The sequence below is a fragment of the Georgfuchsia toluolica genome (genome assembly GCF_907163265.1).
Lineage (GTDB): Bacteria > Pseudomonadota > Gammaproteobacteria > Burkholderiales > Rhodocyclaceae > Georgfuchsia > Georgfuchsia toluolica.
Genome location: NZ_CAJQUM010000001.1, coordinates 863949 through 921619, shown reverse-complemented (window position 1 = coordinate 921619; position 57671 = coordinate 863949). Strand labels below are relative to the sequence as shown.

General features: G+C 59.3%; 50 protein-coding genes and 3 pseudogenes (2 of these 53 cut by a window edge). 36 read left to right on the top strand and 17 right to left on the bottom strand.

Features of this window, described 5'->3' with window-relative positions:
* The 4 genes from K5E80_RS04260 to K5E80_RS04245 all read left to right on the top strand — a co-directional run.
* Nucleotides 1-1180, top strand: partial view of a homoserine dehydrogenase gene (locus tag K5E80_RS04260; protein WP_220634992.1) — the 3' portion only. Its footprint begins 134 nt before the window's first position; 1180 of the gene's 1314 nt are visible here — the last part of the coding sequence; its start codon lies beyond the left edge, outside the window; it ends in the stop codon at nt 1178-1180.
* An 80-nt stretch (nt 1181-1260) separates the two neighbouring features.
* Complete coding sequence (locus tag K5E80_RS04255; RefSeq protein WP_220634991.1) at nt 1261-2265, top strand: TRAP transporter substrate-binding protein; 1005 nt, start codon at nt 1261-1263, stop codon at nt 2263-2265.
* 48 nt (nt 2266-2313) lie between these two features.
* Complete coding sequence (locus K5E80_RS04250; RefSeq protein WP_220634990.1) at nt 2314-2928, top strand: TRAP transporter small permease; 615 nt, start codon at nt 2314-2316, stop codon at nt 2926-2928.
* Nucleotides 2925-4208, top strand: coding sequence for a TRAP transporter large permease (locus K5E80_RS04245; protein ID WP_220634989.1), 1284 nt, complete (start codon nt 2925-2927; stop codon nt 4206-4208). Before K5E80_RS04250 ends, K5E80_RS04245 begins: the two co-directional genes overlap by 4 nt.
* 8 nt (nt 4209-4216) lie before the next feature.
* Here the strand turns inward: K5E80_RS04245 and K5E80_RS04240 are convergent, their stop codons facing one another.
* The 4 genes and pseudogenes from K5E80_RS04240 to K5E80_RS04225 form a co-directional block, all read right to left on the bottom strand.
* Entirely contained in the window at nt 4217-4744 is a 528-nt protein-coding gene (locus K5E80_RS04240) for an EAL domain-containing protein (protein ID WP_220634988.1), read from the bottom strand.
* A 50-nt stretch (nt 4745-4794) separates the two neighbouring features.
* Nucleotides 4795-5016: pseudogene (locus tag K5E80_RS17110) on the bottom strand (EAL domain-containing protein); the annotation flags it as partial.
* Nucleotides 5017-5062: 46 nt separating this feature from the next.
* Complete coding sequence (locus tag K5E80_RS04230) at nt 5063-5443, bottom strand: hypothetical protein (RefSeq protein ID WP_220634987.1); 381 nt, start codon at nt 5441-5443, stop codon at nt 5063-5065.
* A gap of 68 nt (nt 5444-5511) precedes the next feature.
* Nucleotides 5512-6018, bottom strand: a complete 507-nt coding sequence (locus tag K5E80_RS04225) for a DUF7931 domain-containing protein (RefSeq protein ID WP_220634986.1) — start codon at nt 6016-6018, stop codon at nt 5512-5514.
* Nucleotides 6019-6311: 293 nt separating this feature from the next.
* Here K5E80_RS04225 and K5E80_RS17105 point away from each other — a divergent pair.
* The 3 genes and pseudogenes from K5E80_RS17105 to rlmD all read left to right on the top strand — a co-directional run.
* Nucleotides 6312-6827, top strand: a pseudogene (locus K5E80_RS17105) (Tll0287-like domain-containing protein); the annotation flags it as partial.
* 6 nt (nt 6828-6833) lie between these two features.
* Nucleotides 6834-10295 (top strand): PAS domain S-box protein, encoded by a 3462-nt coding sequence (locus tag K5E80_RS04220; RefSeq protein ID WP_246590861.1) that lies wholly within the window; start codon nt 6834-6836, stop codon nt 10293-10295.
* A 66-nt stretch (nt 10296-10361) separates the two neighbouring features.
* A complete protein-coding gene (gene rlmD, locus K5E80_RS04215; RefSeq protein ID WP_220634984.1) occupies nt 10362-11660 on the top strand; it encodes a 23S rRNA (uracil(1939)-C(5))-methyltransferase RlmD in 1299 nt (432 codons plus the stop codon).
* Between the two features lie 43 nt (nt 11661-11703).
* Here rlmD and K5E80_RS04210 read toward each other — a convergent pair whose 3' ends face one another.
* The 3 genes and pseudogenes from K5E80_RS04210 to K5E80_RS04200 form a co-directional block, all read right to left on the bottom strand.
* Nucleotides 11704-12402, bottom strand: a complete 699-nt coding sequence (locus K5E80_RS04210; protein ID WP_220634983.1) for a Bax inhibitor-1/YccA family protein — start codon at nt 12400-12402, stop codon at nt 11704-11706.
* A 155-nt stretch (nt 12403-12557) separates the two neighbouring features.
* Nucleotides 12558-14315 (bottom strand): bifunctional transaldolase/phosoglucose isomerase, encoded by a 1758-nt coding sequence (locus K5E80_RS04205; protein ID WP_220634982.1) that lies wholly within the window; start codon nt 14313-14315, stop codon nt 12558-12560.
* 166 nt (nt 14316-14481) lie between these two features.
* Nucleotides 14482-15234, bottom strand: a pseudogene (locus K5E80_RS04200) (methyltransferase).
* A gap of 109 nt (nt 15235-15343) precedes the next feature.
* On the opposite strand from K5E80_RS04200, the gene K5E80_RS04195 reads away from it, so the two are divergent.
* The 7 genes from K5E80_RS04195 to K5E80_RS04165 all read left to right on the top strand — a co-directional run bounded on the left by K5E80_RS04195 (nt 15344) and on the right by K5E80_RS04165 (nt 20212).
* Nucleotides 15344-15856 carry a TlpA disulfide reductase family protein gene (locus K5E80_RS04195; RefSeq protein WP_220634981.1) on the top strand — a complete coding sequence of 171 codons (513 nt, stop codon included), beginning with the start codon at nt 15344-15346 and terminating at the stop codon, nt 15854-15856.
* Between the two features lie 211 nt (nt 15857-16067).
* A complete protein-coding gene (gene surE / locus K5E80_RS04190; protein ID WP_220634980.1) occupies nt 16068-16817 on the top strand; it encodes a 5'/3'-nucleotidase SurE in 750 nt (249 codons plus the stop codon).
* Nucleotides 16810-17475, top strand: a complete 666-nt coding sequence (locus K5E80_RS04185) for a protein-L-isoaspartate(D-aspartate) O-methyltransferase (protein WP_220634979.1) — start codon at nt 16810-16812, stop codon at nt 17473-17475. Before surE ends, K5E80_RS04185 begins: the two co-directional genes overlap by 8 nt.
* Nucleotides 17472-18404, top strand: a complete 933-nt coding sequence (locus K5E80_RS04180; protein ID WP_220634978.1) for a peptidoglycan DD-metalloendopeptidase family protein — start codon at nt 17472-17474, stop codon at nt 18402-18404. Before K5E80_RS04185 ends, K5E80_RS04180 begins: the two co-directional genes overlap by 4 nt.
* 9 nt (nt 18405-18413) lie before the next feature.
* Nucleotides 18414-19346 (top strand): RNA polymerase sigma factor RpoS, encoded by a 933-nt coding sequence (gene rpoS / locus K5E80_RS04175; RefSeq protein ID WP_220634977.1) that lies wholly within the window; start codon nt 18414-18416, stop codon nt 19344-19346.
* A 182-nt stretch (nt 19347-19528) separates the two neighbouring features.
* Complete coding sequence (locus K5E80_RS04170; RefSeq protein ID WP_220634976.1) at nt 19529-19714, top strand: hypothetical protein; 186 nt, start codon at nt 19529-19531, stop codon at nt 19712-19714.
* A 282-nt stretch (nt 19715-19996) separates the two neighbouring features.
* Nucleotides 19997-20212, top strand: a complete 216-nt coding sequence (locus K5E80_RS04165; protein ID WP_220634975.1) for a hypothetical protein — start codon at nt 19997-19999, stop codon at nt 20210-20212.
* Between the two features lie 90 nt (nt 20213-20302).
* Here the strand turns inward: K5E80_RS04165 and mltB are convergent, their stop codons facing one another.
* Nucleotides 20303-21283 (bottom strand): lytic murein transglycosylase B, encoded by a 981-nt coding sequence (gene mltB / locus K5E80_RS04160; RefSeq protein ID WP_220634974.1) that lies wholly within the window; start codon nt 21281-21283, stop codon nt 20303-20305.
* A 489-nt stretch (nt 21284-21772) separates the two neighbouring features.
* Here mltB and K5E80_RS04155 point away from each other — a divergent pair, with 489 nt between their 5' ends.
* Entirely contained in the window at nt 21773-23128 is a 1356-nt protein-coding gene (locus tag K5E80_RS04155) for an FAD-dependent oxidoreductase (protein ID WP_220634973.1), read from the top strand.
* Between the two features lie 53 nt (nt 23129-23181).
* Here the strand turns inward: K5E80_RS04155 and K5E80_RS04150 are convergent, their stop codons facing one another.
* The 3 genes from K5E80_RS04150 to K5E80_RS04140 all read right to left on the bottom strand — a co-directional run bounded on the left by K5E80_RS04150 (nt 23182) and on the right by K5E80_RS04140 (nt 27524).
* Nucleotides 23182-25296, bottom strand: a complete 2115-nt coding sequence (locus tag K5E80_RS04150) for a transglutaminase TgpA family protein (protein ID WP_220634972.1) — start codon at nt 25294-25296, stop codon at nt 23182-23184.
* 51 nt (nt 25297-25347) lie between these two features.
* Nucleotides 25348-26328 (bottom strand): DUF58 domain-containing protein, encoded by a 981-nt coding sequence (locus K5E80_RS04145; RefSeq protein WP_220634971.1) that lies wholly within the window; start codon nt 26326-26328, stop codon nt 25348-25350.
* 272 nt (nt 26329-26600) lie between these two features.
* On the bottom strand, nt 26601-27524 hold the full coding sequence (locus tag K5E80_RS04140) for an AAA family ATPase (protein WP_220634970.1): 924 nt from the start codon (nt 27522-27524) through the stop codon (nt 26601-26603).
* Between the two features lie 125 nt (nt 27525-27649).
* Between K5E80_RS04140 and dapA the strand changes: the two genes are divergently transcribed.
* On the top strand, nt 27650-28528 hold the full coding sequence (gene dapA, locus K5E80_RS04135; protein ID WP_220634969.1) for a 4-hydroxy-tetrahydrodipicolinate synthase: 879 nt from the start codon (nt 27650-27652) through the stop codon (nt 28526-28528).
* Nucleotides 28529-28550: 22 nt separating this feature from the next.
* Nucleotides 28551-29699 carry an outer membrane protein assembly factor BamC gene (gene bamC / locus K5E80_RS04130; protein ID WP_246590860.1) on the top strand — a complete coding sequence of 383 codons (1149 nt, stop codon included), beginning with the start codon at nt 28551-28553 and terminating at the stop codon, nt 29697-29699.
* A gap of 47 nt (nt 29700-29746) precedes the next feature.
* On the opposite strand, the gene rsgA is transcribed toward bamC, so the two are convergent.
* Both rsgA and K5E80_RS04120 read right to left on the bottom strand, forming a co-directional pair.
* Nucleotides 29747-30619, bottom strand: coding sequence for a ribosome small subunit-dependent GTPase A (gene rsgA / locus K5E80_RS04125; protein ID WP_246590859.1), 873 nt, complete (start codon nt 30617-30619; stop codon nt 29747-29749).
* Nucleotides 30620-30875: 256 nt separating this feature from the next.
* Nucleotides 30876-32120: a M48 family metallopeptidase gene (locus K5E80_RS04120; RefSeq protein ID WP_343213226.1), complete on the bottom strand. Its 1245-nt coding sequence runs from the start codon at nt 32118-32120 to the stop codon at nt 30876-30878.
* Between the two features lie 56 nt (nt 32121-32176).
* Between K5E80_RS04120 and orn the strand changes: the two genes are divergently transcribed.
* Nucleotides 32177-32722 carry an oligoribonuclease gene (orn, locus tag K5E80_RS04115; RefSeq protein ID WP_220634967.1) on the top strand — a complete coding sequence of 182 codons (546 nt, stop codon included), beginning with the start codon at nt 32177-32179 and terminating at the stop codon, nt 32720-32722.
* A 59-nt stretch (nt 32723-32781) separates the two neighbouring features.
* On the opposite strand, the gene K5E80_RS04110 is transcribed toward orn, so the two are convergent.
* Together K5E80_RS04110 and K5E80_RS04105 are read right to left on the bottom strand one after the other, a co-directional pair.
* Complete coding sequence (locus tag K5E80_RS04110) at nt 32782-34101, bottom strand: sensor domain-containing phosphodiesterase (RefSeq protein ID WP_220634966.1); 1320 nt, start codon at nt 34099-34101, stop codon at nt 32782-32784.
* Between the two features lie 413 nt (nt 34102-34514).
* A complete protein-coding gene (locus tag K5E80_RS04105) occupies nt 34515-34706 on the bottom strand; it encodes a site-specific integrase (RefSeq protein ID WP_220634965.1) in 192 nt (63 codons plus the stop codon).
* A gap of 309 nt (nt 34707-35015) precedes the next feature.
* Here K5E80_RS04105 and K5E80_RS04100 point away from each other — a divergent pair, with 309 nt between their 5' ends.
* The 15 genes from K5E80_RS04100 to K5E80_RS04030 all read left to right on the top strand — a co-directional run bounded on the left by K5E80_RS04100 (nt 35016) and on the right by K5E80_RS04030 (nt 52019).
* Entirely contained in the window at nt 35016-35258 is a 243-nt protein-coding gene (locus K5E80_RS04100) for a hypothetical protein (RefSeq protein WP_220634964.1), read from the top strand.
* A gap of 91 nt (nt 35259-35349) precedes the next feature.
* Nucleotides 35350-37305 (top strand): PAS domain-containing sensor histidine kinase, encoded by a 1956-nt coding sequence (locus K5E80_RS04095; RefSeq protein ID WP_220634963.1) that lies wholly within the window; start codon nt 35350-35352, stop codon nt 37303-37305.
* Nucleotides 37302-37916, top strand: a complete 615-nt coding sequence (locus K5E80_RS04090) for a response regulator transcription factor (protein WP_220634962.1) — start codon at nt 37302-37304, stop codon at nt 37914-37916. The genes K5E80_RS04095 and K5E80_RS04090 overlap by 4 nt, the downstream gene beginning before the upstream one ends.
* 884 nt (nt 37917-38800) lie before the next feature.
* Entirely contained in the window at nt 38801-42754 is a 3954-nt protein-coding gene (locus K5E80_RS04085) for a heparinase II/III domain-containing protein (protein WP_220634961.1), read from the top strand.
* A 4-nt stretch (nt 42755-42758) separates the two neighbouring features.
* The gene (gene gspG / locus K5E80_RS04080; RefSeq protein ID WP_425514530.1) at nt 42759-43178 is read left to right on the top strand and encodes a type II secretion system major pseudopilin GspG; all 420 of its coding nucleotides are present in this window, start codon (nt 42759-42761) and stop codon (nt 43176-43178) included.
* Nucleotides 43179-43184: 6 nt separating this feature from the next.
* Entirely contained in the window at nt 43185-44384 is a 1200-nt protein-coding gene (locus K5E80_RS04075; RefSeq protein WP_220634960.1) for a type II secretion system F family protein, read from the top strand.
* Nucleotides 44381-46030 (top strand): GspE/PulE family protein, encoded by a 1650-nt coding sequence (locus tag K5E80_RS04070; RefSeq protein WP_220634959.1) that lies wholly within the window; start codon nt 44381-44383, stop codon nt 46028-46030. Before K5E80_RS04075 ends, K5E80_RS04070 begins: the two co-directional genes overlap by 4 nt.
* Nucleotides 46011-46808 (top strand): hypothetical protein, encoded by a 798-nt coding sequence (locus K5E80_RS04065; protein ID WP_220634958.1) that lies wholly within the window; start codon nt 46011-46013, stop codon nt 46806-46808. Before K5E80_RS04070 ends, K5E80_RS04065 begins: the two co-directional genes overlap by 20 nt.
* Nucleotides 46808-47338, top strand: coding sequence for a PilN domain-containing protein (locus K5E80_RS04060; protein ID WP_220634957.1), 531 nt, complete (start codon nt 46808-46810; stop codon nt 47336-47338). The genes K5E80_RS04065 and K5E80_RS04060 overlap by 1 nt, the downstream gene beginning before the upstream one ends.
* Nucleotides 47335-47853 carry a GspMb/PilO family protein gene (locus K5E80_RS04055; protein ID WP_220634956.1) on the top strand — a complete coding sequence of 173 codons (519 nt, stop codon included), beginning with the start codon at nt 47335-47337 and terminating at the stop codon, nt 47851-47853. Before K5E80_RS04060 ends, K5E80_RS04055 begins: the two co-directional genes overlap by 4 nt.
* The gene (locus K5E80_RS04050) at nt 47850-48371 is read left to right on the top strand and encodes a hypothetical protein (protein WP_220634955.1); all 522 of its coding nucleotides are present in this window, start codon (nt 47850-47852) and stop codon (nt 48369-48371) included. The genes K5E80_RS04055 and K5E80_RS04050 overlap by 4 nt, the downstream gene beginning before the upstream one ends.
* On the top strand, nt 48368-50650 hold the full coding sequence (locus K5E80_RS04045) for a secretin N-terminal domain-containing protein (RefSeq protein WP_220634954.1): 2283 nt from the start codon (nt 48368-48370) through the stop codon (nt 50648-50650). Before K5E80_RS04050 ends, K5E80_RS04045 begins: the two co-directional genes overlap by 4 nt.
* Complete coding sequence (locus tag K5E80_RS04040) at nt 50647-51123, top strand: type II secretion system protein (RefSeq protein ID WP_220634953.1); 477 nt, start codon at nt 50647-50649, stop codon at nt 51121-51123. Before K5E80_RS04045 ends, K5E80_RS04040 begins: the two co-directional genes overlap by 4 nt.
* 13 nt (nt 51124-51136) lie before the next feature.
* On the top strand, nt 51137-51550 hold the full coding sequence (locus tag K5E80_RS04035; RefSeq protein ID WP_220634952.1) for a type II secretion system protein: 414 nt from the start codon (nt 51137-51139) through the stop codon (nt 51548-51550).
* Nucleotides 51516-52019, top strand: a complete 504-nt coding sequence (locus K5E80_RS04030) for a type II secretion system protein (protein WP_220634951.1) — start codon at nt 51516-51518, stop codon at nt 52017-52019. The genes K5E80_RS04035 and K5E80_RS04030 overlap by 35 nt, the downstream gene beginning before the upstream one ends.
* A 22-nt stretch (nt 52020-52041) precedes the next feature.
* Here K5E80_RS04030 and K5E80_RS04025 read toward each other — a convergent pair whose 3' ends face one another.
* Both K5E80_RS04025 and K5E80_RS04020 read right to left on the bottom strand, forming a co-directional pair.
* Nucleotides 52042-53154: a GGDEF domain-containing response regulator gene (locus K5E80_RS04025; RefSeq protein WP_220634950.1), complete on the bottom strand. Its 1113-nt coding sequence runs from the start codon at nt 53152-53154 to the stop codon at nt 52042-52044.
* Between the two features lie 14 nt (nt 53155-53168).
* The gene (locus K5E80_RS04020; protein ID WP_220634949.1) at nt 53169-53921 is read right to left on the bottom strand and encodes a WbqC family protein; all 753 of its coding nucleotides are present in this window, start codon (nt 53919-53921) and stop codon (nt 53169-53171) included.
* A gap of 677 nt (nt 53922-54598) precedes the next feature.
* Between K5E80_RS04020 and K5E80_RS04015 the strand changes: the two genes are divergently transcribed.
* The 3 genes in view from K5E80_RS04015 to K5E80_RS04005 are tightly spaced (at most 14 nt apart) and all read left to right on the top strand, a layout consistent with a single transcriptional unit that may run on beyond the window.
* Complete coding sequence (locus K5E80_RS04015) at nt 54599-55330, top strand: 4'-phosphopantetheinyl transferase family protein (protein ID WP_220634948.1); 732 nt, start codon at nt 54599-54601, stop codon at nt 55328-55330.
* Nucleotides 55331-55344: 14 nt separating this feature from the next.
* The gene (locus K5E80_RS04010) at nt 55345-56490 is read left to right on the top strand and encodes an acyl-CoA dehydrogenase family protein (RefSeq protein ID WP_220634947.1); all 1146 of its coding nucleotides are present in this window, start codon (nt 55345-55347) and stop codon (nt 56488-56490) included.
* Nucleotides 56487-57671: the 5' portion of an amino acid adenylation domain-containing protein gene (locus K5E80_RS04005; RefSeq protein WP_220634946.1), read on the top strand. 1644 nt of this gene lie beyond the right edge of the window; 1185 of the gene's 2829 nt are visible here — the first part of the coding sequence; it begins with the start codon at nt 56487-56489; its stop codon lies off the right edge, out of view. Before K5E80_RS04010 ends, K5E80_RS04005 begins: the two co-directional genes overlap by 4 nt.

The following is a 57671-nucleotide window of genomic DNA, read 5'->3' as shown; positions in this document are numbered from 1 at the left end:
GAATCTGGCGCTGGCGAAAAAAGTTGTCGGCGATTCGGTGCGCATTACCGATGATGCGTTTTCGGTGGTCACCGATCCCAAAATCGACATCGTGGTCGAATTGATCGGCGGCGATGGCATCGCAAAGGAATTGGTGCTGAAGGCGATTGAAAACGGCAAGCATGTGGTCACCGCCAACAAGGCACTGCTGGCCAAGCATGGCACTGAAATCTTCGCTGCTGCGCAGAAGAAGGGCGTCATGGTGGCCTTCGAAGCCGCCGTCGCGGGCGGCATTCCGATCATCAAGGCGGTGCGCGAAGGGCTTGGCGCGAACCGCATCCAGTGGATTGCCGGCATCATCAACGGCACCACGAACTTCATCCTCTCCGAAATGCGCGACAAGGGCCTGCCCTTTGCCGAGGTGCTCAAGGAAGCACAGCGCCTGGGTTACGCCGAGGCCGACCCCACCTTCGACATCGAGGGCATCGATGCCGCGCACAAAATCACAATTCTCTCGGCCCTGGCCTTCGGCATCCCGATGCAGTTCGACAAGGCCCACATCGAAGGCATCAGCAAGCTGGAAGCAGTGGATATCCGCTATGCGGAACAGTTGGGCTACCGCATAAAGCTGCTCGGCATCACCCGGCGCCGGGATAACGGCATCGAACTGCGCGTACATCCCACCCTGATCCCGGCCAAACGCCTGATCGCCAATGTCGAGGGCGCCATGAATGCGGTACTGGTGCAGGGCGACGCGGTTGGGTCGACACTGTATTACGGCAAGGGCGCCGGGGCCGAGCCGACCGCCAGCGCGGTGATCGCTGACCTCGTTGATGTCACTCGCATGCATACCGCTGATCCGGGCAACCGTGTGCCGCATCTCGCCTTCCAGCCCGATCAGTTGTCGAGCGTTCCGGTGCTGCCGCGCGAGGAGATCGAAACGGCATATTACCTGCGCTTGCGCGTCGAGGACAAGCCGGGGGTGCTTGCCGATGTCACGCGCATTCTTGCCGACCAGGCTATTTCGATCGACGCGCTGCTGCAGCGCGAACCGGCCGAAGGTGAAGGCGAGACCGACATCATCATTTTGACCCACGTCTGCATCGAAAAACAGGCGGATGTCGCAATTGCGAAAATCGAGGCATTGCCGGCGGTGAAATGCAGCGTCACGCGACTTCGGCTTGAAGAATTGAATGGTTGATCTAGTCTTATAGTATTTTGGCATAGCAGCCGGATTGTCCGGCGACAATGCCGCGAATGGGAACTCTGAAGAGGAATGCCATGAAGCTATATGCCTTTGTCGCCACTTTCATCACCGCCTGTCTGTCGTTTGCCGCCTATGCGGATCAACCCATCATCATCAAGTTCAGCCATGTCGTGGCGGTCGATACCCCCAAGGGCAAAGCAGCCGTTTATTTCAAGAGGCTTGCGGAAGAAAAGACCAAAGGCCGTGTCCGGGTCGAGGTCTACCCCAATAGCCAGCTTTACAAGGACAAGGAGGAACTGGAAGCCTTGCAACTTGGCTCGGTGCAGATGCTGGCACCCTCGCTGGCGAAATTCGGCCCGCTCGGCGCCAAGGAATTCGAAGTATTCGATCTGCCGTATCTCTTCGACGATTACGCTGCGTTGCACCGTGTGACGGAGGGGGCTATCGGGCAGGGGCTGCTGAAGAAACTCGACAGCAAGGGGATTGTTGGTCTCGCTTTCTGGGATAACGGCTTCAAGCAGATGAGCGCCAACAAACCGCTGCACATGCCGGCGGATTTTCGTGGCCTGAAGCTGCGCATTCAGTCTTCGAAGGTACTGGATGCGCAAATGCGGGCGCTTGGCGCCACGCCGCAGGTAATGGCTTTCTCCGAGGTCTATCAGGCACTGCAGACCGGCGTCGTCGATGGTACCGAGAATCCGGCATCCAACTTCTATACCCAGAAGATGCACGAGGTACAGAAGTACCTGATCCTCTCCGATCATGGCTATCTCGGTTATGCCGTGATCGTCAACAAGCAATTCTGGGAAGAGTTGCCGCCGGACATTCGCGCGCAGCTCCAGGACGCGATGAAAGACGCTACCCGTTACGCCAACGCGATTGCGGCGGTCGAGAATTCCACGGCGCTGGAAGCGGTGAGGAAAAGCGGCAAGACCCAGGTCATTGTCTTGATGCCGGAAGAAAAGAAAGCCTGGAAGAAGGCGCTGATCAAGGTGCATCAGGATTCCGGGAGCCGCGTCGGCAAGGATCTGTTGCAGTCGATCTACAAAGAGACGGGATTCAATCCCGCCAAGCTGTAAATCCCGCAGGCCGCCTTTTGGCGGCCTTTTCGTTTCAGCGGAGAGCACATGCTGAAAATGCTGGATCATCTGGAGGAGTGGTTGATCGGCCTGTTGATGGCCGCGGCGACCTTGCTCATCTTCGTCGCCGTCGTGCATCGTTATCTGTCGGGTATTCCCTGGCCGGCCTTGCAGGACGCGCTGTTGCAGATCAATCTTTCCTGGGCGCAGGAACTCTGCATCTACATGTTCGTCTGGATGGCCAAGTTCGGCGCGGCGTATGGCGTGCGTACTGGAATTCACGTCGGAGTTGATGTCCTGATCAACCGCCTCAGTCCGGCCCGACGAAAATATTTTATCCTGTTTGGTTTGCTGGCCGGTGCCTTGTTTACCGGCACCGTGGCTGCGCTGGGCGCGCATTTTGTCTGGGCGATCGGCCATACCGAGCAGACCTCGGCAGACCTTGAACTGCCAATGTGGATGGTCTATCTCGCGATTCCCTGTGGTTCTTCTCTGATGTGTTTTCGCTTCCTGCAAGTGGCGGCGAGTTTTCTCAAGACCGGCAATCTGCCGCACCACGATCACGGCCATGTGGAGGGCATTGAAGACCCGGTTGACATCGCGCCCTACAACCTCGACGACAACCTGCATCCCCATACCAATGGCAAGGGGGGTGCGAAATGAACTCGCTGATCATTTTCGTTCTGCTCATAGCGCTCATGCTTACCGGCATGCCGATCTCGATTTCGCTTGGCCTGACGGTGCTGACCTTCCTGTTCACCATGACCAATGTGCCCATCGAATCGGTGGCGCTGAAGCTGTTCACCGGCATCGAGAAGTTCGAGATCATGGCGATTCCGTTCTTCATCCTGGCCGGCAACTTCCTCACCCACGGTGGCGTGGCGCGACGCATGATCCGTTTTGCCACGGCCATGGTCGGGCACTGGCATGGCGGACTCGGTCTCGCCGGCGTGGTGGCCTGCGCCCTGTTCGCGGCGATTTCGGGTTCCAGCCCGGCGACGGTGATCGCGATCGGTTCCATATTGATGCCGGCAATGATCAATGCGGGATTTCCCAAGCGCTTTGGCGCCGGCATCATCACCACCTCGGGTGCATTGGGCATCCTGATACCGCCCTCCATCGTGATGGTGATGTATGCCGTGGCGACCAACACCTCGGTTGGCGCACTGTTCCTGGCCGGGGTGATGCCGGGCCTGGTGCTGGCCACCATGCTTGGCCTGACAACCTGGTGGCGGGCGCGCAAGAACAATTACCCGCGTCTGCCGACCGCGAGTTGGCGTGAACGATTCCTCGCCTTCAAGGACTCGTTCTGGGGGCTGTTCCTGATCGTCGTGGTCATGGGCGGCATCTACACCGGCATCTTCACACCCACCGAGGCGGCAGCGATGGCCGCCGTCTATGCCTTTATCGTGGCCGTTTTCGTATACAAGGATCTGAGCCTGAAAAAGGTACCAAAGGTACTGCTCGACTCGGCCAACATGTCGGCGATGCTGCTCTATATCATCACCAATGCCGTGCTGTTTTCCTTCATCATGGCCAACGAGAACATCCCGCAGCATCTCGCCCAATGGCTGCTCGACATGGGCTTCGGCTCGGTCATATTCCTGCTCGCAGTGAATCTGCTGCTGCTCATGGCCGGCAACGTGATGGAGCCATCGTCGATCGTGCTGATTATGGCCCCCATCCTGTTTCCCGTTGCCAGCAAACTGGGCATCGATCCGGTGCACTTCGGCATCATGATGACGGTCAACATGGAGGTCGGTATGTGCCATCCGCCGGTGGGCCTGAATCTGTATGTGGCCTCGGGCATCACCAAGATGGGGATCACAGAACTGACGGTTGCGGTCTGGCCGTGGCTGTTGACGATGCTGGTGTTTCTTGTTCTGGTGACTTACTGGCCGCCACTGTCATTGTGGCTACCGCATGCGTTCGGCATGATTTGACGGCGGCCTCAGTCAAGGCCATCCAGCGCCGCCGGCATAGAAATGCCGAACCCCTGGGCATAGTCGATACTGATCTCGGACAGTTTCGCCACGCAGGCATCGCTTTCGACCATTTCGGCAATGGTTTTGATGCCGATGGTTTTTGCCACTCTGGAAATGGCGGTGACTTGCGCCTGATCGGCAGGATCGCGCAGGATATCCAGAATGATGCTGCCGTCGACCTTGAGAAAATCCGCGCGGATATTGTAGAGCGGTTCGAACGACACACCTCTCCCGCCAAAATCGCTGACGGCGACCTTGCAGCCGCTATCACGCATTTCTTTCGCGAACAGAATGACTTCATCGTGTAACAGGAACAGATCGATTTCGGTGATTTCAAAGCACAGCTTCCAGGCAGGAACCTTGTGTTGATGCAGCAGGTCGCGAACAAACTCCGGGAACTTCCGATCGCCGAGCGATGCGGTGGCAAGATTGATAAAAAAGCCGAGCCACTTCCATTTCGCAACGGCGCAGGAGGAGGGCGCAAGGACAGCCATTTGATGACATGCTGTACAACCCAGCGGTCGAGGTGCGGCATCAGGCCGTATTTCTCGACCAGGGGGAAGAAGGCGCCGGGCGGCATCATGTCTTCTTCTTCCTCGTGCAGGCAGATCAGCACTTCATAATGGCCACCTTGTGCGGCAAGTGTCGAGAGCGGCGTAATGGGCTGGCAATAGAGGCGGAATTCATCGTTCTGGATGGCGGACAGAATATGATTAACGGCATCATCCGGCCCTGCCACCCCCTCGGACAGGGATTGGACATACATGTCCTGTGCGCTGGTATCGGTTGCTGATATGTCATGCGCACTGGTATCAACTGCCGAAGCAACGGTAATTTCCGTCACAGTCACTGGCGTACCCGTATTTCACTGGCGTACCCGTATTGGCCTTTTGTAGTTCGATGCTGGCAGCAAGTTTTAGCTCCAGCTCATGCCACAAGCGTATTTCGCGGGCCAGCTTTTCCTGCAACAAGCTAATCTTCGCTTCGCGGCGGACGATAATCCATTCCGCCTTGGATGACCGGCTGACCATGCTGAGTATTGCTGCCACCAAAACGCCTGTCAGAAACGCGGTCCAGAGCAGGTCGAATCGAGTGAAGTAAATTGTTGCGACCAGCAGCGCCGCAAGGATCATCACAGCCAGCGCCGCCACATATGGACCGACGGTTTTGAAGAATGCGCTTCTGCGCAGCACGATCGCCCTTTCCAGACTGAAATTAAACGTTATGAATGTAACGTCAGGTTGCAAGTTCTGGCAAAAAATTACAAACCAATTTGCGTTGGCGCAAGACAGGGTGTCGCGCTACGCCAGAGTTCTTCGAAACGCTGCCACCACGGATGAATCCCATCAGCGGCATTCCGCAGCATTTTTCCGCGCGCATGGTTACGATGAAAGCGGATCGCGCCATGTATTCCGTCGGCGAGCAGGAAACAGTCGGCGACATGCTTGAATTCGGCCGACGATTCGCGCACCTCGATCGAATTCGGAAATCGGCGGATCAGCGCGTGCAGGCGCGGGGAACGGGTTTCGGCATATTGCGGATCGTGCAGGATGATATGGAGGCGGCGCATCGGCGCAGCCGCGAGAAACTGCGCCAGTGATTCGGCGCGCGCTGCATCGTCGAGCCGCATCCGCTCCAGCCTGTCGTCGACAATCCGTATTTCGCGATTGGCTACAGCGATAACCGTGTCCAGGGCGGTGCGGAATCCGGTTTCATCGAGGAAATGAGTTTCAAAGGATTCGTTTGCATTGGCATTACGCTGGTTCATTGGTTTTCCTCATGGGAAATGCAGTAAACACAAACCAACATTTCCAGGCTGTTTTATAGTTATATCGCATGTTGTCGATTCAACAAGAAATCAGGCTGGAATTTACGCTTCAAGCTTCAAGGTCGATGAGTACTTGTTAAACTGATCGAAGCCAGACGGGTTGACTGGAATTGAGCATATTATTCGTAAATTATAGTAGCTGAGACAATTTTTATATTTCGAAAAAAGGTGTCAGACCGGTGAAATTGGCGCAGAAAATCTGGCTGGGAGTCAGCGTTGTAATCGTTTCAATCATGACGTTGGATCTGTTTGTCGGATACCACCATATTGAGGACGTGCTTCACGAGCGTCTTGATAATGAGGCACGGACCATACATGCAATCCTCATGGCGACCCGGCAGGTTTATCACCAGCAGTTTCTGGCCAGCGGACTTCCTGTAAGCGACCAAACGATTGGCTTCCTTCCCGCGCATACCATGTCGAAAATTTCGGCCCAGTTTCCGGAATGGATTGATACCGGCTTGAGCTTTAACAACGTATCCGACCAGCCGCGCAATCCTGCCAATCAAGCCGACGCCGCCGAATTGGCGGCGATGGACTGGTTTCGCAAGAATCCGTCTGCCAAGGAATTAATCACTGACATTCGCGATGCGCAAGGGCGTAGTTACTACCACTACGCTGCTCCTATCTGGACGGAGGCCTATTGCTTGAAATGTCACGGTGACCGTACCGCGGCTCCGGCTTCGATTAGAGACAGCTACAAGACAGCGTATGGTTACAAATCGGGTGATCTGCGCGGAGTGATGAGCATCAAATTGCCGCAGGATGAATTGCGCGCGAAGGCGCTCCATAGCTTCTATCAACAGTACGGACTGAGGGCTGGTGGCTACCTGGCACTGCTGTTGCTGCTCGGCATGCTGATGCAGCGTCTGGTGATGCGTCCGCTCAAGCATGTAGATGGCGTTGTCAGCGAGTTCGGGAGCGGCAACATGAACGCGCGGGCCATGTTGCCTGGCAACGATGAGGTTTCTCGACTCGCGCAATCGTTTGACCGAATGGCTGAAGAGATTGCCAACAATAGCGAAGCGCAGCATAAGATGAATCGGGAACTGCGGGCGATCAGCAATTGCAACCAGACCTTGATGCGCGCCACTGACGAACAGACCCTCTTGAACGACATCTGCCGCATCGTCTGCGACGAGGCCGGCTATCGCATGGCTTGGGTGGGATATGCGGAACGCGATGAGGCCAAGACCATACGCTCCGTCGCCCGGGCTGGGGTCGAGGAAGGCTATCTGGAACAGGCCATGCTCACCTGGGCCGACACCGAGCGCGGACGCGGCCCCGCCGGAACCGCCATCAGGAGCGGCCAGTGCACCTGCATACAGGATTTTTCCACTGAACCCCAAGCCACTCCCTGGCGGGACAATGCGCTGCAGCGTGGTTATCGCTCCGCCATTATCCTTCCCCTTAAGGATGGGAGCGCAAATACGTTCGGCATTCTCACAATCTACTCTGTCGAACCCAATGCCTTCAACCCGGAAGAAATTCAGCTTCTCGAAGAACTGGCAGGCGATTTGGCATTCGGTATCGTCACTATTCGTAGTCGCGCAGAGCGCAAGTTACTGGAGCTACAAAAGGACCAGTATTTGAGGTTTTTCACGCTTTCGACCGAGGCGATGTGTATTGCTGACCCGTTCGGTTGTTTCAAGCAGGTAAACCCGGCCTTGGTACTGTTAACTGGCTATTCCGAAGGTGAACTGGTAACAAAACCTTTTCTCGACTTTGTCCACCCGGACGATCGCCAGAGAACTGCGGATGAAATGAAACGGCAGGTGGCAGTTCGTCCGTCGCTGAATTTCGAGAATCGCTATGTGTGCAAGGACGGTTCGGTAATTCTCCTGTCGTGGACTGCCTACTTCGACAAGAGTGATGGCTTTACCTATGCCACGGCGCGCGACATCACCGAAAGCAGGAAACTGGAAGAAGCAATTGCTGCCAATGAAAAAGAGTTCCAACTGCTGGCTGAGGCCATGCCGCAAATCGTCTGGGTTACGCGAGCAGATGGCTGGAACACTTACATCAACCAGCAATGGGTGGAGTACACCGGGCTTACGCTGGCAGAAAGTTACGGTCATGGCTGGAACAAGCCCTTTCATCCCGATGACCGGCAACGTGCCTGGGATGCCTGGCAGAACGCGGTAAACAGCAATGGTATCTATTCCCTTGATTGCCGGTTGCGCAGGGCCGACGGGGTTTATCGCTGGTGGCTGATTCGCGGCGTACCTGTACTTGACGAGCACGGAAAGACTTACAAATGGTTTGGTACCTGCACCGATATCGACGATATCAAGCAGGCTGAAAATGAACTGCGCAATGTAACGTCATATACCCGCAGCTTGATCGAGGCGAGCCTGGATCCATTGGTCACGATCAGCCCGGAGGGCAAGATCACGGACGTCAACCGGATGACCGAGGAGGTTACCGGGATTGCCCGGACCGAACTGATCGGTACCGATTTCGCCGATTATTTTACCGAACCTGAGCAGGCGCGCGCTGGTTACAAGATGGTTTTGGCGCAAGGTTATGTGCGCGACTACCCGCTTACCATCCACAATCGTTCAGGTCGCACTACCGACGTGCTCTACAACGCCGTGGTGTATCGCAGCGAGACCGGGGTGCTGAAGGGCGTGTTTGCCGCGGCAAGGGATATCACTGAGCGCAAGCTTGCACAAGCCGCGTTGCAGCAAAGCGAGAAAGATTTGAAAGAAGCCCAGCGTCTCGCAAAGATTGGTAGTTGGAATTGGGATATGGCAACCGATACGATTACCTGGTCCGAAGAGTATTACCGCATTTTTGGGTTCGATCAGACACAACATCCGCCGGGATATGAAGATCATCTGAAAGCTTACACGCCTGAGAGCGCGGCGCGGCTGGATGCGGCAGTAAAAAGAACCACACAAACCGGAGAACCGTACGAACTCGATTTGGAGCTTGCCCATAGGGAAGGACTGCGTCGTTGGATCACGGCTCGTAGCGAAACCAGGCGTGATGCCCAAGGGCAGATCATAGAGTTGCGCGGGACAGCGCAGGATATTACCGAGCGCAAGCAGGCCGAGCAGTCTCTGGAAAGGGCGAACCGCGCCCTGCGCACGCTCAGCGCTTCCAATATGGCGCTGGTACATGCTGAAAACGAAACCGAGCTGCTCGATACCGTTTGCCGGCTTATCGTGGAAATGGGCGGCTACCGCATGGCATGGGTCGGTTTCCCGGAGCATGATCCGGAAAAGACGGTGCGCCCGGTAGCCCATTATGGGCACGAAGAAGGATTTTTGGAGGAGACGAAAAGAAGCTGGGCGGCTGACACCGAGCTTGGTCGCGGCCCGGTCGGTACTGCCATTCGCACCGGAGCTGTCCAAGTCAATCAGAACACCCAGACCGACCCTGCTTTGGCGCTATGGCGGGAGGCGGGACTCAAGCGCGGTTATCAGTCCGGTACAACGCTGCCACTTCAGGGTTCCACAGGCATTTTAGGTGCGCTGACAATTTGTGCGTCAGAGCCTGACGCCTTTAATGAAACAGAAGTCACCCTATTGAAAGAACTTGCCGACGACCTGTCCTTCGGCATCGAGACCTTGCGTACTCGCGCCGAACGCGATCGCAATGCCTACGAGCATGAGCACCATCAGGAAATACTGCGGAAAAGCCTGGAACAGTCCATCCAGGCCATCGCTGCTACCGTGGAGGCGCGTGATCCGTACACCGCCGGCCACCAGCAGCGTGTCACAGAACTGACGGGGGCGATTGCGCGCGAAATGGGATTGGCTGAGGAACGCATTCATGGCATGCGTCTTGCTGCCAGCATTCACGATCTGGGCAAGATAAAGGTACCGGCAGAAATTCTCTCCAAGCCGGGCAAGCTCACGGCACTTGAGTTCAAACTTATCCAGGTACATCCACAGTCGGGTTATGACATTCTGAAAGATATTGAATTTCCCTGGCCCATAGCTGACATCGTCCACCAGCATCATGAAAAACTTGATGGGTCGGGTTATCCGCAGGGGCTCAAGGACGGACAGATACTGCTCGAATCGCGCATCCTGGCCGTGGCGGATGTGTTGGAGGCAATGGCTTCGCACCGGCCGTATCGCGCGGCACTGGGGATCGAGTCCGCGCTCAAGGAGATCGAGCGTGGCCGCGGCAGCATCTACGATCCGGTGGTCGCCGATACCTGTCTCCGATTGTTTCGCGAGGGAAAGCTTGTATTTCCGCAGTGAATAAAGCCGGACAGCGTTTCACTCGATTAAACTCGCGGCTGCTGCCTGAATTGCGCCGGTTTTCCAATGCCTGAAGCCCTGATCGAATCCCTCGACCACGAAGGTCGCGGCGTAGCCCACGTCGACAACAAAGTCATTTTCATCGAGGGCGCCCTGCCGGGCGAACGCGTCGAATATGTCAGCTATCATCGCAAGCCGCGCTACGAGCAGGCACAGGCCACGGCAGTGTTGCGCGCGTCGAGCCAGCGCGTAGCGCCGCGTTGCCCGCATTTCGGTGTCTGCGGCGGTTGCAGCATGCAACATCTTGCGCTATCGGCGCAACTGGCGGCGAAACAACGCGTGCTTGAAGACGCCCTATGGCATCTGGCGCGGCTCAAGCCGGAGGTGTTCTATCCGCCCATCACCGGCCCGGCCTGGGGCTATCGCTACCGTGCCCGGCTTTCGGTGCGGCTGGTAGCGAAGAAGGGCGGCATTCTCGTCGGCTTCCACGAAAAGCGCAAAAGCTTCGTTGCGAAAATGGATAGCTGCGAAGTGCTGCCGCACGATATATCGGCGTTGCTGCCAAATCTGAAAACGCTGATCGAAGAGCTGTCGACACCGAATCGTCTGCCGCAGATCGAGATTGCGCTCGGCGATGGGCAGAAGGTGCTGGTGCTAAGACATCTCGAAGCGCTGACCAGTGGCGACGAGATGCAGTTGCGCACCTTTGCCGATCGGCATGGCATCGTCTGGTACTTGCAGCCCAATGGACCCGCCTCGGTGCATCTGTTTTACCCCGCCGACGTGCCGCCGCTGGCGTATTCCCTGCCGGAATTCGGCCTGAGCCTGCGCTTCGGTCCGACCGACTTTACACAAGTAAACTATGGCGTGAATCGGCTGCTGGTGCGGCGCGCGATGAACCTGCTCGATCCGCTGCCGGGCGAACGCATCGCCGACATGTTCTGCGGGCTGGGCAATTTCACGTTGCCGATTGCCAGGCTTGGTGCCCATGTTGTTGGCATCGAGGGTAGCCGGGAACTGGTAGCGCGCGCCCGTTCAAATGCCGAACTGAATGGTCTCGCGGCAAGCACCGAGTTTGCTGTCGCCAATCTTTTCGAGGCCACGGCCGAAAGCCTTGCCGCATTGGGCCGTTTCGACAAGATGCTGATTGACCCGCCGCGCGACGGCGCCGTGGCGCTGGTCAATGCACTGGGAGAAGATGCACCGCGCCGCATCGTCTATGTGTCCTGCAAGCCGGCCACGCTGGCGCGCGATGCCGCCATTCTGGTGCATGAGAATGGCTATTGTCTGCGCGGGGCGGGAATTGCCAACATGTTTCCGCATACCTCGCACGTCGAATCCATCGCCTTGTTCGAACGCGCATAAAAAAGCGGCCCATCCAGGGCCGCTTTTTGACTGTTGCCGGTGTTCAGCGCCTGTCGCCACCGGCAAAGGCCATCAATAACATCAACAGATTGACGAAGAGGTTGTAGATATCCAGATACACCGCCAGCGTGGCCGTGATGTAGTTAGTCTCGCCGCCCCTTACGATGCGGTTGATATCAAACAGCAGAAAGCCCGAAAAAATCAACACGCCGATCGCGGACAGCGCAAGTTGCAGCACGGGCATATGCAAAAAGATGTTTGCAATGCTAGCGATAATCATCAGGATCAAACCAACGAACAGGAACTTGCCCAGATTGCTGAAATCGCGCCTGGTGTTCGATGCCACGCCGGCCAGCACCAGGAAAACCGCACCGGTGCCGCCGGCTGCCATGGCGATCAATGTGCCGCCATTGGAAAATCCCAGCGCGACGCGCAGCAAGGGGCCAAGCATGGCGCCCATGAACAATGTAAAGGCGAGCAGGAAGACGACACCCATGCTGCTGTTTTTGGTCTTTTGGACAGCGAACATGAGACCGAAGGCGCCGCCGAGGAAAATCACCATAGACAACATCGGGCTGCCCATCAGCAGTGGCGCAGCGATGGCAGTCCCGAAGAGCGCACCGATGACGGTCGGCACCATCGACAGCGCGAGCAGAGCGTAAGTGTTGCGCAGAACCCGGTCTTGTTCCGGCAGGGCTGTTGTAGCAGCGGTCTGATTGATGACACGGATATTCGATTTCATATTTGTTTACTCCTTGATTGCTACGCTTGTCATTACATGCGACAGGTACAGGCTACACTAGTTTCGCTGGTGGAAGGGTGATGCTTACATTTACTTGCATGCTTGCCAGGGGCGCTATTTGAACAAATTTTTTCCTGGACCGCCAGCGTTCCATATCACAAAGTCAGATCAACCCGGGACAGCGCTGCTATGAACGTGCGGTGCAACACCGACAGCCCCGTTTCCAGTTCGCCCTTGACGTGCACGCGCAATGCGCGCCGGCCCCGCTCCGCGAGCACTTGGAAATCACCAAGCGCCTGTGCCGCCTTGACCGTACCGAAACTATAACTACGGCCGGGTATCGGTAAATCCATGTCATCGTCGCAGGTAATTTGCAGGAATACGCCGCTATTCGGGCCGCCCTTGTAGAGCTGTCCCGTCGAGTGCAGGAAACGCGGACCGAAGCCAAGACAGGTGGCGACCTTGTACTTGTCGCGCACCAGGGTACGCATTGACTGCAACAAGGCCATGTGAGGGTCGTTCATTTCCATATAGGCCAGCAAGACGAAGTAGTCTCCTTGCCTGATTTGCCCGAACAATTTGGTCAGGGTGCTCTCCAGCGATGCCCCGTTCCCGACAACGGCGCCGAACAGGGCCAGGTTTCCATCAACCAGCACGGCGGGTGATTGCGGCAGAATCTGGTCGCGTTCGTAAGCTGCCATCAAGGATTTGGTCTGAATCTTCGCCGCCTCGACATCAGGCTGATCGAAGGGATGGATGCCCAATACTGCGCCCGCCACCGCCGTTGCCATTTCCCAATGGAAAAACTCCTGCGCAAGCTGTTCGCGCGCGGCGATGGAAATCGTGACCATCGGGTTTCCCGCGTTCGCCAACGCAGCGATGGCCTGGTCGCGCGCCTGATCCGAATCGTCTTCCAGGCGCAGATCGATGAATAGGCGATCGCTGCCATATACCGCAGGCATGCCAATCCCTTCGGCATCGACCGGCACGATGCCAAGACCGTGTTTGCCGGTGGATTCGGCAACCAGTTGCTCGACCCAGGCGCCGAACGGCAGCAGCGCCGGAGATGCGAGCAGCGTCAGCTTGTCGCGCCCGGCACGCGCGGCAGCGCCCATGACGGCGCCGAGGATGACGCCGAGATTCTGCGCCGGCGGGGTGACGGCGCTGCAATTGCGCACCATCAGATCGGCGCTTGTCAGCAGGTGCTCGATGTTGATGCCCATGACAACCGCCGGTACCAGGCCGAAATTGGACAGCACCGAGTAGCGGCCGCCGATACCCGGCACACCGGTGGCGATGTGGCGGAAGCTGTTGTTGCGCGCGAAGGCTTCCAGTTTCGAGCCGGGGTCGGTAATGGCAATGAACTGGCGGCCGGCGGCAGGGCCAAGCGCGGCCTTTGCCTTGGCGAGGAAATATTGCAGCAGAATATCCGGTTCGAGCGTGCTGCCCGATTTGCTGGCGACAATGAACAGCGTCCGTTCGATGTCCAGCGCCGCTTCGCAACTGGCGATCTGGGCCGGATCGGTTGAATCGATGATGTAGAGGGGCAACATGCCGGATTCGGCGCCAAGGGTTTTGGCCAGCACTTCCGGGCCGAGGCTCGATCCGCCCATGCCGATCAGCAGGGCGGCCGTGAAGCCGCCCCGGCGCAGGTCGGCGCCGAGTTCAGACAACGCCGGCAAAGCTTCGCGTCCGCGTGCAACGGCATTGAGCCAGTCCAGCCAGTTGGCTTCGTCGCCTCCAGTCCATACTTGGGCATCACGCGCCCAGAGTCGATCCAGCGTTCCTTGCCGAGTCCAGTCCCGCACTATTTCCTGTAATGTCTGCGTCAGGTCGTTGCCGAGATCAAGCGTCTGTACGGGCAACTGCGCCCTGAGCTGGCTGTCGCTATCGAGTGTCGTCAATTTGCTCAAAATACAGCTCCGGACAAGTTTTGATGAATTCGCCAGTCAGAGGCATGGCGCTACGCTGCCTGAATCCTTGTACTGAGAAGAATAGCATTGGCGACGGATTGGTGCCGCTGACTCTGCACATTGGGTTAATCCATCCAGAATAGCGGCAAGTTGTAAAGAATTCCTGTTATCGCGCCGCCAGTCGCCACAGCGATGTCACTTCTTTTGCACGTGCCGCATGCAGCGGGTCCGAGGGGTCCGTGACACGCGGGTGATGCGGCCGCGCGTCGAGTCGTCCGACAACCTTCAATCCCGCTTCTGCGATCAGCGCAAGCAACGCTTCCCGTGTGCGCAAGCCGAGATGTTCTGCCAGGTTGGAGAGTATCAGCCAGCCTTCGCCGCCCGGCGCCAGATGCGCGGCGAGGCCGCCGAGAAAACCGCGCAGCATGCGGCTGTCGGGATTGTAGACGGCATGTTCGAGTGCCGAGTTCGGCTGTGCCGGCACCCCAAGGCGGGTTGCAGGCGACAAGCGTGGCCTGGCCGATGGGGAAAAGATCCGTCTCCATGACATTCACTTGTTTGCCCAGTTCGAGCCGTGCCAGGTTTTCACGCGCGCAGACCAGGGCGCGTGGGTTCATGTCGGTGGCGACGATGTGCGGGATACCGTGTTGCGCCAGCGCCGCGGCGAGGACGCCGGTACCGGTGCCGATATCAAAAGTGGTTATTTGCGCCGCAGGAGCGGGCAGGGGCGCGCATTGTGGAAGTCGCCGCGCCACAGCAAGGCAGTGCCTGCGCAGGCCAGACGATAGGCTGCGTTGGCCGTCATCGTGTCGTCGGCGATCACGACATGTTCGGGCGGCGGCAGGCCGCTTTTGGAGCGCCAGCGCGTCGTGCGCTGTTCATCGCCCTCGTTCCAGGTGATGATGGGGCGTTTGGTCATGGAAACCATTCATTGAAAGACTGGGAAACGACAGGGTAACAGCGGATGCCGGATTGATGCCTGCGATTGTGTTACTTCCTGCACCCCGACGACTGGTAAACTCCAAAACATGAAAACACTCTGTTTTGTCATCCTGTTTTGTCTGGCAAGTGCTGCGACACCGGCACTTGCGACTCACCCCAACGAAGTTGGCGTGGGGGGAACGCTGCGCGAGGCGACAATGCAGGGGCTGACCGGCCCTTCGCGCAAACTCTCGGAATTTCGTGGTAAGCCGCTGATCATCAACATGTGGGCCAGTTATTGCGGTCCGTGCCAGATGGAAATGGGCTCATTGGAAAGACTCTCCCGCCACAAGGGTGGGAAGAAATTCACAGTGATCGGCATTTCCATTGATGACTATCCCGAAAACGCCAAGGCTTTCCTGCAAAAATCCGGCACCACCTTCAGCCACTTCATCGACAGCAAGCTGTTTATGGAAAACATGCTGGGCGCCGACACGATTCCCCTGACCGTGTTGATCGACGCGCAGGGCAGAGTGCTTGCCAAATACTATGGCGCCAAGGAATGGGACAGTCCCGAAGCGCTGGCATTGATCGGAAAAGCCTTCCGTATTCAGATGTAATCCGGGGTGGCCGGATTGTGCTTGAGTTACCCACTATCTCTACCCGCCAACAATAACGGCATTCGCGGTTTGATGCGATTTGCCTTGGTGTCATCGTCAGCACATGGTTTTCGCGGTACACTCTTGCCCTGTTTGCAGTACTTCAAATATGCTGCAACCCGGATGAATAACCCCCAACGCTTACCATTACATTTCCACGACATTTGCCGTCATGCGCATCCTGATCAGTAACGACGACGGCTATTTTGCCCCCGGCATCGAGGCGCTTGCAACGCATTTCAAGGATATCGCCGACATCACCGTCGTGGCGCCGGCGGAGAATTGCAGCGGCGCGAGCAACTCGCTGACGCTGGATCGGCCGCTCTACCTGCGTACCGCGCCCAATGGCTTCCATTTCGTGAATGGCACGCCCACCGACAGTGTGCATCTCGCCGTCACCGGAATGCTCGATGTAGTCCCCGACATGGTGGTCTCCGGCATCAACAACGGCGCCAACATGGGTGACGATACGATCTATTCCGGCACCGTGGCGGCAGCGACCGAAGGCTATCTGCTCGGCATCCCGTCGCTGGCGGTATCGATGGTTTATGAGGGTGAGGTGAAGCATTACGATACCGGCGCGCGTGTCGCCCGCGAGCTGGCCCTGCGTTTCAAAGCCGGCGACTTTGGCCAGCCGGTCTTGCTCAATGTGAATGTGCCCGATGTTTCCTACCATCAGCTCAACGGCATGCGGGTCACCCGCCTCGGACGGCGGCACAAGGCCGAGCCGGTGGTGCGGCAACGCAATCCGCGCGGCGAAACCGTGTATTGGGTCGGTGCGGCGGGGCTGGCGGCCGATGCGGGCGAGGGTACCGATTTTCACGCCGTCGCCAACGGCTATGTATCGATCACACCGCTGCAGATCGACCTGACCCACGCCGCCCAGATTGGCGCGCTGCAAGCCTGGCTCAAGCATGAATAGCGTCCAGGGTGTCGGCATGACCTCGCAGCGCACGCGTGCGCGCATGGTGGCGCGTCTGCGCGAGCAGGGCATTCGCGACGAACGTGTGCTCACGGCGTTGGGCACCGTGCCACGCCATATTTTCGTTGAACCGGCGCTGGCTCATCGCGCCTATGAAGATACGGCGCTGCCGCTCGGTTTCGGCCAGACCATTTCACAGCCCTATGTCGTGGCGCGCATGATTGAGCTGCTGATTGCGGACCGGAATGTCAAAAATGCGCTGGGCAAGACGCTCGAAGTCGGCGCCGGCTGCGGTTATCAGACCGCCGTGCTGGCGCAATTAACCCGTGAGGTCTATGCCATGGAACGCATCGCGCCGCTGCTGGCGCGCGCCAGGGACAACCTGCGCCAGTTGCGCCTGGCCCAGGTGCGCTTCAAGCATGGCGATGGCCATCTGGGCATTCCCGAAGCGAAGCCTTTTGATACCATTATTCTTGCTGCAGCCGCATCGCATGTGCCGCAACCCCTGCTTGACCAACTGGCTCCTGATGGCCGGCTCATGATGCCGCTGGGCGATGAAAACCAGGTGCTGTTACTGGTGGAAAATAGTGCGCAGGGTTTTGTCGAAACGCGGTTTGATGCAGTGCGCTTTGTACCCTTGTTGTCGGGAGTGGAATGAATCTCCGAGCAATTTTTCTGTTGACAGGCTGGGTGGCGTTGCTGGCCGGTTGCGCCAGCAGCGGTCCGGCACCCGTCATCGAGCGCGTGCGGCCACAAGCCATCGAGCATGCGGCGCCACCCGAGCATGCCGCGCCGATCGAGGTCAAACCCGGCTATTACCTGGTCAAGAAGGGCGATACGCTGCGCGGCATCGCGCTCGAGCACGGCCAGGACTACAAGGACATCGCCGCCTGGAACAATCTCGACAACCCCAACCTGATCAGGATCGATCAGGTATTGCGCGTGGTGCCGCCGGGTTCGTCAAATGAGGGAGAGGTGGCGGGCGCGGAAACCCGGCCGATAACGCCGCCGGTGCAGATCGAGAGCCGTCCCGTGGAGAACAAAGCGGTTGTGACGGACAGCCTCAAACGCGAGCCCAAGGGCGGCACGCAGCCCTACACCAACGAGGCGTGGGCGCTGCTGCAAAAACCCGCCCAGGCCACAGCAGCGACAGTGCCCGCCGCGACTGTACTGCCACCGGTCAAGCCCGCCGAATCCACCGCCAAGCCAATGGCGGCAGCGGATATCGACTGGGCCTGGCCGACCGCCAATAAAGTGACAACATCATTCTCCGAGGCCGGCAGCAAGGGACTCGATTTCAACGGCACGGCCGGCGATTCCGTATTGGCTGCTGCATCCGGCAAGGTCACCCTGGTCACCAATTCGCTGCGCGGCTACGGCAACCTGATCGTGATCAAGCACAATGCCACTTATCTTTCAGTCTACGCGCATAACAGTAAAATGCTGGTGACCGAAGGCCAGACCGTCAGCAAGGGGCAGAAGGTCGCCGAGATCGGCAGCAGCGACAGCGATCATCCCAATCTGCATTTCGAGATTCGCCGCGAAGGCAAGCCCGTCGATCCGGCGAAATACCTGCCGCAACGCTAAAGGCACAGCATGACCGACAACACGGCGCCAGAAGTGGAAATCGAAGGCATTGCGCTATCGGTGCCCGAGGAAGGCGCGCAAAGCGCCGAACATGATTTTCTCGACGACATCACCCAGATCTACCTTAACGAAATCGGCGCCAGCCCGCTGCTGACTGCCGGGCAGGAACAGACGCTGGCGCGCGCTACCATCGCCGGCGATTTCAGCGCCAGGCAGCACATGATCGAATCCAACCTGCGCCTCGTGGTCAGCATTGCGCGGCATTACCAGAATCGCGGCATACCACTCGATGACCTGATCGAGGAGGGTAATCTCGGCCTCATCCACGCGCTGGAAAAATTCGATCCCGAGCGCGGCTTTCGTTTTTCCACCTATGCCACCTGGTGGATACGGCAGAACATCGAACGTGCCATCATGAACCAGTCGCGCACCATCCGCCTGCCTGTGCATGTAATGAAAGAGTTGAATGTCATCTTGCGCGTTCTGCGCAGGATGGAAGCCGAAAATGGCGACGAAAGCAACAACCTGCTTGGCACAGTGGAGAGAGTGGCGCAGCTTCTCGACCGGCCGATAGAAGAAGTGCGGCAAGTCCTCAATGTCTCCGAGCGCACCCTGTCTCTCGATGCGCCGCTCGATATCGATCCCGATCTGTCGATGACGGATGCCATCGCCGCGGATGACGACGCAGGTCCTGAAACCCTGCTGGCGCAGCACGAAATCGAAACCCATATGCACGAATGGGTGGACGAACTTTCCGAACGCCAGCGCATCGTGCTCGAACGCCGTTACGGACTCAACAACAATGATGTCGCCACGCTCGAAGTCATTGCCGGTGACATGGGCGTCACGCGCGAACGGGTCAGGCAGATCCAGATGGAGGCGCTGCAAAGCCTGCGCCGCCGCCTGGCTCGGGCCGGAGTTGGCCGCGATGCGCTGTTGTGACGGCTGAGTAGCGCCCTACGACCAACACCAGACACGCGTGTTCAAGCCTTGATCGGCTCGACAAACCAGACAAATCTGGGCACTGGATTGCCGTCCATTTGGTGCCCGTCTTTGGCCGGGAACCAAATCCGACGTTCTCACTTCCGGAAAGCAGACGCTGACTTAACGGCATCGATATCTGCATGGATTCTGTATTTCCAGGCAACCTAGCCCAATTGGCGCATGCTATTCGGACGATTGCACTTTTCAGCATAACGATCGGCTGCTATCGTGACAAAAAAGCGGATGGAGTTACTCACAGCCATGACGATAGCGAAAGCAACACGCTGCAAACGCTGTATAAAACGATTCTGTCGCAATCAAATTGACTGTCATAGCCCACGTCACTGCGGCGACTGCACAACCATCATGGATTATCACAAGGATTATTAAGATGACGAATACGACAAGCTCGATGCGGACGACCTGCAAAGCGTTCTGGATGCCGGTACAGGATTTCCGCATCGGCGCTCAATACACCAGATGCCGGAAGATCGGGTCAATTGAGCCTTCAACAATTCAGGCCGGCCTTTGGCAGGAAGGACGCCAAACACCACCGCACTTATTGGCTAATTCCATGCATGTAGGCACTTTGAAAAGGAGATGATGCCATGACCAAACGTGAAATCTACGCCATCCGCGCTGAGCGCACCCTAATCTACTACGCGAGCTTGCTGGTTAACGATCCAAATGCTTCCCTGATAGATCTACTTACCGACTTTCGGCACTACTGCAACGATGACGGATTAGATTTTGATTATTTCAGCATGGAATCGAAGAAGAAATTCAAGGCTGAGGACCCTGAGAGGTTATACGGGGGAGTATGAATCACAAAACCATGACGAATGGTAGATTGGTTATATAAGCGAATGCAAGAAGGGGTAGTACGGCTGCCTGCCATTACTTATCCTATTCCACTAAGGTCGTGGGGTTAAATGCGCCTTGACTGTCTCGGCCAATTCATACACCGCGGTCGCGTAAAAGGTGCTCCTGTTGTAGCGCGTGATGACATAAAAGTTGTTGTAACCGAGGCGATAACTGGTCGGTACCTCTGGCGTAACGTAGTCGATCAGCGCGGCGGGGCAGGGTGGGGCATCGTTTGCGGTGACGCCAAACGCTGCGAGTTGCTCCGGTGTGCGTTGCGGCTTGATGCCTTCGGCGAGCAGTTCGCCGATGCGCGAGCCATCCGCCTTGGCCGGCGTCAGGATCAGCCCGCCCTTTTCCCACCCGTGTTCGGCGAGGAAACGCGCCACGCTGCCGATGGCATCGGCGGGGCTGGAGAGGTCAATGCTGCCGTCGCCATCGAAATCGACCGCCCATTGTCGTATGCTGCTGGGCAGGAATTGCGGCATGCCGATGGCGCCGGCATAGGAACCGCGGTAATCGAGCACGGCGCGCTTCTCTTCGCGCGCCAGCAGCAGCAAGGCTTCCAGTTCGCCGCGGAACAGCGCGGCGCGCGGCGGATAGTCGAAGGCCAGTGTCGCCAGTGCCGAGAAAGTCTGAAAGTGCCCGTTGTGCTTGCCATAGATCGTTTCCACGCCGAGGATGCCGACGATGATTTCGCGCGGCACGCCATACTGCGCTTCGGCCCTCGCCAGGCTGGCTTTATTGGCCTGCCAGAACTTCGCTCCGGCGCGGATGCGGCGCGGCTCGACAAAGCGCGAGCGATAGAGCTGCCAGGAACGGATGCCAGGCTCGGCAGGCGGCTGAATTTCCTTGATGACGACCGGCAGCGATTGCGCCTGGGCGAACAGATGCAGCAATTCATCGTTGTCGAAGCCATTGCGCTCGTGCATTTCGGCGACGAAGGCGCGCACGTCTTCGCGCTCGGCATAGGAGGCCGGATCGGCACTGGCCAGCGCGGGCAGCAACAGCAATAGGCAGAGCAGGAGTCTCATGGCACAAAGCCGACAACAAGTCCCTTTTATTTTCGCAGCGTATCTGCTGCTTGATCGGTACGATAGGGCAGGGTTTCATGGAGTGCTTCGATTTCGCTGATCTTCCACGCCGCCCAGTTGTGGGGAAAAGTCCACTCACAGCACATTAGGCGGCATTACCCCCTGCGCTCAGGGGGTGAGGACGACAGGATAAAATCCGCATCCATTTCAATAAACCCAGTCCAACAAAATCGTTGTTTTAATCAAGCGTAGCGAGCCAGTCATGCCCAAGGGGAGAACTGGCGAACATGCGCGTTAGTCTCTTACTATCGAAGTCTTGACAAAAATTGGCGAAGAATTTCGAGCGCAGCGAGCAAATCAGTCACCTCCCCCGCGAGGGGGAGGGTGGGAGGGGGCGGGTCTTTATGCGGCTTTCCCGGCCGGGAGACCTGGCTCTCAAGCGAAGTCACACCTGTTTGGTTCCGGCTCGGCCGGATTAAGGAGTTACTGATGCGTGTTGCAATCATCGGGTCGGGGCCGGCCGGCTTTTATGCCGCAGAGGCCCTGTTGAAGCGTACTGATACCGTCGTTCATGTCGATGTGTTCGATCGCCTGCCGACGCCATTCGGGCTGGTGCGGGCCGGCGTTGCGCCGGACCACCAGAACATCAAGGCGGTCACCCGCGTTTTCGACAGGACGGCCGCGCGCCCGACATTCAGGTTTTTGGGCAACGTATGTCTCGGACGCGACCTGACGGTCGAGGATTTGCGCCAGCATTATCATCAGATCGTTTATGCGGTTGGCAATGAGGCCGATCGCCGTCTCGGCATTCCGGGTGAAGGCGTGACGGGCTGCACACCGGCCACTGTATTCGTCGGCTGGTACAACGGCCATCCCGACTACCGGCAGGCGAAAATTGACCTGTCCGCAACGAGGGTTGCAGTGGTGGGCAACGGCAATGTCGCGCTCGATGCGGCGCGGATGCTGCTGCGCACTCCGGCTGAACTCGAAAAGACCGACATTGCCGCGCACGCGCTGGAAGCGTTGCGCGGGAGCCGGGTACGCGAGGTATTCCTGCTGGGTAGGCGCGGACCGGCACAGGCCGCATTTACACCGCCGGAGATCAAGGAACTGGGCGAGATGGAAGACGTGGATCCAATCCTCGATCCGCGTGAACTGGCGAGTTTGGATTCAGCGGAATTTGCGGATGACCAGCAGACGGAAAAGAATCTGGAAGTCCTCCAGTCGTACGCCGGGCAGCGCCCGGCGACGAAGACGAAAAAGGTTCATTTGCGCTTTCTGGTCTCGCCAACAGAAATCATCGTCAATGCCGCGGGCAAGGTGGCTGGCATCAGGCTGGAGAAGAACAGGCTGGAGACGCGGCCGGATGGCACGGTCGCCGCGCGCGGTACGGGTGAAACGGAAATCCTCGAGGTCGACATGGTTCTGCCGTCAGTCGGCTATGCCGCCGAGCCGATCGCCGGTGTGCCCTTCGATGCGAAAGCGCGTGTCATCGCCAATCAGGACGGTCGGGTGGTCGACCCCGTCAGCCGCGCCGTGATTGCCAATGAATACGTTGTCGGCTGGGCGCGCACCGGTGCACAGGGACTCATCGGTTCGCACAAGGGCGCTTCCGCCCGTGTCGTGGAGCACATGAAGACGGACAGTGTCGGAGTTGACGCGAGGGAGCTGCCAGCCCCGGATGCGATCCTCTCCTTGCTGCGAGACCGCGGCGTACAGGTGATTTCATTCGATGACTGGAAAAAACTGGACGAAGTGGAAGTGGTCCGCGGCGAAAGACGCGGCGCACCTCGCGACAAGGTCGTCGATGTCGATGCCATGCTTGAGGTGCTGGGCCAGCAGTAAGCGGCAATCAGCCGGAGCTCCAGGTCATGGTGCCGGGTCTGCGATTGTCGGATTCATGGAGTGAAGCCGGCAATCAATTCTTTGAATTTTCGCAGCGCATCCGCCGGTTGATCGGCGCGATAACGCAGGGTTTCATAGAGGGCTTCGATTGCGCCGATTTCATTTGCATGGTGAGGGAGCGCGGAAGTAACCCTTTTCGCATAATCCTGCGGTCCTTCCCACGACCGCGATTCGATGCCGCGCCGCGCCAGCTTGCGCTGAAAGCGCCGCCACTGGCGCTGCACCGGGTCGGCGCGCTGCCAATGGCGCAGCGACCATGCGGTGAGGCCGAGCATCAGCAGGCCGCTGCAGATCATGAGCAATGCGCCCATGGCTTGCCAGTCGGGCGAGCGCATGCCGAGAGATTGCAGCAGGTCGCGCTGGCGCCTGGCGTCATAGCCCAGCACCCACTGGTTCCAGCCGTTGACCATGGCGTCGAGGCGGTAACGCGCCGCGCGCAGCCAGGGATGGTCGCCGCGCATCAGCATGGGCAACGGGTCGCCGGCCGGCAGGGCGGCGGCGAGGTTCTGCTCGACGCGGTCGGGCGCGATCGCTGCGGTGGGGTCGATGCGGCGCCAGCCCTCGCCGCGAATCCATACCTCGGCCCAGGCATGCGCATCGAGCTGGCGCACTTCAAGATAGCCGTCGACGGGGTTGATCTCGCCGCCCTGATAGCCGGTGACGAGGCGCGCCGGAACGCCGGCAGCGCGCATCACGAAAACGAAACTGGCGGCGAAGTGCTCGCAGAAGCCGCGTCGCGTCGAAAACAGGAAATCGTCGATGTCATTGCGACCCAGGGGCGGCGGCGCCAGCGTATAGGTGAAGGGCTCGTTGCGATAGCGCACCAGCATTGCAGCCGCAATAGCCGGCGCATTGTTGTGCCCGGCGCGCAGTTCCGCGCCGAGCGCCCTGGCTCTCGGATTCGCCTCCCTGGGCAAGGCCAGCGCCGCGCTCAATACACGGCTTGATTCGTCGCTGCCGCCGCGCGTGCCAGGGTAGGAGATGACGGCATAGCGCATGCGCTCTCGTACCGGTCTCCGGGCGAACAATTCGTAATCGCTGCCGATTACGCTGCCGGCGGGCAGATTGCCGGGCAGTTCCAGCGCGAACAGCCAGGACTGCTGGTGCGGTTCGAGCGTCACCTCATAGGAAAATGCGCTGCCTTTGGTGGCGTAGGGCAGCGCGGTACCGATCGAGGGACGGGCGATGCGCCAGGTGTGGCCGTCGAATTCGGTCAGCACCGGACCGCGCCAGTAGAACGCATCGCGCGGCGGCATGCCGTTGTTGAAGCGGGCGCGAAATGCAATCGCATCCGACAGCGATAGTTGACTGATCGAGCCTAGGGTCATGCTGTCCGACAAGCCGCTGGTGGAGCGGCCGCTATCCTGTGGCACGCCCCACAAGGGGCCCGCGATGCGCGGGAACAGCACGAACAGCACCAGCATGAAGGGCAGCGCTTGCGCCATCATGATGGCGGAAACGCGCAGCGCCGCGGCGGGTTTTGTCTGCGCTCGATTGAGTACCACCAATGTCGCCGTCAGTACCAGGACGGTGGCGACCGCCGCCAGTGCGGCCGGAATGCTCTGGTTGTAGAAGAATTGCGAGAGGACGAGGAAGTAACCGAGGAACACCACGGCATAGGCGTCGCGCGCGGTTTTTGTTTCGAATAGCTTCAGGGCGAGGAACAGCGCCAGCAATGCGACTCCCGCATCCTTGCCGAGCAGCGTGTGGTAATGCGCGCTGACCCCGGCCGCGCCGAACACGGCGAGGAGATTGATAACCCAGGCCGGTGGCAATTTGATCCGGCGCCACAACAGGAAGCCGCGCCAGACCAGTACCAGGGCCGAGAGCGCCGAGAGCCACCAGGGCAGCCAGGGCGTGAGCGGGACGAAAGCGCCAAAGGCGGCGGCGCACAGCCACAGCACATGCAATTGGACGAGCGGTGGCGACAGCCTTTTGGCGTGAAAAAGTGGCGACGGAACGTCTTGTGATATCGAGCGCAGCGAGCCGCTCAGTAGCCCCGCCCCGGGGGTTGAGGCGGGGTTTCGCAAAGCATCGCTTTGCGCCGCCGAGACGGGTGAGCCATGCAGGGCGAGCCCTGGAGCAGGATGGGGGTGGGGGGCGTTCAATTTGCCTTTGCGCATTTTCATCATCGAGGACGGCGCTGGCCACCATGCGCGTTAACCATACAGCGCCAGGGCCTGCAGACAGGTATGCCGATGCGCTTCACCTGAACCCGGCGCCAGCGTATTTCCAGGCAGGCGCAGACCCCAGGTGAGGCCAGCGCCGTTGGCGTCGCAGACCCAGCGCGCCATGATCGAGAGGCGACTTTCGACATCGAGCCCCGGCGGCAATTGGTCCCAGTCGAGCCAGAGCGATTGCGCATTCTCGCCACTGAACAGCTTGGTCAGCAGTTCGTCATTATGCTGGCGCGCCACCGCCTTCCACGCCACATGGCGCGGTGAATCGCTGGCTTGGTGGTCGCGCAGGCCGGCGAAATCGTCGTTGCCGCGCTCCTGCCGCTGTTTGCTTTGGCTATCGTGCTGATCGCTGCTACCCACCGGCAATGGCGGCGCATCGAGGGCAGGGCGCGGATAGACCAGGCAAAACTGCCCGGGTTGCACGTAGGCCCAGGCGCGGATCAGGCCGAGCGGATAGCGCGTTTCAATCATCACTCGCGGCAGCGGCATCCACCCGCGCTGGGTGGTCTTGACCGGCAACAGAGCCTCGATGCGATCGGTGGCGGGCAAATCCAGATCGATCAGTTCGCCCTCATTTTTGTCTCCCGCGCGCATGCGCAGGGCCGGGCGTTCCGCCTTGCGCGCGTTGTGCAGCACGAGGCCGAAGTGCGCTGCCTCGCCCGCGAATACCGGCGTGCTGTGCCCCGGCGCGATGCGCAGGAAGGCGAGGTTGCGAAAGGTGTTGAGGATCGCCGAAACGCCGAGACCGCCAAGCAGGAAGGTCAGCACATAGCCCAGGCTCAGGCTGTAGTTCATCGACCCGACCAGCATGACGGCAAGCGATATGGCATAACCGATGCCGGCGCGCGTCGGCAGCACATAGACGCGGCGCTGATTGAGGATGACGGGCGAAGGCTCGGGCGCGGGTCCGCGCAAAGCCCATTCGTAGAATTTCTGCTGTAGCCGCGCCGTGAGTTGCATGGCTCGACGCTTTAACGTGAAAAACAGGCAAGCGGCGGAACCGCGAAAATCAGATGCGGGCGGAAAACACTACGTCTCGTGTAAATCGGGCGCAGCGAGCTAATGAGTAGCCCCGCCCTGGGGGTTGAGGCGGGAATTCGCAAAGCATCGCTTTGTGCCGCCGAGACGGGCGAGCCGTGCAAAGCGAGCCCTGGAGCAGGATGGGGGTGGGGGGCGTTCAATTTGTCTTTGCGATTTTAATCATCAGTGGTGCAACAATCTTTGCATGAGCGCTAAGGAATCGGAACCGCCTCGATCAGTTGCCGGATGGCAACTGTCGTGTCGCCGCCATTGGCAAGACGCAAACGATGGCCGGCGACGGCGGGCAATACGGCCTGCAAATCTTCCGGCAGCACGTGATCGCGTTGCTCGATCAAGGCCCAGGCCCGCGCGCTGGCGAGCAGGCCGAGCGCGGCACGCGGCGAAAGCCCGGCGGCGAATTCGGGCGCATGGCGCGTGTGTTCGACCAGCGCCTGCACGTAATCGATCAGTGCCGGTGAGGCGTGAATGCGCATCGCCTGCTGCTGCAAGTCGAGCACGGATTCCGCCGACAGCAGCGGCACCAGCGCGGCGACCATGTCGCGTCGGTCCGCGCCCGACAAAAGTTCGCGCTCGGCGGCACGATCCGGATAGCCGAGGGCAATGCGCATCAGGAAACGGTCGAGTTGCGATTCGGGCAGAGGAAAGGTGCCGATCTGGTGTGCCGGATTCTGCGTGGCGATGACGAAGAAGGGATGCGGCAACGGCCGGGTCTCCCCTTCCGCCGTGACCTGGCGTTCCTCCATGGCCTCCAGCAGCGCGCTTTGCGCTTTGGGCGTGGCGCGGTTGATTTCGTCGGCCAGAATCACGCCGGCAAAGATCGGGCCCGGATGAAAGCGGAAACTGCCGCTGTCGCGGTCGAATACCGAGACGCCGAGGATGTCGGCCGGCAGCAGGTCGCTGGTGAACTGGATACGCTGAAAAACGAGCCCAAGTAACCTGGCCAGCAGATGGGCGAGGATGGTCTTGCCGACGCCGGGGACATCCTCGATCAACAGATGGCCGCGCGCCAGCAGGCAGGTCAATGCCATGCGAATTTCACGATCCTTGCCGAGAATGATGGCGCCGGCGGCATTCAAAACGGCATCGATACTGGCGGCCGATTGCGGAGTGGGCATGTGGAAGACAATCCTTGCAGGGGGTTGCGATGGATTGTAAGTCATCTTCCCGCTTGCCTTCCCGCTGGGGCCGGATCAGTTAGAATCATTGTTTTCCAGACGTCTTTCGACACCATCGCCTTTTCATGATTACCGGTTCCATTCCCGCCCTTGTTACACCCATGCAGGACGATGGCAGCCTCGATCTGCCGCGTTTGCGCAAGCTGATTGATTGGCATATTGCCGAAGGCTCCGACGCGATCGTTGTCGTCGGCACGACCGGCGAATCGCCAACCGTGAATGTCGAAGAACACTGCCAGGTGATAAAGACCACGGTCGAACATGTTGCCGGGCGTATTCCGGTGATTGCCGGTACCGGCGCCAACTCGACGCGCGAGGCCATCGAGCTGGGCGAGTTTGCGCGTGCGGCAGGCGCCGACGCGCACCTTTCGGTGGTGCCCTATTACAACAAGCCGACGCAGGAAGGGCTCTACCGCCATTTCAAGGCCATCGCCGAAGCGATCGATCTGCCCCTGATTCTCTACAATGTGCCTGGCCGTACCGTGGCGGACATGTCCAACGATACCGCGCTGCGCCTTGCCGCAGTGCCGCGCATCATCGGCGTCAAGGACGCAACGGGCAATATCGAGCGTGGCACCGATCTCATCAAACGGGCGCCCAAAGGGTTCGCGGTATACAGCGGCGACGACGCCTCCACCCTGGCGTTGCTGCTGCTGGGCGGACAGGGCACGATTTCGGTTACGGCCAATGTCGCACCGGCCTTGATGCATCAAATGGTTGCGGCTGCGCTGGCGGGCGATCTGGCCAGGGCGCGCGAGATCAATGCCCGCTTGCTGGGTTTGCACAAGGATCTTTTTCTCGAAGCCAATCCGATCCCGGTGAAGTGGGCGGTACAGCAACTCGGCAGGATTGGTGGCGGTATTCGCCTGCCGCTGACGCCGCTGTCGCCGGAGTATCACGAACGTGTGCGTAGCGCGATGCGCGCCGCCGGAATCACCCTCTGATTTTATTGACGGAATAAAACACATGATGCGCATGAAGCCCAAGCTGATTCTGTTGCCCTTGCTGACGGTGACGCTGCTCGCAGGTTGCGGTACTGGCAAACTGTTCGAATCGAAGAAGGTCGACTACAAGTCGGCCGGCACCGTTCCCGCGCTTGAGATTCCGCCGGATCTGACGGCGCCGGGACAGGATGAAGCGACCGCCCTGCCGGGCGGCAGCGAGACCTTCTCGCGCTACATCCGTGAGCGGAAAGGTCTGGCGGGTGCTGCGTCCGATCCGATCATCCTGCCCAATGTCGGCAAGATGAAAATCGAGCGCTCGGGCAATCAACGCTGGCTGGTGGTGCCGGGCAATGCGCAGAAACTGTGGCCGCTGGTGAAAACCTTCTGGCAGGAAAACGGTTTCATCATCAACATCGATCAACCGGAAACCGGCGTGATGGAAACCGACTGGGCCGAGGATCGCGCCAAGATTCCGCAGGATTTTTTGCGCAACACGATTGGCGCCGTATTTGACGATGTCTATTCGACCGCGGAGCGCGACAAGTATCGTACGCGCATGGAGCCAGGCACCGAGCCTGATACCACCGAGATATACATCAGCCATCGCGGCATGTATGAAACCTACATCAACGAGGGCAAGGACCAGACGCGCTGGCAGCCACGTGCGGCGGACCCGGAACTCGAAGCCGAGATGCTGCGCAAGTTGATGGTCCGGCTTGGATCTGACGAAACTACAGCGAAAAACGCGGTGGCGGCCGAACCCAGGCAAGACCGCGCCAAGATCGCCAAGACCGCTGAAGGCAACAATGCATTGGAAATTGCCGAGCCCTTCGATCGCACCTGGCGCCGGGTTGGCCTGGCGCTGGATCGCGCAGGATTTACGGTGGAAGACCGCGATCGTTCCCAGGGCCTGTACTTTGTGCGCTACATCGACCCCGGCGTCGATGCGAAAGCCAAGTCTGGTGAAGAAAGCTGGGTTTCCAAGCTGGCATTCTGGCGTAGTAATGCTGCTGATGGTAAGACCAAGATCGAAAACAAGTCACGCTACCGCGTCCAGGTCAAGGCAAGCGGCGATACAGCGCAGGTTCAGGTATTGACTGCCGAAGGCGGCGTGGACAAGTCGGATATCTCGAAAAAGATACTGAGCATCCTGCTCGATCAGCTTAAATAAGGCTGCCGCGTATCAAATAATTTTAAGCCCGGTTCGCCGGGCTTTTTTCATTGCCGGCAGTGGGCCGCGATGCGCAGGAACAATTCAATCCGTCTTGCCGACACGGTGCCTTGTGCCACGCCGTTCTTGATGGCACATCCCGGCTCGGCCGCATGGTGGCAATCGCGGAAGCGGCACTGATCGAGAAACTGGCGGAACTCGCGGAATGCGTTTTCGATTTCGCCGAAGCTGAGGTGGGCGAGACCGAATTCCTGCACGCCTGGACAATCGATAATGGCATCACCTTCAGGGGTTCGGTAGAGCCGGCCATAGGTGGTGGTGTGCTTGCCGGAATCGAGCGCGGTGGATATCTCGCGCGTGGCGGCCATGGCATCCGGAATAAGCGCATTGATCAGCGTCGACTTGCCCATGCCGGATTGTCCCACCAGTACGCTTGCATGTCCCTTGAGTCGTGGTCGCAGAGCGTCGGCATTCGATTTGGCTGACATTTCGATCACTTCATAACCCAGTGCGGCATAGGGGGCCAGCATCGCCCGCGCCGCTGCGAGGCCGGACGACAGATCGCATTTGTTGAGCACGATGAGGACATTCATGTGCTCATGTTCAGCGGCGACGATGGCGCGCGAGAGCAGTTCGTCGCTGAAACCCGGTTCGGTAGCGACGACGAATATCAACTGGGTGGCATTGGCGGCGATCAGCTTCTGCCGATACTGGTCGCTGCGGTAAAGCAGGGTGGTGCGCGGCACATGACGGACGATCTGTCCCCGGCCGTCGGCATCCGGCTCGACTTCCACGCGGTCGCCGCAGGCATAGGGACTCTTTTTGCCTTTGGGAAAACCCGTGACGATGCGGCCATCGTCGAGGCGGATGTCGTAGTGCCGGCCGAAAGCGGCCACGATGGTGCCCCGGCGCGTGTTCAATCCCATTAGCGTGAAAAACAGGTTGGCAGTGGAGCTGTGAAAACCAGCAGTTGCCGGGAAATAGTACACCTCTTGCCAATCGAGCGCAGCGAGCCGCTCAGTAGCCCCGCCCCGGGGGTTGAGGCGGGGTTTCGCAAAGCATCGCTTTGCGCCGCCGAGACGGGTGAGCCATGCAGGGCGAGCCCTGGAGCAGGATGGGGGTGGGGGGCGTTCAATTTGTCTTTGCGTTTTTTGCGCATTTATCAATACATGAGCGTTATACGGTTTCTAGCCGCGCGATGCGCAGGCTCGCCGGCGGATGCGAATCGTGGAACAGCGAATGCAGCGGGTCGGGCGTCAAGGTCGAGGCATTGTCGCGATAGAGTTTGACCAGCGCCGTAACCATGTCACTGGCATTAGTTTGGCGCGCGGCAAAGGTGTCTGCCTCATATTCGTGCCTGCGCGAAAAGGCCGAGAGCAGCGGCGACAGCGGGAACAGTGCAACCGGCAATACCAGCATGAACAGGATCAGCGCCATGGCGGTGCCGGGGTGATGCACGCCGAGCGTCATATAGAACCATGGTTGCGTCATCAGCACGCCCAGCAGCCAGAGCAGGCCAAGACTGAGCAGCCAGGTCGCCGCGATGCCTTTCCAGACATGGCGCAGCTTGAAGTGGCCCAGTTCGTGCGCCAGCACGGCTTCGATCTCGGCCGGCTGCAGGCGCTCGATCAGGGTGTCGAAAAACACGATGCGCTTGGCTGCGCCAAATCCGGTGAAATAGGCGTTGCCCTGTGTCGAACGCTTCGAGCCATCCATGACGAATACACCACTGCTGCGAAAGCCGCAGCGCGCCAGCAAGGCATCGATGCGGGCACGCAGGGTGTCGTCGGCGAGCGGCGTGAATTTGTTGAACAGCGGCGCAATCAGCGTCGGGAACAGCAACTGGATGACGAGACTGAAGCCGATCCAGAACAGCCATACCCACAGCCACCAGTGCTCGCCCATCTGCGCCATCAGCCACAGCACGACAAACAGCAGCGGCGCGCCGATCAGCACGGCGAGCAGGGTCTGCTTGAGCAGATCGGTGAGATACAGGGCGGGCGTGGTCTTGTTGAAGCCGAAACGCGCGTCGACGACGAAGGTACGGTATAGCGATAACGGCAGGTCGACGACAAAACCGATCAGGCCGAAGACGGCGAACAGCGCCAACCCATAGGCATAACCGCCTTCGGCGAACCAACGCAGGGGCAGTTGCGCGCAGGCATCAAGCAGCCCTCCGAGGGTAAATGCCAGTAGCAATCCGGTTTCGACAACAGCTTGAATTAATGCCAGATGATTTTTGACGACGGTATAGTCGGCCGCCTTTTGGTGTTCATCGAGCGTGATGCGGGCCGCGAAGCGCTGTGGTACCTGATCGCGGTGCGCGGTGACGTGGGCGATCTGGCGCATGGTGAGCCACAGGCGCAGTGCCGTGATGGCAAGCACGAAGAGAAAAAACAGCTGAATGGAATTGATGTTCACGATAGGGTTGCTGGCTATGAGAAAATCGCGCTGGATCAACAACGCGGCAAAAAATTATGGCACAGGATCAAAATGCGCTGGTCTGGCTCGACATGGAAATGACCGGGCTTGATCCGGAACATGATCGCATTCTCGAGCTGGCCATGGTGGTAACCAACAGCAATCTGGAAACCATCGCCGAAAGCGCCGTTTGGGCGGTGAAGCAGTCTGACACAGTGCTGGCCGGCATGGACGAATGGAACCAGAAAACCCACGGCAAATCCGGCCTGATCGCCAAGGTGAAGAGTTCAGCGCTGTGTGAAGCCGACGTCGAGGCGCAGGCAATCGAATTCATCAAGCTGCATGTGCCGCAGGGCAAGTCGCCCATGTGCGGCAACTCGATTTGCCAGGATCGCCGCTTCATGGCGCGCTACATGCCAAAACTTGAGCGCTACTTCCACTATCGCAACCTCGATGTGTCGACACTGAAGGAACTCTGCAAGCGCTGGAAGCCGGAGGTGGCAAAAGGCCTCACCAAACACGGCAAGCACGAGGCGCTGGCGGACATTTACGAATCGATCGAGGAAATGAAGTACTACCGCGAACATTTCCTGAAGCTTTAGGTGGGTAGAGCTCAAGTCAGCGTGGGCAGTGAACCCTGCTCATGCCGACGTCATTGAATTCAGATTTGCGTCAGTGGCATCGGCGAGGATATGCCGATTCCCTGCGCGAAGTCGACCCCGATCTCCTGCAGTTTCTCGAGGATGGCATCGCTTTCGACAAACTCCGCAATGGTCTTGATTCCCACCGTGTGTGCCACGCGGTTGATCGCAACGAGCTTGGCCAGTGCCGATTTGTCGCGCAGGATTTTCAGGATGATGCCGCTGTCGATCTTGAGATAGCCGACGCGAAGCTTTTTCAGGATGGTAAAGGACACCTTGTCGCGGCCGAAGCTGCAGAGCACGGACAAGCAGCCCAGGCACGCCAGTTCCTGCACCAAGTAGGCTGCGTCGGCTGGCTCGGCATCCACATCCCACGCTTCGATTTCAAAGCACAGCGCTTCGCCTGGCACGTTGAACAACGCGAGCGTAGCGCGCACGAAATCGGGGAAATAGGGATCGCGGATGGTGTCGAGCGCCAGATTGACGCAGAAGCCGGTCATACGCCAGTCCGGATCGGCCTGCCTGCGCGCCGCAATATGCTTCAGCACATTGGTTACGACCCAGCGATCGATTTCCGGCATCAGGCCGTTTTGCTGCGCCAGCGGCAGGAATGCGCCGGGGGGCATGAGGTTCTCTTCCTCTTCGATCATGCGGATATAGATCTCGCATAGTGCAAACTTGTCGTTCTGCACCGCCTTGATGGTCTGTCCGTACAAATGGAATTCGTCGTTCTGGATCGCAGACTTGATCCGGTCAGCCGCGTTTTGCCATTCGCCCAACTCGCCCACGAGCGAATCATCGTACAGCGCCTGCGAGGTCTCGCCGATATTCTGCTTCTCATCCAGCCTGCCGGGTTTGGCTCCGCTCTTGGCCGCAGGAGGCAGGTCTTTCGTCTTCGCGGCGGAATGGTGACCGGTCTCGTCGGTTACCATCGCGTAGATACCCTGAACATTACCCTCATCACCGAATTTCGGAACCAGATGGACAAAATAGCGGGTCGTTCCGCCATTCGCCGTTTTATGAGTGCGAGCATATCGCTGCGGCTTGCCGGCCAATGCCTCCTGCAGTGGCGCGGCGATCTCGGCATAGACAGTTTTCCCCAGTACTTCCCGCATCGTGTGACCGTCGATTTGTCCGGCTTCCAATCCAAGCCATTCACGATACGCCCGATTGTGGTAGCGATAGCATTCCTTGCTGTCAAGGTACGCCATATAAACAGGGAAGAAATGATCGGCGTAATTCAATCGCGTGCGCGCCGCATCAAGCTCGCGTTTGCACTGTTGCAACAGCATCTTCTGCTGCGTCAGATGATCCTGCGGAGAAGGGGTGGAAGGGGGCATCGAATTGGGAAGCTTTGGTGGGCCATGCTCATATGCTGCAATCGCGAATGATTTAATGTTCTGGCCTTCCAGGAACGCAGCAGTGAGGGAGTAGAGTCCATGCGTACCGTATTTGCGTCGGCTATAACCTGATTCTGTCCTCACCCGCAGAAGATTCAACGCGAGGTTACACAGTCTGATTTATCGTAACTATCTTATCCCCGGTGCCCAGGAAGGGCACCTAGAACCCCCACAGAGTTACCCGCCAGTACCTGAATCCACCGCTAAATCCATCAACCATGCCGGTCTTTGCTTGATTCTGCTCCGCAAGGCAATAGAATTATACCCACTCCAAGAATGGGTTTACTACTTTTTGCTGAACGGAATCTCGGTAATTTTCTCGCCGTGCCCGCCAGTGTAGTGCTCAGTCATAGCTACGCTTGAATGCCCAGCAGGGTCTGCGCGGCGTCGAGTCCGTGCTGATCTCGCAAATCGCTTCCCGATTTGCGTCGCAGGTCTCGAAACTGGAAGTCCTTGCCGGCAATTCCAGCATTCTCGCGGGTTTTTTTCAAACCGGCTACACAACTTGGCCTTGGCATCTTCTGGCCGCGCTTAACCAACAGCATCACATCACCCCCTTTACTCAGCCAATGCTTGAGGCATTAATGGTTGCACTGACAATTTAAACTCGCGCAAAAATTTTAATATCTCGCGATGGCTAATATTGCCAATTATCAGTATGTAGTTTTTACTTGATATGAATATAACCCAATAAGGGTGAGTCCGTAAGGGCAAGCCCTTACATAGATACCTCCAAACGAGGGCTATATAGAAAAATTGCTCGGAAAAAGGCAGGTGGAATACCTGAGAACATAGGCAGAGTGGTATCAGAGTGGTATTCTGGATAACAGAAAGGCTGACGACGTTGAGGTATCGTGTCCGGAAAGACAGTAAAAGAAGCCAAGATTAAAGCCCTGGTAATTCCCACTTGTGCAGTCGTTCCGCCAGAATATTCTGCGGGCGTGCGCTTCCCCATTGTCGGCATTGGCACCTCTGCAGGCGTGTTGGAAGCCTTTATCGAGGGCAAAGACCTTCTGGCGGATGCCCGTACCGTACTCAATACCCTCGTCGGCAAAGGAAGCGAATCGCAGTTGATTCTGCTGGCAATGGCAGCGTAGAGGGATGAGGTCTATGGGAACTAAGCAGTCTCTCACAACAGCGCAGCTTCGGACCGCGGCGGAGGTGAGACTCGCTGAGACGCAACCGCCTATGTTGCATGCAAAATCAGCAGACGACTTGCTGCATGAAGTTCAGGTGCTCCAGATAGAACTGAAAATGCTGAACGAGATCTTGCGCCAGAGCCAGGTCGCCCTCGAGGAATCCCGCAACCGTTATATCAGCTTCTATGAATTCGCCCCGGTCGGCTATCTGACCCTGACCCATGCTGGCCAGATCACAGAAGCCAATCTCACCGCAGCCACCCTGTTTGGTCTGGGGCGCAAGAAACTCCTCGGGCGGCGCTTTGATAGCCTGGTCGCCACCGCCGACCGTGAGCGTTGGCGGCACTGCTTTGTCAGCGCATTGGGGCGGCGAAGCACGCAGTCTCTGGATCTGAAACTTGATCATGGCAATGGCTCGTGGTTTTATGGCGAGGTGCAATTGAGGCACCAGGATGACAATGCTGCGCAGTCGGCGATACGCATCGTGTTATCAGACGTCACCTCACGCAAGCAGACCGAAGAACAGGGCCTAGCCATCAAGGAACGTCTTGAGTTGGCCCTCAATGCCACCAGCGATGGTGTTTGGGATTGGGACTTGCGTAGCGGTACGATCTATCGATCGCCGCATTACTTCGACATAGTCGAGCTTGGGCCGGACGAAGATAGCCGGAATTTCAGTTTCTTCAAGAAGACGATTCATCCGGATGACCTGCCACGAGCGCTAAAGGCAATTGAAGCGCATATCCAGGGAAAAACTCATTCTATCGAATTCGAGTATCGACTCGCGTCCCGATCTGGGGAACCGAAATGGATCAACTCAAGAAGCATGGCGGTCGAGCGGGACACTGACGGCAAGCCGGTTCGGATCGTAGGCAGCATCAGGGACATCACCGCGCGCAAACAAATTGAATTGGCGTTGGTAGAACGCGAAGCCCAGTATCGGGCCGCGACCGAGACCGCAGCGGACGGGATCTGGATGGTCGACGCGGCGAATGGCCGCCTCCTCTCCGTCAACGACGCCTATGTTCGCCGCTCCGGCTACAGACGCGAGGAACTGCTCACTATGCGGTTATCGGATATCGAGGCAGATGAATCGCCGGAAGCGGTCCGCGTTCACATGGAGAATATCCGGAACAATGGCAGCGACTTGTTCGAGACCCGGCACCGGGCCAAGGACGGTGAAGTCTGGCCCGCCGAGATGAGCATCTCATATTGGGCAACTGGGGGAGGGCGCTTCTTCTGCTATGTGCGCGACCTAACAGATCGAAAGCGCAACGAGGCAGTACGACAAGAAGTGCGCGCCGAGATGGAAGATGCCATGCGGTTTCACGTAGCCAGCCAGACCGTTGCCGCCATGGCCCACGAGCTGAACCAACCACTCAATGCGGTTGCGACCTATAGCTTGGCCGCCTTGCACATGTTGCGTAACGGCAACCCGAAGCCGAATAGGCTGCTACACGCTTTGGAGAGCAATGCGCAACAGGCCCGACGTGCGGGAGACGTTGTGCATGATCTGCTGGAATTCTTGAGCACGGGTGAAGTCACTACCAATCCGGAAGACCTCAACGATATCGTGCACACAGCCCTTTACAGAATCGAGGCGAATAGCCTCAACTTATTTCAATCCCGACTTGAACTCGATGCCAACCTCCCCCCCGTGAGTGCCAACCGTCTTCAGGTGGAGAAGGTGATGGGCAACCTGATTCAGAACGGCATCGAGGCTATGCATGGCTTCGGCATCAGTCCAAAGAATATCGTCATCACGGTGCGTACCAGCACCGATGGGAAAATGGCCCAAGTGACGGTGCGTGACAGTGGCCCCGGCATCGATGCAAAGACGCTGCATCGCATCTTCGAACCTTTCTTCACGACCAAGCAAAAAGGTCTTGGCATGGGGCTGGCCATCAGTCGCGCAATCATCGAAGCGCATGGCGGACAGCTTTGGGCAGAGTCTGAGCCAGGTGCGGGAGCTAGTTTCCATTTCACTCTACCCTTTGCGCCATGAGCGAAGCACTTGTATTCATCGTCGACGATGACGCGGCGGTACGCGATGGACTCAGTATGCTTTGCGAAAGCTCGGGACTGAATGCCGAATGCTATGACAGTGCAGAGTCATTTTTAGATGCCTATAGACCGGATCAGCCCGGCTGTCTCGTTTTGGATGTACGGATGGAGGGCATGAGCGGCCCGGAACTGCACGCCATACTGAACCAGGCTGGCTGCCCATTAGCCGTGATTTATCTAACGGGCCACGGAAGCATCCCCTTGACGGTGCAGTCGATAAAAGCTGGTGCAGTGAACTTCCTGACCAAGCCGGTAAATGGCACCGAATTGCTGGAATGTATACGGGCAGCTCTGCTTGAGAGCACACAAATGGGTTTGCGTATACAAGCGAAGACTACTGCGGCAAATCATATTGCCAGTCTGACCGAACGCGAGCGTGAAGTCATGGTATTGATGGCCGACGGAAAGACCAACAAGGAAATAGCGCGGCATCTGGGCATCAGCCATCGTACCGTCGAAATTCACAAAGCGAGAATCATGCATAAGACGGGAGTGAACAATCTGGTCGACTTGATCCACCTCGTAGAGATCGGAAAGCGAGCGCCTGACTGAGTTTCACTCCAATTTTCACAGCGTCGCCCGGGACGCGAATATATGTGTGGTTGCAGGGATTACTCTTGGCGCGCGCTAGCGTGTGTTCGCCGTGGTTCAAATGAGGTTTTCAGGTTTAATGGTGCGCAACAGTTTAAATGGACTGATGGCATCGAATATGTGCCATTTGGCGCATGTTCATGCGGCATCTGAATGGTTAGCATTGCGCTCCAAATATTGGATCGGAAAGCATTGTGCCGCATGATGTCTTTGGCGCACTTCGCGCGCATCGCTTCTACGTCTGCTACACGCTAACCCACATCACCAACAGCCAAGATAACGCGAATAAGTAATGGTTAAGCCACGGTTTCGTTCCAGGTTCAAAAATTTCACCATTTAATTTTTTTCGTGAATCTGTCGCTAGTTGCCGACTCCAGATGTCCTTTTTATTCAAACCTAAAATGCAATCCTGTAACAGTTTGTCGGCATCAAGCGACAAAATGGCATCGAATATTGGTTTCATATTTTCTTAATTATTAATTCGAATGCGTTTTTTCAATGGAATGAAGATTGCTTAACGGAACGATCAGTGTCTTTTTTTTCTCGTTAGATAGCGTTTGACAGCAGGAAACGATAGTAAAGGCACGAAAATCATGGGGCACGAAAGATGCCATAGACATTGCCATCGGCAAGTAAGCAATTAGGGAGACGATATGAAGGATTCATGCCGGACAGTATTGCCTAGTAGACACCTGGCGTATCTCGGGATTACCGGAAGAAAAAGCAAAAGCTTTGGTTTTGCCAAACCATCCATCTCAAATGGCGGGTTGTTTTTCTTGCTTTCCCGGCATGTTGTCGCAATACTGGTTTTGGCAGGCATGGGGCTTGGGCTGCCTCTGGCAACCATGGCGCAAACCTGCACGCCGAGCGCCACGGTCGACTGGATGGTGACGCCCAACCCGAACGCCCAGGATATCCGGCCGCCCGATTGCGTGACCGTGCAGCAGACGCCACCCGATTTTCGCTGGCCCGACGTAATCACCAGCGGCGGCTACCAGGTGACCCTCACCTATCCCGACGGCCACATCAGGACACTGCCGGCGACGCAGAACTGGCTTAACTGGGACGAGGTTTTGCCGGCCGGTATCTACTCGTGGGCGGTCAGTTATGTTGGTGGCGCAGCAAGCAAACAGCGCCGATTCATTGTCGATTCCAGCTCCATGCCCTTCCTGGTGCCGAAGATCAGCAATGTGCTGAGGGCGGTGTCGGCCAAGGCTCACCCGCGCAGCCTGCCCGACGCCACGACGCTGGCGACGATGAAGGCGCAGCGCAGCGCGGCAGTTAACACCCTTCTCAACGATGTCAGCGGGCGCTTTGGGAACCCGCTGCCGACCCCGGGCACCACGGCCGACCAGGCGTTTACCTACAGCACGAATGCTCTGGCTGCCATGATGGCCTGCGTGTACAGCAATCAGGACACGTACTGCAACGAAGCAATACGCCGCGTCACGAACCTTGCCTCGTGGGATCCGAGCGGACCCACGGCGTATTCCAATTCGGGCATGGGTGAAGCCGCGCGCTACCTGACGTGGACCGTCGCGTTCGGCTACGACTGGCTCTACCCGCGGCTGACCTCGACCCAGCGGAGCCGGATCCGGAACACGCTGGTGACCCGCATCGGCGCCATGTATAACGACGTCATAGGAACGCGCTCGCGCCTCGCGACATATCCTCGCGATTTGTATGGCAACCAGACGCTAGGCATAACGGCGGTGGTTTCCACACTGGTCGCCGGCGATCTGAAGCAGGCCTCCACCTGGGTGACGAACTCCCTGCCGCTGGCTCTCAATGCAATCAGCCCATGGGGCGGCGACCAAGGCGGCTCCGCCGGTTCAACCGCCCAGGGCAACAGGGACAACGGCGAACTGCTGCCGCTCTGGAACGCGTTGAAGTATGCCACTGGTATCAATGTGACCCAGAAAGCCTGGGTACGCAACTGGGGACGCTTCTTCACCTACTTCACACCGCCCGGAATGGCGGGTGGCACCACGGTATTCGGCGATGGCTTCGAGAAAAACGACACCGAGCTACAGGCGCGCTTCGGCAAGGCCTATACCTATTTTGCACCTACGCCGCTCGGCCGCTGGCACATGTCGCTGCTCAGCGGCGAGGATCAGACTCGCATCGAGTACCTGATGGCACCGCCTGCCGACTTCTCGGGACCGCAGCCGTTCCCCGCCGGCACGCCGAACTCGCTCTATGTTGGGTCCTTGGGCGAGGTGGCGATGCATAGCGACCTGTCGAACACGGCACGCACCTCCGTTTACTTCAAATCGAGCCGGCCGCCGTACGGCGCATTCAGCCACAGCCATGCCGACCAGAACAGTTTCGTGATCAACGCCGGCGGCCAGCGGTTGGCGATCGAGTCGGGCTACTACGACGGCTATAAGACGACACACTGGATGAACTGGTACCACCCCACACGGTCCAGCAATGCCATCACCTACGATGGCGGCTTGGGGCAACTGTTCTATGAGGCCAACCGCACGCAGGGCTACGGCAAGATCACCGGCTTCAGCAGCAGCGCCGCCTACGACATCGTCAGCGGCGACGCGACATCCGCCTATGGTGGCGCGCTCACACTGGCGCGAAGGTCGCTGCTGTATCTGCGGCCGAACCTGATTCTGGTTTATGACAACGTCGCCTCTGCGACGAATCGGCAATGGGAATGGAACATTCACTCCATCAACCAGATGACTTCCGCTTCGGACAAGACCGCAACGATCCAGAACAACGGCCAGAGCCTGTGCGTCACCATGCTTGGCGGCCCGGCGATGCATTTCACCCAGACCAACCAGTTCACCGCCAACCCCACGGGGACATGGGCGCCGCAATGGCACGGCAAGTTCTACAGCACCACCCGGCTGCCGGCTGCTGAATTTGTCGCGCTGATGAACGTCGGCTGCACGGCGGTGACGGCAAGCGCCACCAATACCAGCGGTGTCTGGACCGTGCTGATAGGCGACAAGACCGTGACTGTCGACAGCGGCGGCGCAATCACCGTCGCGACGGCGACCACCGCGACGGCTGCCGCGGCGACATCGACGACCACAACGACGACCACGACCAAAGCGACGACAACGACCACGGCCGCGCCGACGACAACGACGACCACGGCCGCGCCGACGACAACGACGACAGTTGCGACAACCACCACGACCACACTTTTGCTGACAGCGTCAGCGCCGCCGCCGGCGACGTCGTTGCCATCAACCAACACCAAGGCCATCACCACATTCGAGTCGATCGGCCTCTACTGGACGCCGCCGTCCAACCCGGGTTCGGCCGGCTGCCCGATACGCTACCAGAAGGTGGGCGATACCGCCTGGAAAAACGGCCTGCCCATGTGGTATGACGCGCGCAACAACGAGTGCCGCGGCAGCCTGGTGCAGTTGAGTCCGGGAACCAGCTATGTGGTCCAGTTCAGCCTGCCGGGCCAGGCGCCGTCGGCGCAGGTATCGGCCACCACCTGGAGCAACAACTTCCCGGTGGCCAAGACTGTCTATCTGCCCAATGGCACGTCATCGAAGACCCTGGCCATCACTGCCGGCGGCACCGCCAGCGGGTATGTGCTCTACACCTTCCCGGCGGGCGGCCAGAGCACCATCGACGTCGCCAACGCCCAGACCTACAATATCACCGTCTCCGCGCCGTACGTGATCATCCGCGAGCTGATCCTGAAGGGCGCGCAGGCGGATGCCATTCGGCTGCTGCCCGGCGCTCACGATGTCGTCATCGAGGGCAACGACATCAGCGGCTGGGGGCGTTTCAGCAGCACCACCAGCGAAGGCAACATTGGCGTTGACATGGATGCGGCTGTCCGTGCCCGCTGCTACGATCAGACGCTCGTGCGGCTGATCGTCCAGCGCAACAGGATTCATGACCCGCGCTATACGACCAACAGCTGGGCGCTCGGCCATCCAGTCGGCCCGAACGGCATCGCAACGGAAAATTGCGGCGGCAATATGGTAATCCGCTACAACGAAATCTATGCGGGGCCGAGCGGCCACTATTACATGGACGGCATCGGCGGCGCCAGCAACTTCAGTACCATCGGCATGCCGAACGCCGATTCGGACATCTACGGCAACCTGATCCAGAACGCCATGGACGACGGCATCGAGGCTGAGGGTGGTGACCGCAACGTGCGCATCTGGGGTAATTACATCAACCAGACCGGAACCGGCATTGCCAGCACCGTGGATTCTGTCGGCCCGCTCTACATCTTCCGCAACGTCTATAACCGCTCCCGGTTCAATTACGAGGTGTCGCTGGATTCGGACACCCGCGGACCGTTCGCCAAGTCGGGTTCCAAGGACGCAACCATCGGCGGCGGCCGGCGCTACCTGTTCCACAATACCTTGCTGCAGGCAACGCAGACAGGCGTCGTCTATGGGCTAGGCACCGGCAGCGCCATCACCAGCGCCGGCCTGGCGATCACCAACACGGTGACGCGCAACAACATCTTCCAGATCTGGACCTCGTCGAAAACCCTCTTCCAGGCCAGCGGCGGGTCCGCGAACGACTTCGGCTACGACCTCTACAACAGCACCAACATGGGCGGCGCCGCTGAAACGAATGGGATCTACGGCCTGCCGACCTATGCGTCGGGCAACGGCTGGACCAGCGAATCGGGCGGCATGTACCAGCTTGCCCCGAACAGCCTGGGCTATGACCGCGGTGTGCGGCTGCCGAACTTCAATGACAGCTATCTCGGCGCCGGGCCGGACATCGGCGCCGCTGAAGCGGGAGCGCCGGCCATGCAGTTCGGCGTCAAGGCGTATGTCACTGCGCCATAGGAGGATGATGTTTTCGGTAAGGAGGAACAACGGTTTCACCCTGCTCGAACTGCTGGTCGTCGTAGCGATCATCGGCTTGCTGGCCGGTTATGTCGGCCCGAAATACTTCGGCCAGATCGGCAAGGCGGAAGTCAAGACGGCACGCGCGCAAATTGACGGCCTGGAGAAGGCGCTCGACTCGTACCGGCTCGACGTCGGCCGCTATCCGTCGACCGAGCAGGGGCTCAGTGCCCTGACAGCACAGCCGAGCGGGGTCGGCAAGTGGGCCGGCCCTTATCTCAAGAAGGGTGTCCCTCCCGATCCCTGGGGCAAGCCCTATGTCTACAAGAGCCCCGGCGATCACGGGGAGATCGACCTCTTCTCCTACGGACGGGATGGCGCGGCCGGCGGCAGCGGCGAAGATGCTGACATCACCAACTGGTGATCGTTCATGCGTTTCGAGATCACAGCGTATCGGCATGGGGAAGGAGTCACCGCTCTGCAGGTGGAGGCGGCCAGCGCCGAGGAAGCCGGCAACAACATCGGCGATCAGGGATTCGAGGTTGTCTCGATCCGGCAAACAGGGCGCTGGAACAAATTCCAGCGCAAGGATCGGTCCTTCGATTTACTCCTGTTCAGCCAGGAACTGCGGTCGCTGCTCGATGCCGGGCTCTCGTTGATCGAGAGTCTCGGCGCCCTGTCGCGCAAGGAGACCGCGGACGAAAAACGCCGCCTGATCGAGGCCCTGATCCGTCGCCTGCGCGAAGGCAAGTCCTTCTCTGCGGTTCTCAGAGAATTCCCGGCGGAGTTTCCCCCGCTTTACCTGGCATTGACGGCGGCCAGCGAACAGACCGGAGATCTCGGCAGCGCGATGGCCCGTTTCATCGAGTATCGCGGCCGCATGGATGCGATCAAAAAGCGCGTGATCTCGGCGGCGATCTATCCGGCACTGCTGCTTGGCGTCGGCGGTTGCGTCATTCTGTTTTTGATGACGTATGTGGTGCCACGCTTCAGCCGTGTATACGAAGACTTCGGCAGCAACCTGCCCTTCATGTCCAAGCTCCTGCTGCAATGGGGCGCGCTGATTGAGAGCCACGGACTGCAAATCCTGGTGGCATTGATGGTACTGGGCATCGCCGTTGTCGCCTTCTTCAAACGCAAAAGAACGGGGTGGCGCAGCCTGCTGCGCCGGCTGCTGAATTCGAAGGCTCTGGCGCCCGTGCGCGTGCGCACCCAGACCTACACATTGGCCCGCTTCTATCGGACTCTGGGCCTGTTGCTGCATGGCGGCATTCCCGCCGTCACCGCGCTCGGGATGGCGCGGGAATTACTGGACGAAGAAATGCAGGTGGCGCTGGATCGGGCGCTGATCGAGATTCGCGGCGGCGTGGCGCTCTCAGAGGCCATGGAGCGCGGTCGATTGGCGCCGCCGGTAGCGAGCGATCTGCTCAGGATCGGCGAGAAGACCGGCGACATGGGCGAAAAGATGACCCGCATCGCCGACTTCTACGACGAAGAGACTGCGCGCTGGGCCGACTGGTTCGCGCGCCTGTTCGAGCCGCTGCTGATGCTGACCATCGGGCTGTTCATCGCCTTCATCGTGGTCTTGCTTTATATGCCGATTTTCGAACTGGCCGGGAGTGTGCAATGAACATTGATGACCGTCAGGCAATTGGTGCCAACGGCACCGCCATGCTGGCGGAGCGGCGCAGGACGAGACTGGACCGGCGAGAGATCCGTGTGGACCGGCGACTGGTCGAGCGCGCCGAACTGCCGCTGCTGGATATCGACGAATTGTATGCGCTGACGCCGGCTTTTGACATTCTGCCGTATGCCGATGCTGCGCCGCGACAGTGCATCGCCATGATGGACGCGGACGGCAGGCTGATGCTGATAGCCGACAAGTCTTCGGCATCCGGGCTGATGCCCTGGGCGGACGCTTATCTGCGCCGTCCATTCGCACTGCGCTTCGCTCGCGGCGGCGATATCGCCGCGGTTCTCTCCCACCATGGCGAGACGATGCGGGCCATGGACGCGTTGCCCGACTATGCGGAACAAGGGGCTGCCATCCCCTCTGACGTCGAAGTCCTGCGCCTGGACACCATCCAAATGGAGGAGAGTCCCATCGTGCGGCTTACCAATTCCACCCTGTACGATGCCTACAAGGTCAGGGCAAGCGATATTCATCTGGAATCGACGACGGAAGGGCTGTGCGTCAAGTATCGCCTCGACGGCGTGCTGTCGACGATTGCCGAACCGAAGGGGAGCCAGACGGCTGAACAGGTGATATCGCGGATCAAAGTCATGGCCGAACTCGACATTGCGGAAAGGCGTGTTCCCCAGGACGGGCGTTTCAAGGTTGCCATTGGCGGCAGGGAAGTGGACTTCCGCGTTTCCATCATGCCCAGCATCCACGGCGAGGACGCCGTGCTGCGTATCCTCGACAAACAGGCCCTGACCGAGCAGATGACCAGCCTGACGCTCGACAGTCTGGGTTTCGAGGGAGAGTTCGTGCGCACGATGCGCCGCCTGGCGCGCGAACCCTACGGCATGCTGCTGGTCACCGGCCCCACCGGCAGCGGCAAGACCACGACGCTTTACGCTGCGATCAGCGAAATCAACAGCGGCCACAGCAAAATCGTTACCATCGAAGACCCGGTCGAATACCAGCTGCCCGGCGTGCTGCAAATACCGGTCAACGAAAAAAAGGGTCTTACTTTTTCCCGCGGCCTGCGCTCCATTCTGCGCCATGATCCAGACACCATCATGGTCGGCGAAATCCGCGATGCCGATACGGCGCAGATAGCGATCCAGTCGGCGCTGACGGGCCACCTGGTGTTTACCACGGTACACGCCAACAACGCCCTCGACGTCATCAGCCGCTTTTTGCACATGGATGTCGCGCCGCAAAGTTTCGTTTCGGCCATCAACGGCATCCTCGCCCAGCGGCTGGTCCGCGTGAACTGTCCACATTGCAGCGTAGCGGAACGGCCCAATGACGATCAACTCATCGACTCCGGCATCAACCCGGCTGCGGCACAGGATTTCAACTTTCGCAAGGGCCGTGGCTGCGCCGAGTGCCGCGGCACAGGCTACAAGGGTCGCAAGGCGATTGCGGAGTTGCTGCTACTGACCGAGGACCTGCGCGAACTGATCGTTAACGCGGCGCCGCTGCGTCAACTGCGCGAGGAGGCGGCGCGAGGCGGGATGACCCCCCTGCGCGATACTGCACTCGATCTGGTGCGCCGCGGCGAATCGACCCTGGAGGAAATAAATCGTGTCACGTTTGTGGCATGAGCGCATCATTATTGGCCTGTCGCCCCACCGGCTCTCAGCCCTGTGGGTGGAAGGCTTGTTGCGCCCGCGCCTGCTGGACCGGCACACGGTTCCGCTAAAAGAACAGAATACCGCCGAGTGGGACAAGGGGCTGGCTGCCCTGGAAAACCTGCTGGCCGAACCGGCGTGGCGCGAACACGATATCACGATCGTTCTCTCGGGCCATTACGTCCGTCATGCCATCTTTCCGGTAGCACGCGGCTTGACGGAAGCGGCACGCCAAGCCTTGGCCGAGGTCGTATTCCGCGACATCTTTGGCGATCTCGCCCGCGACTGGGAACTGCGCGTCAGTCCAGCGCCGGGCGGTATGCAGACGCTGGCGTCCGGCGTTCCGCGCTCTCTGCTTGCCGCCCTGCGCACTGTTTGCGAAAGTCGCGGCCGGTTGTATTCGATACAGCCCGGCTTCATGTCCATCTTCAACCGGGTGCGGCAGCAGATCGGCAAGTCCGTGGGCTGCCTGACCATGGTGGAATCCGGCCGCATTACCCTGGCCTTCATCGAGAATGGCCAGTGGATGTACGTCGACAGCCGGGCCGGTGACGGCAACATGCTTCCCCAGATGCTGCTGGAAGAAGGGGCACTGAATGCGCGACAGCCCGGCGGCATACTCTGGCTTTGCGACCTGACCGAGGCTGCGCGCCTTCCGGCCGGCTCGTTTTGGAGCCACAAAAAGATCGAACCGCCAGGACTTCCCGGCTTTGACGACATCTCGAGCCTTGCCATCTGGGGCCTGGTGTGATGCGGCCCCTCTGGCTCGACTATCAGCGGCCGGTGCCCGGCCGCAGACGCGTCGGCGTAGTGCTGCTGACCGCGAGCCTGATCGTGACCGGCGCATTGCTGGCTCGTTACTTCACCCTTGTCACGGAACTTGATGCCGTCCAGCAACAGGTATCGCGGCTCAAGCGTCAAGCGGAGCGGCAGAGCCTGTTGAAGACAGCCCAGAGTTCCTCATCGTCGCCGTCGTCAACCGGCGGTCGCGAAGAAACCGGCGCCGCATATTCGTCCGCGCGCTGGGAAATGCTGTTTGCATCAATTGAAGCCGCCAGCGACGAGTCGATGACCTTGCTTGGACTGCAACCGGGCGCCAACGAAGTGCAGATAACCGGCGAAGCCAAGGATATTGCCGCAGCGATGGGCTACGTCAGGCGTCTCCAGGCGGCAACGGCGTTCGCCAATACCCATCTCACGCAGTCCGAGGTCGTCATGGCACATCCGCAGCATCCGGTCAGATTCACCTTGGTTACCGAGTGGCGGAGGGACGTACGGTGAAAATCGTCGTTCCGGAAAAGCTCGGCGTGCCGGGTGTCGTCGGCATCGGCCTGCTGCTGTTTTGCCTGTCTTTTTATTTCGGCAATATCGCGCCGCTGCGGACCGAACTCACGAGCCTCGAAAACGAAAAGGTGCAACTCGCTGCAACTGCTGCTGCATTGGCCGATGCCGCTCACGGCGCCGATTCTGCGCGGGGGGCGGGAACAGCCAAAGGCCTGCCGTCCCTGACCGCGGCTCCCGAATTGCTGATGCAGTTGAACTCGCTTGCCGAAAAACACGGCCTGGTTGTTGAACGCACCTCCTATCAGTTCAAGGGCAAGGATGGACCCCCTCGACTGGAAATCAGCATGCCGTTGAAGGCCAGCTATCCTTCGCTGCGCGCCTACTTGCGCGATGCCATGGCGCTGACGACGTCGGCCTCCCTTGATGAACTGACCCTGCAGCGCTCGCAGGCAAGCGATCCGGCGGTGGACGCACAGGTTCGCTTGTCTTACGGCTTTGCCGCTACGCCATGAAACCGCTGTCGAAACTCCCGCGCCGCTGGTGGCTGGCCCTGCCGACCCTGCTTGCGACAGTGGCCCTGTCCTGGCTGCTGAACCGCCCCCCGCCATCCGTTGAGGCAGTGCATCCCCAAGCCAGTAGCGCAATGCCCAGCGCTGCTCAGACCAGGACAGCAGCGCCACGCGCGCCCGACGGCCCATCCCAGGGAGCCGCCGTCATCCAGGAACCAGTGGCTCCTGCCGAGCAAGTCGCTGATGTTTTTGCCGTCCGAACCTGGGAGCCACCCCCGCCGCCTGTCGACACAACGCCACAGCCGCCGCCTCCGCTGCCCTTCAAGTTCCTCGGCCGTATCGCCGTGCCGGGCAAAGGCATCGCATTCATGCTGGCGCAGGGCGAGCGTGTTCTCGTCGTCAGTGTCGGTGACTCGATCGGTAGCGACTACCGGGTCGAAAAGTACGAGAAAGGGCAATTGCTCTTTCGCTACCGGCCAATGAACATTAGTCAGACCCTCGTTGTTGGAGACCATTCATGACCCGTCTGAGATCAATAATCCGGCACTGGCAGATTGCATCTGTCATGCTGGCGCTTGCCGGATGCGCCGGTGAAACAGCCCATCGGCAGGGCATCGAAATGCTGTCTCTCGGCAGACAGGAAGAGGGACTGGCCAAACTGGAGCAAGCGGCCAGGGAAGCGCCGGATAACCCGGTATACGTCCACGCTTACCGCAACGCGCAGCAACGGATTGCGTTCCGCTTGCTGGCGGAGGCACAGGTGGAAAAGTCCGCCGGCCGTTTCGATGCCGCCGAAGCCCTCTATCGTCGAGTCCTGACCCTGGACCCGGCTAATGCAGATGGAATGGCCGGCCTGGTGGCAACAGAACAGGGACGGCGTCATGCGGTGCTGATAAGCGACGCGAAAGCCCTGATTGGCGCCAATGACCTGGAGGCGGCGGAGCGCAAGATCACTATGGTGCTGGAAGAAAATCCGGCCCAGGCGGAAGCCCGCGCGCTGCACCAGTCGATTGCCGAAAAATCAGGCCGCGAGCAAGTCGTCACCCCGGCCCTGCGCAAATCGTTCCAACAGCCGACAACGCTCGAATTCCACGATGCCAACATCAAACAGGTGCTGGAGGCGCTGTCCACCCACAGCGGCCTGAACTTCGTGCTCGACAAGGATGTTCCCGCCAACCTCGCGGTCACCGTATTTCTGCGCGATGTCTCGGTGGCCCAAGCGCTCGACGTGATACTGACGACGAACCAGCTGAAACAGCGCGTGCTCAATGATACGACCCTGCTGATCTATCCGGACACGGTGGCGAAGCAGGACGACCATCAGGATCTGGTCGTCAGGAACTTTTTCCTCGCCAACGCCGAAGCCAAGCAGGTCCTGACCATGCTGCAGACGGTGCTCAAGTTGAAACACGTCTATGCCGACGACAAGCTCAACCTGCTGATCGTGCGCGATACGCCGGCGACGATCCAGCTTGCCGAACGACTTGTCGCCACCCAGGATGTCGCCGAACCCGAGGTCATGCTCGAACTTGCAGTCGTCGAGGTCACGCGTTCGCAGTTGCAGAACCTGGGTATCCAGTACCCCAATCAACTGACCCTGACACCGCTGCCCTCCACAGGCAACACGCTAACGCTGAAGGATCTCGGGAACCTCAAATCGAACCGGGTCGGCGCCGAAATTTCTCCGCTCATACTCAATCTTCAAGACGATGCGAATGCCAGCAACCTGCTCGCCAATCCGCGTATCCGCACCCACAACAGGGAGAAGGCACTGATCAGGATCGGCGACCGCGTGCCCATTATCACCACCACTGCAACATCAACCGGGTTCGTCTCCGAAAACGTCCAATACGTAGACGTCGGGCTGAAGCTCGAGGTGGAACCCATCATCTATCCCAACGACGAGATTGCGATCAAGCTGGCGCTGGAAGTCAGTGCCCTCGGTGCCCAGAGCAAGAGCGCATCCGGCACCATCTCCTACCAGATCAGCGGCCGCAATGCTGCGACCGTACTGCGCCTCAAGGACGGCGAGACCCAGATTCTGGGCGGGCTGATCAACGACGACGACCGGAAAACCGCCAACCGTGTCCCCGGGCTGAGCCAGTTTCCCGTCCTTGGCCGCCTGTTCGCGAACGAGGGCAACAACAACCAGAAATCCGAACTCGTGCTCTCCATCACCCCGCGCATCGTGCGCGGACTCGTGCCGCCGTCCCAGGTGCCGAGTCAGTTCTGGTCCGGCACGGAAAACAATCCGCGCCTGCGTTCAGCAGTCCCGCTCAAGGCAAGCAATGATGCGGATAAGGCACCGGCTACCCCGGCCCCAGCACCAGCGGTTCCCGCCACGCCGGAGCCGGCGGCCGCTGCTCCGGCGTTGTTGCACTGGGACGGCCCTGCTGAAGTCGCAGTCGGAGGGACCTTCAAGTTGGCTCTCCAGGTATCGAGTCAGGTGGGTATCACGGACTTTCCGCTCCAGGTCAAGTACGACCCGACCGTTCTGGAAGCCATCGACGTCATACCGGGAGCATTCATGGCTCAAGGGAATGCGAAAACCGCATTCAGTAAGCGCATCGCGCCAGCCGACGGCCTTATTGTTCTGAGCCAGAAACGCACCGGCGGCACTGACGACCCGATGGCGGGCGCCAACGGTGACGGCCGACTGGTGGAAATCGAATACCGCGCGCTCAAGCCGAGCACGGCTACCCGCATCACTACCTTGGCGACCGACCCGCTTGGAAGCGGCAGCCAGGTTCTGGGACCAGTGAGCCCGGCCGCCTTCGCCATTACGGTGTCGCCGCCTTGAAGTCGTGCCCCCACAAGGGCTTCACCTTGATCGAACTGATCGTGGCCCTGGCGCTGATCGCACTGTTTGCGACTCTGGCCCTGCCCATGCAGGAACTCGTCGTCAAGCGCGGCCGGGAAGCGGAGCTGCGCAGCGCGTTACACCAGATCCGCGACGCGCTCGATGACTACAAGCAGGCCGGTGACGAAGGGCGCATCGTTGTGCAATCGGGCGATTCAGGCTATCCGAAGTCGCTCACCCTGCTGGTGACGGGCGTCAAGGATGCGAAGAGTCCGAACGCTGCCCCGATTCATTTTCTGCGCCGCATTCCGCGCGATCCTTTCGCCGATCCCAAGCTCAAGCCCGAGGATACCTGGGGGCAGCGCAGCTATCTCAGCGAGTATGACCGGCCACAGCGGGGTGCCGACGTCTATGACGTCTATTCCCTCAGCCCGGATACCGGCATCAACGGCGTTCCCTATCGGCAATGGTGAGAGCGTGAGCGCAATGAGCACGACAATCGGAACACATACGCGCCTCGCCCACCGAGTATTTCGGGCCGGCTTCACGCTGATCGAATTGCTGGTGGTCATGGCGATCATCGCTGTATTGATGTCGCTGGCGGTGCCGCAATATTTCGGCCGCGTCGATGCAGCGAAGGAGGCGGTGCTGCGTGAGAACCTGCACCAGATGCGCGAGGCTCTCGACAAGTTCTATGGCGACAACAACCGCTATCCGGACAAGCTCGCGGATCTGACCGACCGCAAGTACCTGCGGCGGATCCCGCCCGATCCGATCACCGACAGCGACCAGACCTGGATCGTGGTGGCTCCGGCCGATCCCGGCAAAGGTCGCGTTTCAGATATCAGGAGCGGAGCAGAAGGCAATGGCAAAGATGGCACGCCTTACAGCAGTTGGTGACGCCAGTCAGCGGGGTGTCGCATTTATCGCGCTGCTGATCGTCATCGCAGCCATGGGGGCGGTCCTCGCCGCAACGAGCACGATCTGGCACCAGGTGCAGCAGCGGTCGAAGGAAAGCGAGCTGCTGTTCGTCGGCATGCAATACCGCCGTGCCATCGAGCAGTATTACGAGCGGTCGCCAGGGATCAAGGCCTATCCGATGACGCTTGAAGCCTTGCTGCGCGACGAACGTCTGCCGAATACACGACGCTATTTGCGTCGGCCCTATCGGGATCCGCTGACGAACTCGTACCAATGGGGATTGGTGCCGGCTCTCGGTGGAGGCATCATGGGCGTATATAGCCTGGCCGAAGGTCGTCCGTTCAAACGCGCCAATTTCCCGGCCGAACTGGGATGGAGCGGCGGTACGCCGAGCTATGCTGACTGGAAGTTCGCATACGTGCCGCCGGTAAGGGCGGCCGGACCCTGACCAGGTCAGGCTTGGGCCAACTTCATGCCAATGCTCCACAGACGACGATGCGGTTGGCCCCGGCTAACCTGGCCTGATTGAGAGCGGTATCAGCCGCGTGCAATACCTCAGCTGCGCTGCTGCCCTGATCGGGAAAACTCGCCAGTCCGATGGAGAGCGTGATCGGGCCAATGGAGCGATGTTCATGCTCGACGCAAAGTTTCGTCAAGGCTGTACGCAGCGCGTCGGCACGTCGCAAGAGTATTTCCGGCGCGGCATTTGTCATTATCAGCACGAACTTCTCGCCGCCATAGCGGCACAGGATATCTTCGCTGCGCGCCATGGATTCCATGCATCGGCTCGCTTCGCGCAGCATTGTTTCACCGGCCGACTGGCCGAAGGTCTCGGTGCAGCGCTTGAAATAGTCGATGTCGGTCATCATCATGCCCAGCGGCTTGCCGCTACGCCTGGCGCGACTCTGTTCGCGCGAGAGTGATTCCTCCAGATAACGTCGGTTGTAGAGGCCGGTCAAGGGGTCGCGCACCGACTGGACGCGCAGCTGCTGGTTCTCCAACGCCATGTCCCGCTCGGTCCGCAGGCGCTTGATGACTTCCCGCTTCAAGGCGGAGCGCGCAACTTCCAGTTGTGCGGCGCCCGTGGCCGCGTTGTGTCCCAACCGTGCGTTGATCATTTTCAGTTCCGCCACCCGCCCGTAGAGGCTGTTGACGATCCGGTGCAGCCCGTTGCCGGTGTCATTGCCGCCCGGCGCTTCCGCGCGCCGGGTGGGCGGCTCGGACAATGCAGCCGCGACGGCGGCAAGGAACGCGTCCGAATCCGTAACATTGGTGATGACTCGGGAGACGCCGCAAGCATCGGCCAAGAGGCGCGCCTCGCTTTCCATATAGGGAGAGGCGAGGAAGATCACGGACGGCAGCTGCGTGCCGATTTCCATGCGCAGGTGCCGGACAAGCTGATACCCGCCCGCTCGCGGCATCAATACGTCAATAAGCAGCAGGTCGAGCTTGATGGCGCGAATCATTTCCCTGGCCTGTTCGTCGCTCTCGGCCTTGAACACCTGATGGCCCTTGAGTTCGAGGGCCATCGCCAGATAGCGACGGATGGACGCATTGCCGACGGAAATCAGAATGTTCGCCATGACATGCGTTCAACTCAGGCGTGAGCAACTTCGCGCTGTGACGCTGCGAGAGGGTAATCAGTTGTGATCTTGCCGCTCAGGAAACTGCGGCTATGCGGGCCCTGGTTGAATAGCGCATCAACAGCAGAAAGCCCGGCGACAAATTCGCCTCCGCCACATTGCGCGTAGCGCGGATGGCGGAAGTCCTGCCAGGCCAGCTCGATATTTGCACGGGCGAAGGCAGCGCGGTCGAGGTAGTCGCGCGAGCCACCCATACCGGCGAGATAGGTATCTGCGCCCGCGGCACGACACAGATTCAGGATCAGTTCCGATTTCGATCCTGACACGCCAAGCTCTGAACTCCTGACCATGGGGGTGCTGATGGCCAGCGCGTCGCGAAGGAAATCGAGCGTAGCCATGTTGAGATCGACCAGATGGTCCCAGCGCGATTCCAGCAGTTCCTTCAGTGCGGGCAAGTAATACTCAACAAAAGGTGCGTCGCGATAGGCATGCCTGAGCGTCTGGCTATGATTGGTGCCCCACCAGCGTGAATCTTCGAGCGGCGGGTTGTTGATGCGTTTGTCGAGGATAAGCTCTTGCTGCGAGTGCTGCTGCACCGGTACGGTGAGCCAGTGTCCAAGACCGTTCACCAGAATCCGTGTCCGGTTCTGGTAGTTGCGGCGTTCGAACTGCACATGGTCGAGGACGATGAACAGATCCGCCTGAACCATGCGCTCAAGGTAGCCCAGCCAAGGCAGGAAGTGCGGTTGGTGCAAGGCTACTATCATCACATTTCTCCCGAATCAGATCGTTCCCGGCGAAGCATGGGCGCAAGGATAAAAAATTAACGGCGACTCCTATGTGAAGTAGCCTTGCGCCAGATGGAACGGAGGCGCAGGGTCCGGGTGGCTCAGGTCAAAGCTCCAGGTGCGGCCGATCAGCAAGGCAGCAGGCGCGGACTGAACCGCAAACGCCGAAGCCATACGGGGCTTGGCTGCTGTTTTCGCCGGTTGCACTGTGGTTTTCCCGAGGACATATCGATACCGCCTGATCTGCCATTGACACTCATGATGTCGGTACGTCCTCCATAAATTTGAATTCTGCATCCTGCGGAAATATTTCTGCCTTGCAGCTTTGTTTGCAGCATATCCGTATTCGTGTGGCCTCCAATTGATGGGTACATGTGCCGATTGGTGGAAGTCCGCTGCCTGGCCTTTCGGCCGCACCATCACCTAATGGACTATGGAACTCCTCCGGCCGCATCCGTCACGCCGCATACGCGGATTTGACATGGCGCGGGAGGTTCGATTGTGGCCGCACGAAGTGCGGTATTACCGGGCATGGACCATATGGGCCATTCAAACCATGGCGTCAACACAATGCCGATAATCTGACATTCCTATCCTGAGGTCGATGCCAATGGTTCGCCGCCGGCAAAGCGGCGACATTTTCACCTGAGGATGCCATGCTCGCAAAAGCGGCGGAATTATCTACCGACAACCCGGCAATAGAAGTTGCGGTAGTGCGCCTTGACGTTGCGCCATCGGCGGTTGACGCCGCAGCAGCGCTGCTATCGGCAGCGGAGCGGCGCCGCGCCAGCCGTTTTGCCTTTGTGCGTGATCGTCGCCGCTATATCGTGGCACGCGCGCAGTTGCGCCGCTTGCTCGGGACGCGATTGCAGGTGCGCCCCGAAGCTGTCGAGTTCGTTTATGGGGAAAGCGGCAAACCCGCTCTGGCGCAACCCTTTGCCGACTCGGAACTGCACTTCAGCGTCACGCACGCCGATGATTTCGCCGCATATGCTTTTTCTCGCGGATGTGAAATCGGCGTCGACATCGAGGCCGTGCGAATCATGCCAGAGGCGGCAACCCTCGCGGCACAGTTTTTTTCGCAGCGCGAAAACGCGGCCTACCGTGCCCTCGATGCATGTGACCAACCGTTAGGTTTCTTCAATTGCTGGACGCGCAAGGAGGCCTTCGTCAAGGCCCTCGGTATTGGCCTTGGCTATCCGCTGGATTCCTTCGATGTCTCGCTCGCGCCGGACGAGCCGGCGCGGTTTCTGCGCGTTGACAACCTGCTGGGGAAAGCCTGCGGCTGGACGCTCCACAGCCTCGCGCCCAGCCCGGGCCTTATCGGCGCCGTCGTCGTCCGGCACGCGGCTGACGCCACGCCGCCAACCTTCCTTGCCACCCCTTGACCAAAGAGCAAAACATGGCCACCTACCAGTCCCCGTGGATGAATGAAGAGTTGCAGCTATTTCGCGCAACGCTGAGAAAGTTCATCCAGAATGAATTCCTGCCGCAGCAGGCGCGCTGGTGCCATCAGCGGTCTCCAGATACCGAGGCCTGGCGGGCCGCCGGCGCGATGGGCATGCTGCTGCCAGACGTGCCGGAAACCTACGGCGGCGGCGGCGGCAGCTTCGCCCACGAATGCGTCGTCATTGAGGAATTAGCGCAGGCGGGTATTAATTTCGGTACCGCCAATCAGAGCATCGTCGCCCGCTACTTGCTGAAGTATGGCAGCGAGGAGCAGAAGCGCCGCTGGCTTCCCGCCATGGCGCGCGGCGAAATGGTCGGCGCCATCGCCATGACCGAGCCCAGCGCCGGCTCCGATGTGCAAGCCATCAAGACCAGTGCGCGCCGTGTTGGCGACCGCTACGTCATCAACGGCGCCAAAACCTTCATCAGCAACGGTTTGCTTGCCGGCCTCGTCTGCCTGGCCGTCAAGACCGATGCCACGGTACCCGCCATCAAGGGCATCTCGCTGCTCCTCGTCGAAACCGCGAATCTGGCCGGCTACCGGGTCGGCCACCCGCTCGAAAAAGTCGGCATGCACGAGCATGATACCTGCGAGTTGTTCTTCGACGAGGTATCGGTACCGGTCGCGCATCTGCTCGGCGGCGTCGAAGGCCGGGGCTTTTCACAAATGATGGAACAATTGCCCTGTGAACGCCTTACGATCGGTGTCAACGCCGTCACCACGGCGGAACGGGCGGTAGCCATCACCAGCCGTTACGTGCAGGAGCGCATGGTGTTCGGCAAGCCGCTACTGGATTTCCAGAATACGCGTTTCAAGTTAGCCGAATGCAGGACCGAAGCGCATATCGGCCGCGTCTTCATCGACAACTGCATTGAGCGTTACATGGCCGGCCAGCTCGACGACACCACCACGGCCATGGCCAAGTATTGGCTCACAGAATGCCAGTGTCGCGTCGTCGACGAGTGCCTGCAATTGCATGGCGGCTACGGCTACATGATGGAATACCCGATTGCGCGCATGTGGGCCGACAGCCGCGTGCAGCGCATCTATGCAGGCTCGAACGAAATCATGAAAGAGATCATCGGATGGTCACTATGACATTGACTCAGGCGAAAGACTTTTCTCTGGAGCGCGGCCGGGCTGCGCCCGCGTCGCTCTCTGAAGCGGGCGACCAGCAATCATCGGCGGCGTGGAATGACACGTCCGTGGCCTATCCGGCGGCTGGACTCGCCTTGCACCAGTTGTTCGAACGGCAGGCGGCGCGCACTCCGGCTCAAATGGCATTGGTATTCGAACAGCAACGCCTGAGCTACAGCGAACTCAATCGTCGCGCCAATCGACTCGCGCATCATCTGCAACAACTTGGCGCCGGTGCGGATACGCCAATCGGGCTGTTCGTCGAGCGCTCACTGGAGATGGTGGTGGGCATGCTGGGTATCCTCAAGGCGGGTGCGGCCTATTTACCGATCGATGCTTCGTTTCCGCCGGAGCGCATTGTCTTCATGCTCGAAGATGCCGGTGTCAGATTGCTGCTGACGCAAACCAGCCTTGTTTCCAGCCTGCCGGCGAAGGCTGCACCAATAGTTTGCCTGGATTCATTTGGCTGGGGTGATGCCGAAATTGCACCACTCTGCGCCAGCGCCGTCGAGCCGGGAAATCTCGCCTATGTGATTTATACGAGTGGCTCGACCGGCCGCCCTAAAGGCGTCGCCATCGAACATCACAATATTGTCAATTACGTACTGGGTGTTGCCGAACGCTTGCAGTTCAGGCCTGGCATGCATCACGCCACGGTGTCGACCATCGCCGCCGACCTCGGGAATACCGTGATTTTCCCGGCGCTGGCGACCGGCGGCTGCCTGCATGTCATCGCCCGGGAGCGTACCGAGAGCCAGGCGTTGCTGGCGGAGTACTTCCAGCGGGAGCAGATCGACGTGCTAAAGATCGTCCCTTCTCATCTGGCCGCTTTGCAAAGCGGGCAACATCCGGAGCAGGTCATGCCGAAAAGCCACCTGATACTGGGTGGTGAAGCGTCGCGTCTCGAATGGATCGAGCAATTGCGGCGCCTGGCGCCGCAATGCAAAATCTACAACCATTACGGCCCGACGGAAACGACGGTCGGAGTATTGACCTATCATGTTGCGGCACCCTTGCCGGCAACGCAATCCGGTACTCTGCCTTTGGGTCGGCCGCTGCCCAACAGCCGCATCTACCTGCTCGACGAGCAAGGGCGGCCGGTGCCGGTTGGTGTACCCGGTGAATTGTGCATCGGCGGCCGC

What these genes read in the sequence shown, in the direction of transcription:
- K5E80_RS04255 (WP_220634991.1), top strand. Translation starts at nt 1,261, where the DNA reads ATGAAGCTATATGCCTTTGTCGCCACTTTCATCACCGCCTGTCTGTCG.
- K5E80_RS04250 (WP_220634990.1), top strand. Translation starts at nt 2,314, where the DNA reads ATGCTGAAAATGCTGGATCATCTGGAGGAGTGGTTGATCGGCCTGTTG.
- K5E80_RS04245 (WP_220634989.1), top strand. Translation starts at nt 2,925, where the DNA reads ATGAACTCGCTGATCATTTTCGTTCTGCTCATAGCGCTCATGCTTACC.
- K5E80_RS04240 (WP_220634988.1), bottom strand. Translation starts at nt 4,744, where the DNA reads ATGGCTGTCCTTGCGCCCTCCTCCTGCGCCGTTGCGAAATGGAAGTGG.
- K5E80_RS04225 (WP_220634986.1), bottom strand. Translation starts at nt 6,018, where the DNA reads ATGAACCAGCGTAATGCCAATGCAAACGAATCCTTTGAAACTCATTTC.
- rlmD (WP_220634984.1), top strand. Translation starts at nt 10,362, where the DNA reads ATGCCTGAAGCCCTGATCGAATCCCTCGACCACGAAGGTCGCGGCGTA.
- K5E80_RS04210 (WP_220634983.1), bottom strand. Translation starts at nt 12,402, where the DNA reads ATGAAATCGAATATCCGTGTCATCAATCAGACCGCTGCTACAACAGCC.
- K5E80_RS04195 (WP_220634981.1), top strand. Translation starts at nt 15,344, where the DNA reads ATGAAAACACTCTGTTTTGTCATCCTGTTTTGTCTGGCAAGTGCTGCG.
- surE (WP_220634980.1), top strand. Translation starts at nt 16,068, where the DNA reads ATGCGCATCCTGATCAGTAACGACGACGGCTATTTTGCCCCCGGCATC.
- K5E80_RS04185 (WP_220634979.1), top strand. Translation starts at nt 16,810, where the DNA reads ATGAATAGCGTCCAGGGTGTCGGCATGACCTCGCAGCGCACGCGTGCG.
- K5E80_RS04180 (WP_220634978.1), top strand. Translation starts at nt 17,472, where the DNA reads ATGAATCTCCGAGCAATTTTTCTGTTGACAGGCTGGGTGGCGTTGCTG.
- rpoS (WP_220634977.1), top strand. Translation starts at nt 18,414, where the DNA reads ATGACCGACAACACGGCGCCAGAAGTGGAAATCGAAGGCATTGCGCTA.
- K5E80_RS04170 (WP_220634976.1), top strand. Translation starts at nt 19,529, where the DNA reads ATGGATTCTGTATTTCCAGGCAACCTAGCCCAATTGGCGCATGCTATT.
- K5E80_RS04165 (WP_220634975.1), top strand. Translation starts at nt 19,997, where the DNA reads ATGACCAAACGTGAAATCTACGCCATCCGCGCTGAGCGCACCCTAATC.
- mltB (WP_220634974.1), bottom strand. Translation starts at nt 21,283, where the DNA reads ATGAGACTCCTGCTCTGCCTATTGCTGTTGCTGCCCGCGCTGGCCAGT.
- K5E80_RS04155 (WP_220634973.1), top strand. Translation starts at nt 21,773, where the DNA reads ATGCGTGTTGCAATCATCGGGTCGGGGCCGGCCGGCTTTTATGCCGCA.
- K5E80_RS04145 (WP_220634971.1), bottom strand. Translation starts at nt 26,328, where the DNA reads ATGCAACTCACGGCGCGGCTACAGCAGAAATTCTACGAATGGGCTTTG.
- K5E80_RS04140 (WP_220634970.1), bottom strand. Translation starts at nt 27,524, where the DNA reads ATGCCCACTCCGCAATCGGCCGCCAGTATCGATGCCGTTTTGAATGCC.
- dapA (WP_220634969.1), top strand. Translation starts at nt 27,650, where the DNA reads ATGATTACCGGTTCCATTCCCGCCCTTGTTACACCCATGCAGGACGAT.
- bamC (WP_246590860.1), top strand. Translation starts at nt 28,551, where the DNA reads ATGATGCGCATGAAGCCCAAGCTGATTCTGTTGCCCTTGCTGACGGTG.
- orn (WP_220634967.1), top strand. Translation starts at nt 32,177, where the DNA reads ATGGCACAGGATCAAAATGCGCTGGTCTGGCTCGACATGGAAATGACC.
- K5E80_RS04110 (WP_220634966.1), bottom strand. Translation starts at nt 34,101, where the DNA reads ATGCCCCCTTCCACCCCTTCTCCGCAGGATCATCTGACGCAGCAGAAG.
- K5E80_RS04105 (WP_220634965.1), bottom strand. Translation starts at nt 34,706, where the DNA reads ATGCTGTTGGTTAAGCGCGGCCAGAAGATGCCAAGGCCAAGTTGTGTA.
- K5E80_RS04095 (WP_220634963.1), top strand. Translation starts at nt 35,350, where the DNA reads ATGTTGCATGCAAAATCAGCAGACGACTTGCTGCATGAAGTTCAGGTG.
- K5E80_RS04090 (WP_220634962.1), top strand. Translation starts at nt 37,302, where the DNA reads ATGAGCGAAGCACTTGTATTCATCGTCGACGATGACGCGGCGGTACGC.
- K5E80_RS04085 (WP_220634961.1), top strand. Translation starts at nt 38,801, where the DNA reads ATGGCGCAAACCTGCACGCCGAGCGCCACGGTCGACTGGATGGTGACG.
- gspG (WP_425514530.1), top strand. Translation starts at nt 42,759, where the DNA reads ATGATGTTTTCGGTAAGGAGGAACAACGGTTTCACCCTGCTCGAACTG.
- K5E80_RS04075 (WP_220634960.1), top strand. Translation starts at nt 43,185, where the DNA reads ATGCGTTTCGAGATCACAGCGTATCGGCATGGGGAAGGAGTCACCGCT.
- K5E80_RS04070 (WP_220634959.1), top strand. Translation starts at nt 44,381, where the DNA reads ATGAACATTGATGACCGTCAGGCAATTGGTGCCAACGGCACCGCCATG.
- K5E80_RS04060 (WP_220634957.1), top strand. Translation starts at nt 46,808, where the DNA reads ATGCGGCCCCTCTGGCTCGACTATCAGCGGCCGGTGCCCGGCCGCAGA.
- K5E80_RS04050 (WP_220634955.1), top strand. Translation starts at nt 47,850, where the DNA reads ATGAAACCGCTGTCGAAACTCCCGCGCCGCTGGTGGCTGGCCCTGCCG.
- K5E80_RS04045 (WP_220634954.1), top strand. Translation starts at nt 48,368, where the DNA reads ATGACCCGTCTGAGATCAATAATCCGGCACTGGCAGATTGCATCTGTC.
- K5E80_RS04035 (WP_220634952.1), top strand. Translation starts at nt 51,137, where the DNA reads ATGAGCACGACAATCGGAACACATACGCGCCTCGCCCACCGAGTATTT.
- K5E80_RS04030 (WP_220634951.1), top strand. Translation starts at nt 51,516, where the DNA reads ATGGCAAAGATGGCACGCCTTACAGCAGTTGGTGACGCCAGTCAGCGG.
- K5E80_RS04025 (WP_220634950.1), bottom strand. Translation starts at nt 53,154, where the DNA reads ATGGCGAACATTCTGATTTCCGTCGGCAATGCGTCCATCCGTCGCTAT.
- K5E80_RS04020 (WP_220634949.1), bottom strand. Translation starts at nt 53,921, where the DNA reads ATGATAGTAGCCTTGCACCAACCGCACTTCCTGCCTTGGCTGGGCTAC.
- K5E80_RS04015 (WP_220634948.1), top strand. Translation starts at nt 54,599, where the DNA reads ATGCTCGCAAAAGCGGCGGAATTATCTACCGACAACCCGGCAATAGAA.
- K5E80_RS04010 (WP_220634947.1), top strand. Translation starts at nt 55,345, where the DNA reads ATGGCCACCTACCAGTCCCCGTGGATGAATGAAGAGTTGCAGCTATTT.